Origin of the sequence: Rhodococcus spongiicola (genome assembly GCF_004011835.1) — a bacterium.
In the GTDB taxonomy this organism is placed as follows: Bacteria; Actinomycetota; Actinomycetes; order Mycobacteriales; family Mycobacteriaceae; genus Prescottella; species Prescottella spongiicola.
The window spans coordinates 566,840-624,510 of the sequence record NZ_RKLN01000002.1 but is presented as its reverse complement, the minus strand read 5'-3'; the positions used below and the strand labels follow the sequence as shown (position 1 = coordinate 624,510).

Annotated in this window: 49 protein-coding genes (2 of these 49 running past the window's edge); 18 read left to right on the top strand and 31 right to left on the bottom strand. The window is 66.5% G+C overall.

Going from position 1 to position 57,671, the window contains the following annotated elements:
* A protein-coding gene (locus EF834_RS07570; RefSeq protein ID WP_127946571.1) for a glycoside hydrolase family 15 protein crosses the window boundary here: on the top strand, positions 1-506 show its 3' portion. 1,465 nt of this gene lie to the left of the window's left edge; only the last 506 of its 1,971 coding nucleotides appear in the window; its start codon lies off the left edge, out of view; the stop codon is at positions 504-506.
* 243 nt (positions 507-749) lie between these two features.
* Here EF834_RS07570 and EF834_RS07565 read toward each other — a convergent pair whose 3' ends face one another.
* The 4 genes from EF834_RS07565 to lepA form a co-directional block, all read right to left on the bottom strand.
* Complete coding sequence (locus tag EF834_RS07565) at positions 750-1,628, bottom strand: cytochrome c biogenesis CcdA family protein (protein ID WP_127946570.1); 879 nt, start codon at positions 1,626-1,628, stop codon at positions 750-752.
* Positions 1,625-2,284, bottom strand: coding sequence for a DsbA family protein (locus tag EF834_RS07560; protein ID WP_408014477.1), 660 nt, complete (start codon positions 2,282-2,284; stop codon positions 1,625-1,627). The genes EF834_RS07565 and EF834_RS07560 overlap by 4 nt, the downstream gene beginning before the upstream one ends.
* A 499-nt stretch (positions 2,285-2,783) precedes the next feature.
* Positions 2,784-3,716, bottom strand: coding sequence for an NAD(P)H-dependent flavin oxidoreductase (locus EF834_RS07555; protein ID WP_127946568.1), 933 nt, complete (start codon positions 3,714-3,716; stop codon positions 2,784-2,786).
* A gap of 24 nt (positions 3,717-3,740) precedes the next feature.
* On the bottom strand, positions 3,741-5,600 hold the full coding sequence (lepA, locus tag EF834_RS07550) for a translation elongation factor 4 (protein WP_127946567.1): 1,860 nt from the start codon (positions 5,598-5,600) through the stop codon (positions 3,741-3,743).
* Between the two features lie 152 nt (positions 5,601-5,752).
* Here lepA and EF834_RS07545 point away from each other — a divergent pair, with 152 nt between their 5' ends.
* Together EF834_RS07545 and rpsT are read left to right on the top strand one after the other, a co-directional pair.
* On the top strand, positions 5,753-6,310 hold the full coding sequence (locus EF834_RS07545; protein WP_127946566.1) for a type II toxin-antitoxin system PemK/MazF family toxin: 558 nt from the start codon (positions 5,753-5,755) through the stop codon (positions 6,308-6,310).
* Positions 6,311-6,412: 102 nt separating this feature from the next.
* Positions 6,413-6,673, top strand: a complete 261-nt coding sequence (gene rpsT / locus EF834_RS07540; RefSeq protein ID WP_127946565.1) for a 30S ribosomal protein S20 — start codon at positions 6,413-6,415, stop codon at positions 6,671-6,673.
* A 154-nt stretch (positions 6,674-6,827) separates the two neighbouring features.
* Here rpsT and holA read toward each other — a convergent pair whose 3' ends face one another.
* The 11 genes from holA to EF834_RS07485 all read right to left on the bottom strand — a co-directional run bounded on the left by holA (position 6,828) and on the right by EF834_RS07485 (position 18,388).
* Complete coding sequence (gene holA / locus EF834_RS07535) at positions 6,828-7,805, bottom strand: DNA polymerase III subunit delta (RefSeq protein ID WP_127946564.1); 978 nt, start codon at positions 7,803-7,805, stop codon at positions 6,828-6,830.
* On the bottom strand, positions 7,802-10,186 hold the full coding sequence (locus EF834_RS07530) for a ComEC/Rec2 family competence protein (RefSeq protein WP_127946563.1): 2,385 nt from the start codon (positions 10,184-10,186) through the stop codon (positions 7,802-7,804). The genes holA and EF834_RS07530 overlap by 4 nt, the downstream gene beginning before the upstream one ends.
* Positions 10,183-11,124 (bottom strand): helix-hairpin-helix domain-containing protein, encoded by a 942-nt coding sequence (locus EF834_RS07525; RefSeq protein WP_127946562.1) that lies wholly within the window; start codon positions 11,122-11,124, stop codon positions 10,183-10,185. Before EF834_RS07525 ends, EF834_RS07530 begins: the two co-directional genes overlap by 4 nt.
* 69 nt (positions 11,125-11,193) lie before the next feature.
* Complete coding sequence (locus tag EF834_RS07520) at positions 11,194-12,051, bottom strand: DegV family protein (RefSeq protein ID WP_127946561.1); 858 nt, start codon at positions 12,049-12,051, stop codon at positions 11,194-11,196.
* 4 nt (positions 12,052-12,055) lie between these two features.
* Positions 12,056-12,778, bottom strand: coding sequence for a diglucosylglycerate octanoyltransferase (octT, locus tag EF834_RS07515; RefSeq protein ID WP_127946743.1), 723 nt, complete (start codon positions 12,776-12,778; stop codon positions 12,056-12,058).
* Between the two features lie 91 nt (positions 12,779-12,869).
* Entirely contained in the window at positions 12,870-13,535 is a 666-nt protein-coding gene (locus tag EF834_RS07510) for a histidine phosphatase family protein (protein WP_127946560.1), read from the bottom strand.
* Positions 13,532-13,951, bottom strand: coding sequence for a ribosome silencing factor (gene rsfS, locus EF834_RS07505; RefSeq protein ID WP_127946559.1), 420 nt, complete (start codon positions 13,949-13,951; stop codon positions 13,532-13,534). The genes EF834_RS07510 and rsfS overlap by 4 nt, the downstream gene beginning before the upstream one ends.
* On the bottom strand, positions 13,952-14,647 hold the full coding sequence (gene nadD / locus EF834_RS07500) for a nicotinate-nucleotide adenylyltransferase (protein ID WP_235871062.1): 696 nt from the start codon (positions 14,645-14,647) through the stop codon (positions 13,952-13,954).
* Positions 14,648-14,726: 79 nt separating this feature from the next.
* On the bottom strand, positions 14,727-16,169 hold the full coding sequence (locus EF834_RS07495) for a vWA domain-containing protein (RefSeq protein ID WP_127946558.1): 1,443 nt from the start codon (positions 16,167-16,169) through the stop codon (positions 14,727-14,729).
* A gap of 13 nt (positions 16,170-16,182) precedes the next feature.
* Positions 16,183-17,085, bottom strand: coding sequence for an AAA family ATPase (locus EF834_RS07490; protein ID WP_127946557.1), 903 nt, complete (start codon positions 17,083-17,085; stop codon positions 16,183-16,185).
* A 19-nt stretch (positions 17,086-17,104) separates the two neighbouring features.
* Positions 17,105-18,388 (bottom strand): glutamate-5-semialdehyde dehydrogenase, encoded by a 1,284-nt coding sequence (locus tag EF834_RS07485; RefSeq protein WP_127946556.1) that lies wholly within the window; start codon positions 18,386-18,388, stop codon positions 17,105-17,107.
* Between the two features lie 82 nt (positions 18,389-18,470).
* Here EF834_RS07485 and EF834_RS07480 point away from each other — a divergent pair, with 82 nt between their 5' ends.
* From EF834_RS07480 to ectB, 7 genes are all read left to right on the top strand, one after another.
* Positions 18,471-19,859, top strand: a complete 1,389-nt coding sequence (locus EF834_RS07480) for an amino acid permease (RefSeq protein ID WP_127946555.1) — start codon at positions 18,471-18,473, stop codon at positions 19,857-19,859.
* 98 nt (positions 19,860-19,957) lie between these two features.
* Positions 19,958-21,403, top strand: a complete 1,446-nt coding sequence (locus tag EF834_RS07475) for an MFS transporter (RefSeq protein WP_127946554.1) — start codon at positions 19,958-19,960, stop codon at positions 21,401-21,403.
* Between the two features lie 71 nt (positions 21,404-21,474).
* Complete coding sequence (locus tag EF834_RS07470) at positions 21,475-22,362, top strand: ribokinase (RefSeq protein ID WP_127946553.1); 888 nt, start codon at positions 21,475-21,477, stop codon at positions 22,360-22,362.
* A gap of 100 nt (positions 22,363-22,462) precedes the next feature.
* Entirely contained in the window at positions 22,463-22,921 is a 459-nt protein-coding gene (locus EF834_RS07465) for a GNAT family N-acetyltransferase (protein ID WP_127946552.1), read from the top strand.
* 128 nt (positions 22,922-23,049) lie between these two features.
* Positions 23,050-25,146, top strand: a complete 2,097-nt coding sequence (locus tag EF834_RS07460; protein WP_127946551.1) for a RecQ family ATP-dependent DNA helicase — start codon at positions 23,050-23,052, stop codon at positions 25,144-25,146.
* Between the two features lie 132 nt (positions 25,147-25,278).
* Entirely contained in the window at positions 25,279-25,815 is a 537-nt protein-coding gene (gene ectA / locus EF834_RS07455; protein WP_127946550.1) for a diaminobutyrate acetyltransferase, read from the top strand.
* Complete coding sequence (gene ectB, locus EF834_RS07450; protein ID WP_127946549.1) at positions 25,812-27,080, top strand: diaminobutyrate--2-oxoglutarate transaminase; 1,269 nt, start codon at positions 25,812-25,814, stop codon at positions 27,078-27,080. The genes ectA and ectB overlap by 4 nt, the downstream gene beginning before the upstream one ends.
* A 325-nt stretch (positions 27,081-27,405) precedes the next feature.
* Here ectB and EF834_RS07445 read toward each other — a convergent pair whose 3' ends face one another.
* On the bottom strand, positions 27,406-29,232 hold the full coding sequence (locus EF834_RS07445; protein ID WP_127946548.1) for a YhgE/Pip family protein: 1,827 nt from the start codon (positions 29,230-29,232) through the stop codon (positions 27,406-27,408).
* 222 nt (positions 29,233-29,454) lie between these two features.
* Here EF834_RS07445 and EF834_RS07440 point away from each other — a divergent pair, with 222 nt between their 5' ends.
* Complete coding sequence (locus EF834_RS07440; RefSeq protein WP_127946547.1) at positions 29,455-30,273, top strand: Sir2 family NAD-dependent protein deacetylase; 819 nt, start codon at positions 29,455-29,457, stop codon at positions 30,271-30,273.
* Positions 30,274-30,313: 40 nt separating this feature from the next.
* On the opposite strand, the gene proB is transcribed toward EF834_RS07440, so the two are convergent.
* From proB to EF834_RS07385, 11 genes are all read right to left on the bottom strand, one after another.
* Entirely contained in the window at positions 30,314-31,414 is a 1,101-nt protein-coding gene (proB, locus tag EF834_RS07435; protein WP_127946546.1) for a glutamate 5-kinase, read from the bottom strand.
* Positions 31,411-32,871: a GTPase ObgE gene (gene obgE / locus EF834_RS07430; protein ID WP_127946545.1), complete on the bottom strand. Its 1,461-nt coding sequence runs from the start codon at positions 32,869-32,871 to the stop codon at positions 31,411-31,413. The genes proB and obgE overlap by 4 nt, the downstream gene beginning before the upstream one ends.
* Before the next feature lie 214 nt (positions 32,872-33,085).
* On the bottom strand, positions 33,086-33,349 hold the full coding sequence (rpmA, locus tag EF834_RS07425; RefSeq protein ID WP_127946544.1) for a 50S ribosomal protein L27: 264 nt from the start codon (positions 33,347-33,349) through the stop codon (positions 33,086-33,088).
* A gap of 64 nt (positions 33,350-33,413) precedes the next feature.
* Entirely contained in the window at positions 33,414-33,725 is a 312-nt protein-coding gene (gene rplU / locus EF834_RS07420) for a 50S ribosomal protein L21 (RefSeq protein WP_127946543.1), read from the bottom strand.
* Positions 33,726-33,990: 265 nt separating this feature from the next.
* Positions 33,991-37,335 (bottom strand): translation initiation factor IF-2 N-terminal domain-containing protein, encoded by a 3,345-nt coding sequence (locus EF834_RS07415; protein WP_127946542.1) that lies wholly within the window; start codon positions 37,333-37,335, stop codon positions 33,991-33,993.
* A 453-nt stretch (positions 37,336-37,788) separates the two neighbouring features.
* A complete protein-coding gene (ndk, locus tag EF834_RS07410) occupies positions 37,789-38,208 on the bottom strand; it encodes a nucleoside-diphosphate kinase (RefSeq protein WP_127946541.1) in 420 nt (139 codons plus the stop codon).
* Between the two features lie 18 nt (positions 38,209-38,226).
* Positions 38,227-38,628 (bottom strand): DUF4233 domain-containing protein, encoded by a 402-nt coding sequence (locus tag EF834_RS07405; protein ID WP_127946741.1) that lies wholly within the window; start codon positions 38,626-38,628, stop codon positions 38,227-38,229.
* Positions 38,629-38,633: 5 nt separating this feature from the next.
* Positions 38,634-40,055, bottom strand: coding sequence for a bifunctional tetrahydrofolate synthase/dihydrofolate synthase (gene folC, locus EF834_RS07400; protein WP_127946540.1), 1,422 nt, complete (start codon positions 40,053-40,055; stop codon positions 38,634-38,636).
* Complete coding sequence (locus EF834_RS07395; protein WP_127946539.1) at positions 40,052-42,721, bottom strand: valine--tRNA ligase; 2,670 nt, start codon at positions 42,719-42,721, stop codon at positions 40,052-40,054. Before EF834_RS07395 ends, folC begins: the two co-directional genes overlap by 4 nt.
* A 123-nt stretch (positions 42,722-42,844) precedes the next feature.
* Entirely contained in the window at positions 42,845-43,453 is a 609-nt protein-coding gene (locus EF834_RS07390) for a GNAT family N-acetyltransferase (protein ID WP_127946538.1), read from the bottom strand.
* A gap of 21 nt (positions 43,454-43,474) precedes the next feature.
* Positions 43,475-44,485, bottom strand: coding sequence for an iron-siderophore ABC transporter substrate-binding protein (locus EF834_RS07385; protein ID WP_127946537.1), 1,011 nt, complete (start codon positions 44,483-44,485; stop codon positions 43,475-43,477).
* Positions 44,486-44,602: 117 nt separating this feature from the next.
* On the opposite strand from EF834_RS07385, the gene EF834_RS07380 reads away from it, so the two are divergent.
* The 6 genes from EF834_RS07380 to dmpG all read left to right on the top strand — a co-directional run bounded on the left by EF834_RS07380 (position 44,603) and on the right by dmpG (position 51,512).
* A complete protein-coding gene (locus EF834_RS07380; protein ID WP_127946536.1) occupies positions 44,603-46,924 on the top strand; it encodes an FdhF/YdeP family oxidoreductase in 2,322 nt (773 codons plus the stop codon).
* A gap of 16 nt (positions 46,925-46,940) precedes the next feature.
* Entirely contained in the window at positions 46,941-47,765 is an 825-nt protein-coding gene (fdhD, locus tag EF834_RS07375; protein ID WP_127946535.1) for a formate dehydrogenase accessory sulfurtransferase FdhD, read from the top strand.
* A 30-nt stretch (positions 47,766-47,795) separates the two neighbouring features.
* On the top strand, positions 47,796-48,554 hold the full coding sequence (locus tag EF834_RS07370; protein WP_127946534.1) for an IclR family transcriptional regulator: 759 nt from the start codon (positions 47,796-47,798) through the stop codon (positions 48,552-48,554).
* Positions 48,555-48,664: 110 nt separating this feature from the next.
* On the top strand, positions 48,665-49,480 hold the full coding sequence (locus EF834_RS07365) for a 2-keto-4-pentenoate hydratase (protein WP_127946533.1): 816 nt from the start codon (positions 48,665-48,667) through the stop codon (positions 49,478-49,480).
* A 5-nt stretch (positions 49,481-49,485) separates the two neighbouring features.
* A complete protein-coding gene (locus EF834_RS07360) occupies positions 49,486-50,475 on the top strand; it encodes an acetaldehyde dehydrogenase (acetylating) (RefSeq protein WP_127946532.1) in 990 nt (329 codons plus the stop codon).
* A 2-nt stretch (positions 50,476-50,477) separates the two neighbouring features.
* Positions 50,478-51,512: a 4-hydroxy-2-oxovalerate aldolase gene (gene dmpG, locus EF834_RS07355; protein ID WP_127946531.1), complete on the top strand. Its 1,035-nt coding sequence runs from the start codon at positions 50,478-50,480 to the stop codon at positions 51,510-51,512.
* Positions 51,513-51,646: 134 nt separating this feature from the next.
* Here dmpG and EF834_RS07350 read toward each other — a convergent pair whose 3' ends face one another.
* The gene (locus EF834_RS07350) at positions 51,647-52,822 is read right to left on the bottom strand and encodes an Nramp family divalent metal transporter (protein ID WP_127946740.1); all 1,176 of its coding nucleotides are present in this window, start codon (positions 52,820-52,822) and stop codon (positions 51,647-51,649) included.
* 373 nt (positions 52,823-53,195) lie between these two features.
* Positions 53,196-54,131 carry a dihydrodipicolinate synthase family protein gene (locus EF834_RS07345; protein WP_127946530.1) on the bottom strand — a complete coding sequence of 312 codons (936 nt, stop codon included), beginning with the start codon at positions 54,129-54,131 and terminating at the stop codon, positions 53,196-53,198.
* Positions 54,132-54,374: 243 nt separating this feature from the next.
* Between EF834_RS07345 and EF834_RS07340 the strand changes: the two genes are divergently transcribed.
* The gene (locus EF834_RS07340) at positions 54,375-55,430 is read left to right on the top strand and encodes a LacI family DNA-binding transcriptional regulator (RefSeq protein WP_127946529.1); all 1,056 of its coding nucleotides are present in this window, start codon (positions 54,375-54,377) and stop codon (positions 55,428-55,430) included.
* A gap of 100 nt (positions 55,431-55,530) precedes the next feature.
* Here EF834_RS07340 and clpX read toward each other — a convergent pair whose 3' ends face one another.
* Both clpX and EF834_RS07330 read right to left on the bottom strand, forming a co-directional pair.
* Entirely contained in the window at positions 55,531-56,808 is a 1,278-nt protein-coding gene (gene clpX, locus EF834_RS07335; RefSeq protein ID WP_127946528.1) for an ATP-dependent Clp protease ATP-binding subunit ClpX, read from the bottom strand.
* 288 nt (positions 56,809-57,096) lie between these two features.
* Positions 57,097-57,671, bottom strand: the 3' portion of a protein-coding gene (locus tag EF834_RS07330; RefSeq protein ID WP_235871034.1) for an ATP-dependent Clp protease proteolytic subunit. The gene runs 184 nt beyond the window's last position; the window shows 575 of its 759 coding nt (coding positions 185-759); its start codon lies off the right edge, out of view; it ends in the stop codon at positions 57,097-57,099.

Below are 57,671 nucleotides of genomic sequence, written 5' to 3'. Positions count from 1 at the left end.
TCCGGGCCGATGTCCTCGAGCACGGCGTCGACGAGCGCGGGGTGTTCACGCAGCGCTATGGGCATCCGTCCCTCGACGCGTCCCTGCTGCTGGCACCGCTGCTGCGGTTCCTGCCCGCCGACGACCCCCGCATCCGGGCGACGGTGCTGGCGATTGCCGATGAACTCACCGAGGACGGGCTGGTGCTGCGCTACAAAGTCGAGACCACCGACGACGGCTTGTCGGGCAAGGAGGGAACGTTCACGATCTGCTCGTTCTGGCTGGTCTCGGCGCTCGTCGAGATCGGCGAGTTCCATCGTGCCAAGCAGTTGTGCGAGCGTCTTCTCGGGTACGCCAGCCCCCTGAAGCTCTACGCCGAGGAGATCGAACCCAAGACTGGTCGACACCTGGGCAATTTCCCGCAGGCGTTCACCCACCTCGCGCTGATCAATGCCGTGGTCCACGTCATCCGCGCCGAGGAGTCCGGCGACACTGGAACCTTCCAGCCCGCACACGGGCGAGCCTGAGAGTCTGTTGCGGGTCATCGACATCGTCGGCACGGTAGTCACCGCTGATGCCCTGCACACCCAGAAGGTGACCACGCCGAGGAACTGTCCCGAGGTCGCTGGTCGCGGCGGCAAGGTCGGCGATGGCCTACACAGCTGATCGAGGCCGCCCAAGCCGGGTGGCGCGCCGTCAAATCTCCACAGCCTCCACCGGATTCAGCCGCATCCGAGGTCGCTTGACCCACCACGGTCCACAGAATTTGACTACTCCTTCCCTGCCTTACGCGCTTCGGCTACGGCATCAACCCGATTTTGACGAGAATCTGCCCGCATCCGCCGCACGAGTCGAACCACCAGCAGGGCCAGCGCCACCAGCACCACTATCAACAGCACGCTGATATCGGAGAATTTCTGCGCGATTTCGGCCACAGTGATCTGCAAGGAGTACTGATCGTCGGCACTCATCACTGACCCGAGGTTCGCTGTTCCCTCAGTGACCAGGAACAGGACTCCGATGGCGATGAATAGAACACCTGAGATCAAAGAGGTCGAGTGGACTGTCAGCCGGCCGAGCTTTATCGGCCGTCCCCGTAGCCAACCCCGTTGGCCGAGGTCGTAGCGGTCCCAGAGCAGGGCAAGCAGGAACAAGGGAATCGCCATACCCAAGGCGTACATACCCATGAGAGCCGCGCCATACCCGGCGGAGCCGCCGGCGATGGCGACAGTGAGAACACTACCGAGCAGCGGACCGGAACAGAATCCCGCGAACCCGTACACTGCACCGAGCGCGTACACCGATGCCGAACCCTTGATCTTTATCGAACTCGACGCTCGCTGAGCGGGAGCGAAAGCGAAGCCCTTTCCCATGATGGCAAGAAGTCCGAGGACGATGAGAATAGCTCCGCTGATCGTGGTTGTGACGGAGCGGTACTCTGTGAGAGCTGAGCCAAACAATCCCAGTCCAGCTCCGAGTGGCATGAGGACGGAGGCCAGCCCGGCATAGAATACTGCGGTCCGCGTCAGGAGGCGGCCGACTCCGTCGAACGCGTACGCAAAGAAGGACGGCAACATCAGCGCCGAGCACGGGCCTATAAGCGCCAGCAGGCCACCGAAGAAGGCGCCAAGTAATCCGATGTTCGTCATTTCGAAGGTTCCGCAGCGTATTCAATTATCTTTTCGAAGTTCTCAACGGGCTGGGCTCCGAGAATTGGGTAACCGTTGATGATGAATGCCGGAGTGCTCGTGAGGCCGATGGCCCGCGCATTCATCATGTCTCGATCGATCGCCTCGTCGAATTTGGTACTCGCGGCATCGCGATCGAATCTCTCGAGGTCGGGCACGCCAGCTTCCGCGGCAAAATCGCGAAGTACCTCCGGAGTCAGATTGGCGCGTATACCGGCACCGGTCGGTGCCTTCGCATACACCGCCTTGTTGAACTCCCAGAACTTGCCCTGTTCGGCGGCGGCGCGACCCGCGCGCGCTGCCGCTTCCGATTGGGGACCGAAGATCGCCAGGTCGCGCCACTCTATTCGCAGCACGCCCTCGTTCACGTACTTCTCGACCAACTCAGGTTCGATGGTGCGGCTGTAGATGCCGCAGAACTGGCAGCGGTAGTCCGAATACTCCACCATCACCACGGGGGCGTCCGCGGGCCCCATCGAGAGGGGGTCACCGCTGATGCGGCGTGACTGATCGCCAACCGGTCCCATCGTCCCGGTCGCGGCCGGCTCTGCCTCGCCCCCAGCTGTTGCTTCGCTGCTCCTGCCCATCAAGAGGAGGCCGCCGAGTATGACGGCCATTAGGGCCAGGATGCCGACCAGCCAGATTTGTCTACGGATTCCTGGATCGTGACGTGTTGACCCCATACGTACGCCCCCTCCTGGGTCGACTGACGTGTACCAGCCTCCAAAGGCTGCTGAGATCCAAAATGTAGTAAACGAACCTTAATTTTTCCTAGGTAGCAGGTATCCGAACCTTGAATCTTCTAGTAGTGACTGTTCGGGGTTCATGGTGTCAGCCGAGCGGGTGACGTGGTCTCGTGGGTTGTCGAGGCGTTCTGAGGTGTCGGCTCAGGTCGGCGGCGATATGGCGCCACGCGAACGCCGTCGCGGTGGCGTGATACCGCGCTTCGAAACGCGGCAAGTCGCTGCTTGACCGTAGAGGACGGGGAAGTCGTTGGGCGTGATCGGTTTCCGCGGCACGATGGAGAAGTAGATCTCGACCTGGTGTGAGGACCCGTCGACGGTCCATTACACCCGTGTCGCCGAGGCGTACGGTTCGACGGTCATGACCTGCGGGTCAGAAGTTTCGGCGCAACAGCCGTTCCGCGTCGGTCGCGATGGTGCGCACCACCTCACCCGCGGGGCGCTCCGACGTCACGAGACCGGCCACCTCACCGGCGTACACGACACCCAGATCCGGATCCTCGGGATCGTAAGCTGCGGAAAGGGTTTCGTTGTCGGCGCCCTGCCCATGCCATTTGGTGGTGTACTCGTTGGCGAGGGCGCGGCCACCCCAGCGAGCCGGCCACGGCTGGTCACGCGCCTGGTCGAAGATCGACGTGTAGACGGTATCGGCGCTGCTCGCCTCGATCAGCTTGGCGCGTGCATACTCCGGGCCAATCGTCTCGGGGCTGGCGAGTAGCGCCGTGCCGATCATGGCGCCTTCGGCACCGGCCGCGATGACAGCGGCCAGCCCGCGCCCCGTACCGATACCGCCGGCTGCGAGCACCGGCAGGGTCGTCGCGTCGAGCACCTCCTGCAGTAGCGGCAACGTGCCAATCCGTCCGGTGTGGCCACCTGCCTCGCCCCCCTGCGCGATGACGAAGTCGACCCCGGCCCGCTCCACAACCCGCAGGTCATCGAGCGTATTGACCTGCGAGACCGCCAGCGCCCCGGCCTCGTGGACCCGCTCGACGTACGGTGCGGGATCGCCGAACGACAACGTCACCACCCGCGGATCCTCGGCGAGCGCCGCATCGAGCAGGGAGTCGTCGGCGTCGAGCGACCAGGTCATCAGCCCGATACCGAGCAGTTCTCCGCCGATCTCACGGGCGATCGCGGACTCCTCGGCGATCCAGTCGGGGGTGGCGTACCGGGCGGCCCCGAGAAGACCGAGACCGCCGGCGCGGGTGACCTCGCCGGCCAGGAGGCCACCGGCGCGACCGCCCATGGGGGCACCGAGGATCGGCACCTCCAGCCCTAGCTCGCGGGTCAACCAGGTGTCGATCATCGAGTCCCTCACACTTGTCGAGTCTTACTTCTTGGGCTTGTCGGCACTCGCCTCCGAAGACAGCGCCGCGACGAAGGCCTCCTGAGGGACCTCGACGCGACCAATCGTCTTCATGCGCTTCTTACCTTCCTTCTGCTTCTCGAGCAGCTTGCGCTTGCGGGAGATGTCACCGCCGTAGCACTTGGCGAGCACGTCCTTGCGGATCGCGCGGATGTTCTCGCGGGCAATGATCTTCGATCCGATCGCCGCCTGGATCGGCACCTCGAACTGCTGCCGCGGGATCAGTTCCTTGAGCTTGGTGGCCATCTTGTTGCCATAGGTGTACGCGGAATCCTTGTGGACGATCGCGCTGAACGCGTCGACCGCCTCGCCCTGCAGCAGGATGTCGACCTTGACCAGGTCGGACAGCTGCTCACCGGCCTCCTCGTAGTCGAGGCTCGCGTAGCCACGAGTACGCGACTTGAGCGAGTCGAAGAAATCGAAGATGATCTCCGCCATCGGCAGCGTGTAGCGAAGCTCGACGCGCGTCTCGGACAGGTAGTCCATGCCGCCGAGCTCGCCGCGGCGGGACTGACACAACTCCATGATCGAGCCGATGAACTCGCTCGGCGCGATGATCGTGCACTTGACGATCGGTTCGTAGATCTCCCGCGACTTGCCCTCGGGCCAGTACGACGGATTGGTGACGATCTGTTCCTGGCCACCCTCGAGCACGACGCGATAGACCACGTTTGGCGAGGTGGAGATCAGGTCGAGACCGAACTCGCGCTGGAGGCGCTCCCGGGTGATCTCCATGTGCAGCAGCCCGAGGAAGCCGCACCGGAACCCGAAGCCCAGGGCCACCGACGTCTCGGGCTCGTACGTCAGCGCTGCATCGTTGAGCTGCAGCTTGTCGAGCGCGTCGCGCAGGTCGGGGTAGTCGGAACCGTCCACCGGATACAGACCGGAGTACACCATGGGCTGCGGCTCGCGGTAGCCGGTCAACGGATCGGTGGCGCCGCCGCGCGCAGTGGTGACGGTATCGCCGACCTTAGACTGGCGAACGTCCTTCACCCCGGTGATGAGGTATCCCACCTCACCGACACCGAGGCCGGCGGTCGGCTTGGGTTCGGGTGAGACGATGCCGACCTCGAGCAGCTCGTGGGTGGCACCCGTCGACATCATCTTGATCTTCTCGCGTGGGACGATCTTGCCGTCCACCACACGGACGTACGTGACGACGCCGCGGTAGGTGTCGTAGACCGAGTCGAAGATCATCGCGCGTGCCGGGGCCTCCGAGTCTCCGACGGGCGACGGCACCTGACGCACCACCTCGTCGAGAAGTTCCGCCACACCGACACCGGTCTTACCGGAGACCCGCAGCACGTCCTCGGGCTCGCAGCCGACGATGTGCGCGATCTCGGCGGCGTACTTGTCCGGGTCGGCGGCCGGCAGGTCGATTTTGTTGAGGACCGGGATGATCGTGAGGTCCTTCTCGAGGGCAAGGTACAGATTCGCCAGCGTCTGCGCCTCGATGCCCTGCGCGGCGTCGACGAGCAGCACCGCGCCCTCGCACGCCTCGAGGGCACGGGACACCTCGTAGGTGAAGTCGACGTGACCGGGCGTGTCGATGAGGTGCATGACGTAGTCCTGCTCGACACCGTCATCGTCCTTGACCTTCCACGGCAGGCGCACGTTCTGCGCCTTGATGGTGATGCCGCGCTCGCGTTCGATATCCATGCGGTCGAGGTACTGCGCGCGCATGGCCCGCTCCTCGACGACGCCGGTGAGCTGGAGCATCCGGTCGGCCAGGGTGGATTTGCCGTGATCGATGTGCGCGATGATGCAGAAGTTCCGAATCCTCGCCGGATCGGTGAACGTCTTCTCCGCAAAGTTGCTGCTCAAGCCCTATTCCCTCGTCTCACTCACGCACCTACACCGCCCCGGTCCGACATCCGCCGCGTCCCGCGCCCACCATCATCCCTTGAACACCGCTGCGCGTACACATCCAGGGTCAGCAGCCGGTTCGCGTCGGCGTCACCACTACTCTCGAACTCATGGCGAGCACCTGGGGCAACATCGGCAGAATGCTCGGCGGCTACGCCGCCAAGCAGGGCCCGAAACTGCTTCGGCAGCTGCAGAACAGCCGGCCCGTCAAGCGCGCTACGGAGGCGATCGCCGGGCCGCCGCATCCTGCGGCCACGCCCGGTCGACCCGTGTCACGCACATCCGCACCCACCGCGCACCGGGCACGGAAGATCGAGTACGCCCCCAGCCTCGACGGGCAGGCCGACCCGGGCGAAATCGTTTGGACGTGGGTCGCGTACGAGGAGGACCCGGGCCGGGGCAAGGATCGCCCGGTCCTCGTCATCGGCCGTGACGGGCACACGCTGCTCGGGCTGATGCTCTCGTCGAACAGTGAACGCGGCACCGATCCCGATTGGTTGGCCCTGGGCTCGGGCAGGTGGGACCCACAGAGCCGGCCGAGTTGGGTCCGGCTGGACCGGGTCCTCGACGTACCCGAGGAAGGCATCCGCCGCGAGGGCGCGATCCTCGACCGCGAACGCTTCGACTCCGTCGCCGCGCGCCTCAAGAGCGACTACAGCTGGCACTGAACCGCCCATTTGAGAACACCAAACGGCTACTGGTAATGTCGTCGGTCGGCGCACACGTGTGCCCAGAGCTTTTGACAGAAACCAAAGAACAGGATTTTACGCGTGGCCAACATCAAGTCCCAGGTGAAGCGGATCCGCACCAACGAGCGCAACCGACTCCGCAACCAGTCGGTCAAGTCCTCGCTGCGTACGGCGATCCGTTCCTTCCGCGAGGCCGCGGCAGCCGGTGACAAGGACAAGGCCAACGAGCTCCTGATCTCCACCAGCCGCAAGCTCGACAAGGCAGCCAGCAAGGGCGTCATTCACGCCAACCAGGCCGCCAACAAGAAGTCGGCGCTCGCGAAGCTCGCCAACTCTCTCTGACAAGTTTCTGACGGTTCCGCCGTCGCAAGCTCTGCGGAAGTAGCCCTCGGTCGCGGACCGGGGGCTACTTCATGTTCGGGGTCTCATTGGGCCAACGAATAACGGTCTCTTTGGGTCACCGAATAACGGCGCCGAACGTGACGGCGCCGAACGCTCAGCGACCGCCGTACAGGTTCGCAACCTTCTGCACGGCCACCTCGAGGGCGTAATCTGCGTCGGCGGCCTGACCCTTGACGTCCGCATTGAGCTTCGCGACGACCTGCAGTGCCTCACCGATCGAGGCGGGATCCCACCCACGGACCTGCGCCTGTGCCTTCTTGATCTTCCACGGCGGCATGCCCAACTCGGATGCCATCCGGAACGGGTCGCCGCGACCGGCCGAGCCGACTCTCGCGATCGTGTGGACTGCATCGGCGAGCGCGTCGGCGAGCAAGACGTGCGCCACCCCACGATGCATCGCCCACCGCAGGGCCTCGAGCGCGCCGCGACTGTCGCCGACAACGGCCTTGTCCGCGACGTCGAATCCCGACACCTCGGCCCTACCCGAGTAGTACCGCTGAACCGCGGCCGCGTCGATCTTCCCACCGGTGTCGGCGACCAACTGCGAGCAGGCCGCTGCGAGTTCGCGCAGGTCCGATCCCACGGCCTCGACGACCGCTTCCAGCACCTCCGCACCGACCCGCACCCCCGCGGCACGGAACTCACCGCGCACGAAGTCCACCCGCTCGCTGGGCTTGAGTTTCGCGCACTGGTGCACGATGGCGCCGGACTTCTGCAGCACCCCCGCCATCGCCTTCGCCCGACCAGCGCCGGAGTGCAGCACGATCAGCACCACACCTTCCGGCAAGTCGGCGGCGGCGTCCTGGACGAGCGTGACCGCGTCCTTGCCGGCCTCGGCGGCCGCTTCGAGCACGATCACCCGATCCTCCGCGAACAGCGAGGGGCTGAGCAGTTCCGCCAACTCGGGGGCGCTCGCGTCCCCGGCACGCAGGCGCGAGACAGGGATGTCCTCGCCGGTCGGACCCGCAGAGGCACGGACCGCACCGACCACAGAAGCGACCGCGCGCTCGACCAACAATTCCTCGTCGCCGAGAACGAGGTGGAGCGAATCAGATCTTGTTGAGAGGCTCACCGGACGATCGTGCCACGGGAACTCCCCACCACCGCAAGTGCACCGGCCCCGGAGCGAACCACGGCGACGTCGCCATCGACATCGGTGCGGGCCGTTACCGCGCCGAGTGCTGCGATCCATTCGACGACGGTCCCGTTCGGGTGCCCGAATGGATTGCCGGCACCTACGCTGATCACCACGAGTCGCGGCCGCACGGCTTCGATGAATTCCCTTGCCGTCGTGCGGGAGCCGTGATGCGGCAGCTTGAGAACGTCAGCGCGCAAAGACACCCCCGACTGCAGCAACGCACGCTGTCCCGGCTCCTCCACGTCGCCGGTGAGCAGGATCGTCCCGGCCGGTGTGTGCGCCATGATCACCAGCGAATTGTCGTTGGCCGCCTCGTCCGCCGCGTCGGGGTCGCGTGGCGGCGGGACCAATGGCCCCAGGACCTGCAACCGCAGCTCCCCCGCAGTCAGCTCCTGTCCCGGAACCAACCGAACCAGAGCGACGCCGGCGCGGGCAGCCGTCGCCGAGACGAATCGAAATCCACCCTCCGGCAGATTCGTCGAACCGATCGCGATCGCCCCGGCGGCGCGGCCGTCCAGTACTCCATCGAGGCCGCCGTAGTGGTCAGCGTGCAGATGCGTCACGATCACCAGCGCCACCTCGGCGACCCCGAGGGCCCGCAAACATCGATCGATCGGCGCAGGGTCCGGACCTGCGTCGACGACCACGGCGCGACCATCGCCCGTGGACAGCACCAGCCCATCCCCCTGCCCAACGTCGCAGGCAACGAAAGACCATCCCGCCGCTGGCCATCCCGGGTAGTACACCCGCGTAGGGATCCATACCGCTGCCACACCGACTCCGAGCGCCAATAAGATCCGCCGCAACCATCGGTACCGCATGGCGGGCACCACCACCGCGACGCCGACCGCCACCACTACCGCCCCCTCCAGCCCGCCCGGGACGGCGACCGTTGCTCCTGGGACCGCCGCTGCTCGATCGGCGACCTCGAGCAGCCACCACAGCGGAGGACCCGCAATCCGCACGACGAGGGTGGCCACCGGCAGCCACACCGCGGCAACGACTGCGGCCACCGCGCCGACGACCGTGATCGGTGCGACGACCGGCGCGACGAGGATGTTCGCGACGATCGACACCACGCTGACGGTGCCCGACATGGCCGCCACCAGTGGCGCCGTGACCACGAACGCGGCCACCGCTACAGCGCACATCTCAGCAAGCCACCGCGGCCATCCCCGGCGCCGCATTCGGTCCACCAAGACCGGGGCCACGAGAATCAGGCCCGCCGTCGCAACCACCGACAGTGCGAAACCGAAATCCACTGCGAGCGAGGGGAACAGGGCGAGCAGCACGATGACGGATGAAGCCAGCGCAGGCAACGCCTGCTTCCGCCTCCCCGTCACCAGTGCGAGCAGGGCGATACACCCCATCGCGGCGGCACGAAGCACACTCGGCGACGGTCGTGCGATGACGACGAATGCGGCCAGTGCCGCGGCAGCCAGCAACGCACCAGAGCGCGGGCCCATCCCGACTCCGCGCACCACGAGCAGCACCGCACCCACAATGATCGAGACGTTCGCCCCGGACACGGCGGTGAGGTGCGTGAGCCCAGCCGCGGTGAACTCGCCCTCGACATCCTGTGACAGCCTGGAGGTGTCTCCGACGACCAGTCCTGGCAGCAGACCCGCTTGATCGGGCGGCAGCGCCGCCGCGGCCGCCTCAGCCAACCGGTCGCGAATGCTGGCGGCCCAACGCTGGATCCAAGGCGGTGGTTCGACATGCACCGGAGGTCCCGTGGCCCTGACGACGGCGACGGTGAGATCACTGCGCTCCGGCACCGTGAGCCGTCCACGCAAGGTCACCTGCTGGCCGGGCAGCAAGCTCCCCCACTGCGGCCCTTCAGCAAAGACAAGCACCGATCCGCCGACGCTCACACGCGAGTCGCCGTCCCGAATCTCCCGCAACGATGCCCGAACCAACAGCCGTTCCTCACCTCCGAATCCATTGCCGCGAAGCCCTTTCGGATCCTCTTGGAGTACGACTGCCATCGTCACAAAGCCTCCCGAGTCCGCCCTTTGCGCAAGCGGGTGAACCTCAATAGCGTGCGAGCGCACCGCGATCGCGACGGCGAACCCGGTACCAAGCAGCGCAGCCGCGACGACCCCCACACTCACAGCGACCCGAGCCGCGTCCGGCCACCCACCGTGACTGCGGCACGTTGCGAGACCCGTCAGGACGGCACCCAACCCGGCGAGACCGACAGCGAGTACCGCCACGGGCCGCCATCCCGCGAGCAGACCCACGATCGTCACGGCCCAGCACACCGCTGCGGACGGAACGAGACGCAGATCGAGCGGGCGGTCCTGCCCCGTCACAGCATTACCAGGTCCCGCAGTTTCGCGAGCCGAGCCGGCCCGATGCCGTCCACCTCAGTCAACTGCTCGACATCGGTGAACCTGCCGTTGGCCTTCCGCCAGGACACGATCGCAGCCGCGGTGACCGGACCTACGCCAGGCAACGCGTCGAGTTCCGTCTCCACGGCCGTGTTCAGGTTGACCTTCCCGACGCGTTTCGACTGCGTGCCCACCGCGGCGCCGGAGACCGTGCCGGCGCCCACGCGTGCGCTGCCGACCGGGCTCGGCCCACCGTCCGGCGGCACCACCCCGACGAGGATCTGGTCCCCGTCGTCCACGCGCTCGGCCATGTTCAGCCCGAGCAGATCCGCGCCCGGCCGCGGACCTCCCGCCGCTTCGAGAGCGTCGGCAACACGCGAGCCGGGCGGAAGCAATACCAGCCCGGCATGATTGACAAGCCCGACGACACTCACCACCAGATGCTCGTCGGGTAGAGGCGGCGTCGACGGGCTTGCTGGCGTCGACGGACTTGCCGAGATCCCCGTCGGTACCGCACCACCGCCAGGCTCGGCCTCCGCGTCCCGGACCGCGACGGTCGGCAGCGGCGGAACCGCTTGCGCCGTGGGGCGATCCCGCCACACCGACACCGCCGCGATGCCCGCCGCGACCAGCCCGACCGCGACGAGCGCCGCCGCTCCTCTACGCCCCGGGCTCAGACGCGGCCCGCTCCACCTGGAAGTCTCCGGCGACCGGTGGCCCTCGCCGAATGCCGCGTCCGTACCGGACAACCAATCCGGCGTCCAGGGCGAGGTGTCGTCATCATCGAGGTCGTCGTCACCGAGGTCGTCGTCACCGAGGTCGTCGTCCTCGTAATGGTGTTTCTTGGGTGTTGGCGCCGATTTCGCGGACGCCGCCGCGAGCCGACTGCGTACCCTCGCTCGAACCTGATCGGAACCCATACCGGCGACCGTAGGTTCCGGCGACGACGCACGATCGGCTGAAAGCGTGTCGTGGAGAAAACCTGTGGATCAACGCGCGGCTGTGGATGAATCCCCGACTTCCACACCACTCGGGCAGACCACGACACCGATGGCCCCTGGACCGACGTGTGCCCCAAGCACGTTGCCGATATCGGTGACGACCAGTTCGCTCATCGACGGGATGCGTTCCTTCAGCTGAGCCGCAACCTCATCCGCACGTTCACGCGCGTGACAATGATGCACCGCGACTGCGACGGCGTCCCCGCCGGCCTGCTCGACGGCCGCGTCGACCAGCTTGGCTCGAGCCTTGGTCGACGTTCGTGTCTTCTCCCGCAGCACGAGGTTGCCGTCAACCAGATGCAGGACGGGCTTCATCGCCAGTGCGGTGCCGAGCAGGGCCGCCGCCGCACCGATCCGCCCGCCGCGCCGCAAGTGATCCAGCCGGTCGACGACGACCAGTGTGCGCCCACCCGCCGCGACCTCGACAGCCTTCTGGTAGACGGCCTCGAGGCTGCCTCCTGCGGAGGCGACCCGGGCCGCTGCGAGGGCGGGGTAGCCGAGCCCCATCCCGGTCGACTTCGAATCGACGATCCGGACCTTCTCGCCCAGATCCTCCGCCGCCCGACGTCCCGCCTCCCACGTTCCCGACAGCTGGGTCGAGATGTGCACGGCAACGACGCCGTCACCGCCACTGGCCTCCAGTGCCGCCGCGTAGGCCTCCCCGAGTTCCCCGGGCGAAGCCCCCGACGTGGTCGCCCCGGACAGGTCGTCCGGAGCCTCGTCGACGCCATCCCGTAAGTCGCGGCCCTCGTGGAGCACATGCAGGGGCACGACCCGAATGCCGTACCGGTCGACCAGTTCCGGCGACAGGCACGACGAGGAGTCGGTGACGACGACGACCGCCACGTCGCTACTCCTTTTCGATCTCGACGGAGGTGGCCTGGCGGCGGACGTTCTTGATCGCGTCGATCATTGCCGCCGCGACCTCCTCGTGGGCCTCCCAACCCCAGTGGATGCCGTCCGGATTGGCCCGATCGGAGAAGATGTTCTCGCGGACAGCAGCCGCGAGATCGACCATCGGTACGGACTTCTGGGCCGACCACGCCTCGAGCGCCAGCACCGCCGGCGTGCGACCGGTGTGCACTCGCCCGTACGCGTCGCACCGGTGCACCGACGGGTACGTGCCGATCACGGGCACGTCCGGTCTGATCGCGGCCAGCGCGTCGCGGCACCTCTCGAGGTATCGGACCGACAGGGCCGGCGGCAACGCGACCGGCCGGCCGAGCTTCGACAGCCGCGGCTGCAGCCACTGGTAGCCGGAGCGGACGACGCGCCGAAGCGCAGGCGGGCGGATGTAACGCAGTTGTTCGCGCAGGGCCGTCGGCAGCGGTGACGGCAGCGAATCCATGCCGCCGACCGCGAATACGACGGCCTCGGCCCGCGATACCGCGGCCCACACCCGCGGATCCTGGGTGATCGCCCACCACGCGTCCCGGCTGGTCCAACCGATCCGCGCCACGAGTTCGACCTGCCAGCCGAGTTCCTTCGCGACCAGGGTCGGCCAGATCCGTGGGTGGTCGGCGGGTAGTCCGCCCTTGGGCCCGTAGTAGGCAAGCGAATCCGCGATCACCAGGAGAACGGGGGGCCGGACGTCGCCTGCGGCCGAGCCGTCAGAGGACTTCGCGGCGGCCGAGCCGTCAGAGGACTTCGCGGCGGCCGAGCCGTCAGAGGACTTCACTGGCCACGCTCGCCGACGCGTTCCATACATCCAACCGCCATGCTTGTTCCGTACCTTCCCGATGTCCGCTGAGCTGCACCCAGCTGGTGTTCCCGAGTCCCCCGAGTACCGGCCACCGATCCACCGGCAGGTCGAGCAACCGCGCGGTCAACGCGGCGATGAGGCCGCCGTGCGCCACGAGCACTAGCGGCTCCGATCCCCACCCTTCGTGCCGGTCGAGCAATTCCTGCACGACCGGAAGGCTGCGGGCAGCGACGTCGACGCGGCTCTCCCCTGCCGGTGGCGCCCATTCGGCATCAGCGCGCCACTGGGCTCGCGCGCCGGGTGAGATCGCGTCGACGTCAGTGTGGGTGAGCCCCTGCCAGTCTCCGAGATGCGTCTCCCGGAGCCGCCTGTCGGTCTCGACGGCAAGCCCGGCGTGGTCGCCGAGTGCGAGCGCGGTGTCGTGTGCGCGCCGCAGATCGGATGCAACGATCGCGAACGGACGCTTTTCGGCGAGGGCCTGCGCGGCTGTCTTCGCCTGCGCGCGCCCCATATCGGACAGCGCGGTGTCGAGCTGTCCTTGCATCCGGTTCGTGGCGTTGTACTCGGTCTGCCCGTGGCGCAACAGGATCAGCCGCCTGGCTGCCGACCCGGACTCGGCCGCTCTCACAGTCCCGGCTCCTCCGCCTCGCTCACCGACTCGGTGCCGGTCTGCAGCTTCCGCTGCTCGATGCCCTCGACGGGGATCTCCGGGCAGTCCTTCCACAGCCGATCCAGGGCGTAGAAGTTGCGCTCATCGGTGTGCTGGACGTGGACGACGACGTCGACGTAGTCGAGCAGCGCCCACCGCCCCTCTCGGGTGCCCTCTCGACGCACCGGCTTGTGCCCGGCCTCGCGCAGCTTGTCCTCGATGTTCTCGACAATCGAGTTGACCTGGCGTTCGTTGGGCGCAGAGGCGAGGACGAAGCAGTCCGTGATCACGAGCTGTTCCGAAACGTCCAGCACCACCACGTCGGAGGCCAACTTCTCGTCGGCCGCCAGTGCGGCGTTGCGTGCCAAGGCAATGGCCTCGTTCGAAGCGCTCACTCAGTGTTCTCCCGGTTCTGCTGGTGTTGTCGATTGTGGTGGTTGGGCGCCGTCCTGTCTCGCCGGAGCCGGCTCGGACATCGAGACCGCGCCATCGGGCCGGGCTACGCCGCTTGCCCGGTACAGATTGCGCTTGCTGATGTACTGCACGACGCCGTCCGGGACGAGATACCAGACGGGCCGGTTCTCGGCGGCCCTCCGACGGCAGTCGGTCGAAGAGATGGCCAGGGCCGGGATCTCGATCAGGTGAACCGCGTCGGCAGGCAGCTGCTCGAGATGCGACACGAGATGCTCGGTGTGCAACTTGTAGCCGGGGCGGGAGACACCGACGAACTTCGCGAGTCCGAACAGCTCCTCCCAGTCCTGCCACGACAGGATGCTCTCGAGCGCGTCGGCGCCGGTGATGAAGTACAGGTCGGCGTCCGGGTGCTGAGCCCGGAGGTCGCGCAGTGTGTCGACGGTGTACGTGACCTTGTGCCGGTCGATGTCGACCCGGCTGACGGAGAACCTCGGATTCGAAGCAGTGGCGATGACCGTCATCAGGTAGCGGTCCTCAGGGGAGCTGACATGCCGCTCGCCCTTTTGCCAAGGCTGTCCGGTCGGGACGAAGATCACCTCGTCGAGAGCGAACCGATCCGCGACCTCGCTAGCCGCCACGAGGTGACCGTGGTGGATGGGATCGAAGGTTCCACCCATCACGCCGAGGCGGCGCCGGGGGGTGTTCTGCGTCGGCTGCTGCACGGGGATCCAGCTTACGGTCTCTCGTGGCAGTGACTCACACAGGCAGCAATCCGGCGACTACCGCGGCGAGTTGCTGGGCGGATCTGCACTCGTGCATGTCGATCACCTCGTTGTAGACGAGCGCTGCCGAGTCCCCGGTTCCCCATTGTCCGCGGGGCTCGGGGTTGAGCCAGTGGGCGTGCTTGGCGACGGACACGAGATGCTCGAGGGTCGGCAACGCGGGATCGCGGTAGTTGTTGCGCCCGTCGCCGAGTACGAGCAGCGAGCTGCGGTTCGTGAGGCTGTGCGCGTACCGTTCGGCGAACACGCCCAGCGCGTTCCCATAGTCCGAGTGACCGTCGTAGGTGATCAGTTCCGCCTCCCGGATCATTCGGGACATCGCCACACCCAGATCGGAACCGGACTCGAAGAACCGGGTCACCTCGTCCGTACTGTCGATGAACGCGAAGACCCGCACGCGCGAGAACTGTTCCCGAAGCGCATGCACGAGCAGCAGCGTGAAGTGCGAGAATCCAGCGACCGACCCGGAGACGTCGCACAGCAGAACCAGCTCGGGTCGAGCCGGACGCGGCTTGCGCTGCACCAGGTCGATGGGAACGCCGCCAGTCGACATGGACTTGCGGAGCGTGCGGCGCAGGTCGACCGCACCCGCACGAGCACGGCTTCGCCGCACCGCCAGGCGGCTCGCGAGCAGCCGCGCCAGCGGGGTGACGCTGCGTCGCAGTGCCACGAGTTCGGAGTCGGACGCCCGCAGGAAGTCGACCTCCTCGGCCAGTTTCGGCACCCCGTAGTTCGCGACCCGTTCCTTGCCGACGAGCTCGGCGGACCTTCGCTGCGTCTCGGATTCGATCATCTTGCGAAAATCCATGATCCGCTGGATCGCGCCGCGCCTGGCCACCTCGGAGGCGTAGTCACCGCCGGGCTTGTCCTCGCTCGGCTGGTTGCCGAGCAGACCGGAGAGGATCTTCTCGAGCAGATTGTCCGGTGGCACGTTGCGCAGCGCCTGATAAGCGGAAAACGCCGGTCCGTTCCTGGACTCGTACTGTCCGATCTCCTCGACCATCCGAGCGGCGAGATCCTCGAGCTGCGCGAGCGCCTCGGGCGAGTCGTCGGAGAGCAACTCGGCGAGCATCGCCTGCAACGCCTCGTAATCGATGTCACCGTCCGGCGTGCGCGGCAGCGGCTGGTCGGCGTCTCCGTCGTCGCGGACGCCGATGCCGACGGGGAACCACAAGTTGAACAGGGCGTCGAACGTGGCGCGGTGGGTCGGGCGGCGGAGCAGCGCGCAGGCCAACCCTTCCCGGAGTGCCTCTCGGTCGAGCAGGTCCAGGACCACCATCACCTGCCCGGCGTCGACTGTCTCGGATGGCCCGACCGGGATGCCGCGACGCCGCAAAGCCTCGACGAAATCGACGAGGTGCCCGGGGAGCCCATACGGGGCGGGCGGACCGTTGCGACGCACGGGCGAGGAGACCATCGGTTCGACCCTCTCAGTTCAGACGCAGCTCGGCAGCGACACGCTGCTGGTCGGCACGATGCTTGAGCACGACGCCCAGCGTTGCGTGCACCGCATCGTTGTCGAGTGTGTCCAGACCGAGCGCGAGCAGCGTGCGACCCCAGTCGATCGTCTCGGACACGGACGGAACCTTCTTGAGTTGCATGCCACGTAGCACGCCCACCGTGCGGACGAGTTGCTCGGCGACCGCCTCGGGAAGCTCGGGCACCCGGCTCGCGAGGATGCGACGCTCGAGTTCGGCGTCCGGGAAGTCGAGGTGCAGGAACAAACAGCGCCGTTTGAGCGCCTCCGACAGTTCCCGGGTCGCGTTCGACGTCAGGACTGCGAACGGCTTGCGGGATGCGGTGATCGTGCCGAGTTCGGGGATGGTCACCGCGAAGTCGCTGAGGACCTCGAGTAGCAGACCCTCGATCTCCACGTCGGCTTTGTCGACCTCGTCGACGAGCAATACCGTCGGGTCGTCACGACGGATCGCGGTCAACAGCGGCCGCGGCAGGAGGAACTCCTCCGAGAACACGTCCTGCCTGGTTGCGTCCCAACCGTCCCCGCCGCCGTGTCCATTACCTGCCGCTCCGGCCTGGATGCGCAAGATCTGCTTCGCGTGGTTCCACTCGTACAGCGCGCGGGACTCGTCGACGCCCTCATAGCACTGGAGGCGCACCATCTCGGCGCCGGACGTCTGCGCGACGGCACGGGCCAGTTCTGTCTTGCCGACACCAGCGGGACCTTCGATGAGCAGCGGCTTGCCGAGCCGGTCCGCGAGGAAGACCGCGGTCGCGGTCGCCTTGTCGGACAGGTATCCAGTCTCGGCGAGACGATCGACGACGTCGTCGACGCTCGCGAACAGCGGGGGTGCGGTCGGTAATGCCCGGTCCACACTCACTCCTTTCGGGCCGTCAGGCAGGTCGGGTATGGCCGTCTCCCCAGACGGTCCACTTGGTCGAGGTGAGTTCGCCCAGCCCCATGGGGCCGCGGGCGTGCAGCTTCTGTGTGGAGATCCCGATCTCCGCACCGAATCCGAACTGCTCTCCGTCGGTGAACGCGGTCGAGGCGTTGACCATGACCGCGGCGGCATCGACCCGAGCAGTGAACTCCTTGGCGGCCGACAAGTCGGCGGTGACGATGGCCTCGGTGTGCCCGGTACCGTACCGATCGATGTGGGCGACCGCCTCGTCGATGCCGTCCACGACCTTAAGCGCAATGTCGAGGGTCAGGTATTCCTCGGACCAATCCTCCTCGGTGGCCGGCACCAGGCCGGGCAGATCGCCGTGCACCGTGACGCTGTGCATCTGCAGAGCTTGGAGCAACTGCGGGACCGCGGTCTCGGCGATCGCGGCGTCGACCAGCACCGTCTCGGCTGTGTTGCAGACGCTGGGGCGGCGGGTCTTGGCGTTGATGACGATCTTCTCGGCCATCTCGAGATCAGCGGCGGCATGGACGTAGACGTGGCAGTTGCCGACACCGGTCTCGATCGTGGGCACGGTCGCGTCCCGAACCACCGCATTGATCAGTCCGGCACCACCGCGCGGGATGACCACGTCGACGAGTCCCCGGGCCTGGATCAGGTGGGTGACGCTGGAGCGATCGGCGCTGGGCAGCAGTTGGACGGCGTCCTCGGGCAGGCCCTGTGCTACGAGGGACGCCCGGAGCGCCTTCACGAGCGCGGCATTGGAGCGCGCCGCAGACGACGACCCGCGCAACAGTGCCGCGTTGCCGGACTTGAGGGCGAGGCCGAAAGCATCGACCGTGACGTTCGGGCGCGCTTCGTACACCATGCCGACCACGCCGAGCGGGACCCGCACCTGACGGATCTCGAGGCCGTTCGGCAGCGTCGAACCCCGGACGATCTCTCCGACCGGATCGGCCAGGCCGGCGACCTGACGCAGACCCGATGCGATGCCCTCGATGCGCGCATGGGTCAAACGCAGGCGGTCGAGCAGGGACTCCTCGGTACCCGACGCGCGGGCCGCCTCGATGTCCTCAGCGTTCGCCGATAGGACTGCGTCGGCGGCGGCGAGCACTGCATCCGCGGCAGCGTGCAGTGCTGCATCCTTGCGCGCGGTGGTGAGCAGCGCCAGAGCACGGGACGCGACGCGCGCTCGAAGGGCGGCGTCGTGCACCTCCTGGCGGACGTCCCCGGAGTCACTCACGGCCGGTGTGGTAGGCGTCGCGGCGGTCATGCCTACAGGTTAGCGACCGGCTCGACAACCGATTGAGGCGCATAATCGCACTGGTCACTCACCGCCGGTAAGGAGACAGCCGGTGTCGCAACACGAGACGATCCGCACGGCCCCCTCCGAAGAGGGATACAGCCGCGGACTCAACGCCCGCACGGTGCAGATGATCGCAATCGGCGGCGCGATCGGGACCGGCCTGTTCTACGGCGCCGGCGGGGCCATCGCGGAGGCTGGCCCCTCCCTCATCCTGGTCTACCTGGTGGCAGGCCTGGCGATGTTCGTCATCATGCGCGCCCTCGGCGAATTGCTCACTTATCGGCCGATCTCGGGCAGTTTCGGCGAATACGCCGAGGAGTTCCTGGGACGGTTCTTCGGATTCGCCACCGGCTGGGCGTACTGGGCGATGGGGGCGGCCACCTGTATGGCCGAGATCACGGTGGCGGGCAAGTACGTCGAGTACTGGTGGCCGAGCATCCCGACCTGGCTGACCGCACTCGTGGTCCTGTTCGTGCTGTTCAGCGCAAACCTCGTCTCGGTGCGACTGTTCGGCGAGACGGAGTTCTGGTTCTCCTCGATCAAGATCACCGCGATCGTCGGCATGATCCTGATCGGCATCGGCGTCCTGACCCTCGGCTTCGGACACGCGACGAACCCGACCGTGACGAACCTGTGGGCCGACGGCGGTGTGTTCCCGAACGGATTCGGAAGCGCACTGATGACTCTGCAGGTGGTGCTGTTCGCGTACGTGGGAGTCGAACTCGTCGGGGTCACTGCCGGCGAGGCGAAGGATCCCCGGCGGACACTCAGGAAGGCGATCAACACCCTGCCGTTCCGGATCGGCCTGTTCTACATCGGGTCGCTGATCGTGATCTTGTCGGTCGCAAGCTGGCGGGACTTCCATGCGGGCAAGAGCCCCTTCGTCGAGGTACTTGAGCAGATCGGCATTCCCGCCGCGGCGGGAATCATGAATTTCGTCCTGCTGACCGCCGCACTGTCGTCGTGCAACTCGGGCATCTACGCGACGGGCCGGATGCTCCGCAGTCTGTCGCTGCGCCGCGAGGCGCCCGCACCGCTGGCCAGGCTCAGCAGCCGACATGTGCCGTACGCGGGAATCACCATGTCCACCGGTGTGATGGTCATCGGAGTGATCGTGAATGTGCTCTCGCCGAACCGTGCCTTCATCTACATCACCTCGGTTTCCACGGTCGGAATCATCTTCGTGTGGGGCGTGATCCTGGTCTGCCACCTCCGCTACCGGCGGCTCGTCAACCGCGGCGCGCTGCCGGCGTCCGACTACCGACTGCCGGGCGCGCCGTACACCACCTGGACCACACTGGCATTCCTCGCGTCCGTCGTCGTGTTGTTGTTCTACAGCGACGCGGGACGGATCGCGCTGGTCGTCGGCGCAGTGTTCGGTGTCATGGTGAGCGCCGGCTACTACGCGCTGCTGGGGCGCGCGTCGTCTCGGTACTGACGTTTCGTTCCGGAACTCGAAGTTCGGCAGGCTGCCGGGGGACTACTCTCGGTGGAGAGTCCTGGGCACCGCGCCGCAGAGCGCTGGGGAGCGCAGCCATGACAACACCAGACCCCCCGCCGACCGCCGAGAACGATCCGGTGCTCGCGTCCACCGAGGTCACGGTGACCGACGGCGCCGCCGTCAAGCGGGCGGTCATGGCCACCATGCTCGGAAACGCCATGGAGTGGTTCGACTTCGGCGTATATGCGTACCTGGCCACCACGATCGGCCGAGTCTTCTTCCCAGACGCGAGTGGCCCCGCGCAGCTCATGTCCACATTCGGGATCTTCGCCGCGGCGTTCATCGTCCGACCACTCGGCGGATTGTACTTCGGCCCGCTCGGCGATCGGATCGGCCGCAAGAAGGTCCTCGCCACCACGATGATCATGATGGCGTGCAGCACCTTTGCGATCGGATTGATCCCGAGCTACGAATCGATCGGCATCATGGCGCCGATCCTCCTGGTCGTATTTCGTCTGCTGCAAGGATTCTCGACCGGCGGCGAGTACGGTGGCGCCAGTACGTTCATCGCCGAGTACGCGCCCGACAAGCGTCGCGGGTTCCTGGCGAGCTTCCTGGAGTTCGGCACGCTTGCGGGCTTCGCGGCCGCCGCAGGGCTCGTCACGCTCATCGCTGCGTCGGTGAGCGACGAAGCACTCGTCGACTGGGCGTGGCGCATTCCGTTCCTCGTCGCCGGACCGATCGGCGCAATCGGCGTCTACCTGCGAATCCGCATCGAAGAAACTCCAGCCTTCCAGAAGTTCGAGGCAGCGGAGAGCGTCGCCGAATCCTCCCTGTCGGCGCCGGGGCGCCTGCGCGAGACTTTCGTGACCAATTGGCGCCCGCTGGTGCTGTGCATCGTCCTGGTCGCGGCGTACGACATCACGGACTACGGACTGCTCACCTACATGCCGACCTACCTGTCGGCCACTCTCGGCTACGACGAGAGCCACGGCCTGGTCCTGATGGTCGTCGTGATGGTCCTGATGATGGCCGCCATCACCTTCGTCGGACGCTTCTCGGACATCGTGGGACGAAAACCCCTGCTGCTCGCGGGTTGCATCGGATTCTTCGTGCTCTCGGTGCCCGCATACCTGCTGATCGGACTGGGCTCATACGTGACGATCTTCCTGGGTCTGCTCATCCTCGGGTGCCTGCTGCTGCTGTTCGTCGGCGTGTTTCCCTCGACGCTTCCCGCGCTCTTCCCCACCGGGGTGCGCTACAGCGGCGTCGCGATCGGCTACAACGTCTCGGCCGCACTGTTCGGCGGGACGACGCCGCTCGTGATGACCGCACTGCAAGAGGCGATCGGAAGCCACTTGGTCGCCCCTATGTACATGATGATCGCGGCGGTCTTGGGTGGCGTCGCGGTCCTCCTCATCCCCGAGACCGCACGCAGGCCCCTGCGCGGGAGCCCGCCCTCGGTGGCCACCCGGGAAGAGGCAGTCGAGGTGCTGCACCACAACGGAAGATCGGGTCATCCCCCGCGCTCGGAAAGCTGACGCCGCTACCGGCCCCGATAGGCTGCACGAATCTGTGTGCGTGCATGCCCCGATCCGCCTAGTGTCAGGGCATGTCCGCACTCAGCATCCTGGTTGTCGGCAGCATCAACATGGATCTGGTTGCCACGGCCCCGCAACTGCCCACGCCCGGCGAGACGGTCCTCGGGACGTCGTTCACAACGACGCCCGGCGGTAAGGGGGCCAACCAGGCGATCGCGGCCGCGAAGGCCGGGGCGGACGTCGTGTTCGTGGGCGCGGTCGGAGACGATACGTTCGCGCTCGAGTTGCGAGAAGTTCTCGTGGACGCGGAGGTCGACAGCGAACATCTGCGGGAAGTAGCCGGTCCCAGCGGTATTGCCACGATCACCGTCGACGGCGACGGACAGAACTCGATCGTCGTGGTCTCGGGCGCAAATTCCCGTGTCATCGGACTCACCGACGACGATCTCGAAGCTCTTACCGGTGCCGATGTCCTGTTGTGCCAGTTGGAGATTCCGCTCGACACAGTGACGACTGCGGCCCAGCACGCGGCCCGGTCCAACACAACTGTCATGCTCAATCCGTCACCAGCACAAACTCTTCCACCGGCGCTCCTCGAAGTGGTCGAGGTCCTGATCGTCAACGAAACCGAGGAAGAGCAGCTCGGCGAGGGCACGCTCGACGCAGTACCGCATGTCGTGACGACACTGGGTGCCACCGGTGCACGCTATCGCGGACCCGACGGCGAGCGCCTGCACGTCGGCTCCCCCATCGTCGACTCGGTCGACACAACCGGCGCGGGCGATGCCTTCGCCGGAGCGCTCGCGTCCGTGTGGAATCCGTCCGTTTGGAATCGGGGCCCTCGCGACGCCTTGGCCTTCGCATGCGCGGCCGGTGCGCTAGCTACCACGCGTCCCGGAGCAAGTTCCGCATCTCCGACGCGCCCCGAGATCGAGGCTTTGCTGCGCAAGCAGGCGTGACACCCCAAAAAGGGTTGGCCCCCCGAGAAAACAAGTTGGCAGAAACGAGTTGGCAGAAAACGAGTTGGCACCCACAGCCGACGCCCGTACGGTCCACGCCATGAGCACATCGCGCGATCCGGTGCTGCGTCCGTGCCTCGGCGAGCATGAGTGGCCCGTACTCGTCCGCATCTGGCGCAGCGCGGTCGAGGCGACACACGACTTCCTCACTCGCGAGGACGTCGACTTCCACGAGTCACGGATGGTGAGCGACTACTTGCCCGCCGTCGACGTAACCGTGGCCGAGCTCGACGGGATACCGGCAGGTTTTTCCGGACTCGCCGACGGTTCCCTGGAAATGCTGTTCGTCGACGACAGGTATCGGGGGCGAGGTGTCGGGGCCGCACTGCTCGGACGCGCAATCGCCGACCATTCCGACCTTGTTCTCGACGTCAACGAGCAGAACCCTCAGGCCGTCGCGTTCTATGAGTACCACGGGTTCGTCACGCTGAGCCGCTCCGCTACCGACTCGGGCGGGCGACCGTTCCCGACCCTGCACATGGGACGTCCGACCGGCTGATCCGGGCCATCAAGATTCCGGGCCATCAAGATTCCGGGCCGTCGAGATTCCGGGCCGTCGAGATTCCGGGCCGTCGAGATTGCAGTCGATATCCCAGGGGTGTCGGCGGTCTCGGGCACGATGGACCCATGACGACGGCGACCACAGCAGATCTCCGCGATGAGGCCGAACGGTTGCTCCGGGTGCTCGCCGGCTCGGACGCTCGACTGCGTGAGGACCAGTGGACGGCGATCGAAGCACTCGTCGTCGGACGCCGACGGGCCCTGGTCGTCCAGCGCACGGGCTGGGGCAAATCGGCGGTCTACTTCATCGCCGCGAAGCTGCTCCGGTCCCGCGGACACGGCCCGACGGTGATCGTCTCGCCTCTGCTCGCACTGATGCGGAACCAGGTGGCCTCCGCCGAGCGGGCAGGTGTACACGCCGCGACGATCAACTCCGGCAACGTCACCGAGTGGGACGAGATCCACCAGCGCGTCGCGGCGCGTGAGCTGGACGTTCTGCTGGTCAGTCCCGAGCGACTCAACAACCCCGACTTCCGCGATCAAGTGCTCCCGTCCCTCGCCGCCGACGCGGGACTGGTCGTCGTCGACGAGGCGCACTGCGTCTCCGACTGGGGACACGACTTCCGGCCCGACTATCGGCGTATTCGCACCCTTGTCGAGGATCTCGGAGAGGGTATTCCCGTGCTCGCGACCACCGCGACCGCCAACGACCGCGTCGTCTCCGACGTCGCCACCCAGCTCGGAGTCGGGGGAACCGAGACCCTCGTCCTGCGCGGCACGCTCGAGCGCGACTCGCTGAATCTGGCCGTCGTGCGCATCGCGGACGCGACCCAGCGCGCGGCGTGGCTCGCCGAACACCTCGACCAACTCCCCGGTTCCGGCATCATCTACACGCTCACGGTGTCCGCCGCGCGAGACCTGGTGAGTCTGCTCGCCGATCGCGGACACCAGGTGGCCGCGTACACGGGCCAAACCGACTCTGCAGAGCGGGAGGTCCTCGAGAACGACCTACTGAACAACCGGGTCAAGGCACTGGTCGCAACGTCCGCACTGGGCATGGGTTTCGACAAGCCCGACCTCGGATTCGTCGTCCACGTGGGCGCGCCGTCGTCGCCCATCTCGTACTACCAGCAGGTGGGCCGCGCCGGACGCGCCACCGACCGAGCCGAGGTGGTGCTACTCCCGGGGTCCGAGGATCAGCAGATCTGGAGCTACTTCGCTTCGGTGTCGTTCCCCCGCGAGCACATCGTCCGCAAGGTGATCGACGTCCTCGATACCGAACGCCCCCAATCCACGATGGCACTCGAACCACTTGTCGAACTGGGCCGTACCCGCCTCGAACTCGTTCTGAAGGTCCTCGACGTCGACGGCGCCGTCCGGCGCGTCCGCGGCGGCTGGGTTTCGACGGGACAGCCGTGGACGTACGACACGGATCGTTACGGCCGGCTCGAGGCGGCGCGCTCGGCCGAGCAGCAGGCGATGCTCGAATACGCGCGTACCGATGAGTGCCGAATGACGTTTCTGCGGCGACAGCTCGACGACCCTGGCCTCGACGGCGACAGCCGCTGTGGACGGTGCGACAACTGCACGGGCCCGAAGTACAACAGTGATGTCACTGCGGAGACGGTCGCGGACACGCAACGACGGCTCGACCGGCCAGGCATCGATCTTCCAGCACGTAAACAGTGGCCCACCGGAATGGCAAAGTTGGGTGTCGGCTTGTCCGGCAAGATCACCGACGGCCCAGAGCTCGGCCGAGTTCTGGGCCGGCTGTCGGATCTCGGCTGGGGGCAGCGGCTGCGCACGCTGGTCGGCGGGGCCGACGCCCCGGCGCCGGATGCGATCGTCGATGCCTGCGTCAAGGTGCTCGCGGCGTGGGACTGGGCCGAGCGCCCTGGTTCGGTGATGTGCGTCGAGTCGCCAACCCACCCAGCATTGATGCGCTCGCTCACCTCACGCCTCGCGCGTGTGGGGCGTCTTTCCGACCTGGGGGACCTCCGCGAACGACCCGGCCATCCACCGCCGTCCACGGCGAACTCCGCATACCGCGTCGCGGGCTTGGTCGATGCGTGGGAGACCCCCGACCTGTCCGGACTCGACCGGCCGGTCCTACTTCTGGACGCGGTCACCGACTCGGGTTGGACTCTGACGATGGCGGCACGGTCGATTCGCAAGGCAGGGGCTCCCGCAGTCCTTCCTTTCGCCCTCGCCACCCCCAGATGATACGGAATGTGACAAGCATCACATTCTGGCTCCCACCTGCGCCAGCACACGGTCTCCCACGGTCGATTTCGTCACGACCGTGAAATCCGAAGGCCCGCTTGTTACGTTCGATTGTCGAGGACGCCAATCGTTATGACGCCAACACAACCTAGAATTACCCCGACCACCGCGCCGGACGCGGTGAAGTTCCGTAAACCAGATATCTCAGACGGAGTCCGGCTCTGGGAGATTGCCAAAGACACGCAGGTGCTCGACCTCAACTCGAGCTATTCGTACCTGCTGTGGTGCAGAGATTTTCGGGACACCTCGATCGTCGCCACCGTGAACGACCGGGCAGTCGGATTCGTTACTGGCTATGTGCGCCCCGAGGTACCCGCGACCCTGTTCATCTGGCAGGTCGCCGTGGACGAGGACCAGCGCGGGCACGGGCTGGCGGGAAGAATGCTGACAAGTCTGATGGACCACGTCGCACTTCAGGGCGTCTGGGCGTTGGAGACCACGATCAGCCCCGACAACACTGCATCGATTGCACTGTTCACATCCGTCGCACATCGACGTGGATGCACCATCACCAGGCAAGAACTCTTCTCCCCGAAAGACTTTCCCGACAGCCACGAAGCCGAGGATCTCTACATCATCTCGCCACTTCCTGAGGAAGGACCCTCATGACCACCGTCGAGACCATAGAGACCAGCATCTTCGAATCCCTCGAATCCGAGGTGCGGAGCTACTGCCGCAGCTGGCCGACTGTCTTCGAAACGGCATCGGGCGCATGGATCCGGGACGAGTCCGGACGTGAATATCTCGACTTCTTCGCGGGCGCGGGCGTCCTCAACTACGGGCACAACAACCCCGTGATGAAAAGGGCGCTCATCGAGTACATCACCAACGACGGAATCACCCACGGCTTGGACATGTCCACCGTCGCCAAGCGCGAATTCCTCGAGAGCTTCAAGCGCAACATCCTCGACCCCCGCGCGCTGGACTACAAGGTGCAGTTCCCCGGCCCCACCGGAACCAATGCCGTCGAGTCAGCCCTCAAGCTCGCCCGCAAGGTGACCGGCCGAGAATCGATCATCAGCTTCACCAACGCTTTTCACGGTATGACGCTGGGTGCGCTGTCGGTGACCGGCAACTCGATGAAACGTGCCGGTGCCGGCATACCGCTGGTGCACACCACCCCGATGCCGTTCGACAACTACTTCGGTGGAGTGAGCGAGGACTTCCAGTGGTTCGAGCGGGTCCTCGATGACGGTGGCAGCGGCCTGAACCAGCCCGCCGCCGTCATCGTCGAGACCGTGCAGGGCGAGGGTGGCGTCAATGTGGCTCGGCCCGAATGGCTTCGGGCACTGGCTGACCTGTGCAAGCGTCACGACATGCTACTGATCGTCGATGACGTCCAGATGGGCTGCGGCCGGACCGGTCCGTTCTTTTCGTTCGAGGTCGCAGGTATCACCCCCGACATCGTGACGCTGTCCAAGTCCATCGGCGGCTACGGTCTGCCATTGGCGCTGACGCTGTTCAAGCCCGAACTCGATCTGTGGGGTCCGGGCGAGCACAACGGCACCTTCCGCGGCAACAACCCCGCGTTCGTCACCGCAACCACGGCACTGAACCACTACTGGTCCGACAACCGACTGCAGATCGAGACCCTCGCCAAGGGTGAACGCATCAACGAGGTCCTGTCCAACCTTGCCGACGCGTTCGACGGCGTCAGCACCCGCGGCCGCGGCATGGTCCGGGGACTGGCATTCGACGAACCCCACAGGGCGGTCACCGTCTGCAGAATGGCATTCGAGCAAGGCCTGCTCGCCGAGACCTCCGGTCCCTCGGACGAGGTGGTGAAACTGCTTCCGCCGCTCACCATCACCGATGCGGAACTGGACCACGGGCTGAGCATTCTCGCCGAGGCCACCGCCAAGACTCTGGCCTGAGCCGCTCGGCATCCATCTCGACAGCCTTCCTGGCGGCGGCGTCGGATTCTCCTTCCGCGAGAGCATCATCCAGTCCGGATCGGTCCACATGCTGGGCAGATCACGGTAGACCATGCGGCTACTCGACCGGGATACCCGGCCGAGTAGCCGCGTGTCTGGAAGACCGGTGCCCGCTAGACCGAATACGACAGTCCGGACACGACAGTCCGGACACGACAGTCCGGATACGAGACGGCCGCCGCAACCTCTCGTATCGAGAATGTTGCGGCGGCCGCGTGAACCCGGATCGACCCGGGCCCCGGTCCGATCTCAGACCAGGTTCACCTCAGCCCACGGTCTCCAGTTCCGGAGACGGTTCCGGCAACGGCTCCACATCTTCGACCTCGGGTTCCTGCCTGCGCCGCCACCAGATGGTGAAGGCCGCCGCACCAACGACGAGTGCAGCGAGAGCGAAGACCACGATCCAGAAGCGCGGCCCGTAGTACCCGACGAGCACCATGCGCATCGAGTTGTGTGCCCACGTCAGCGGCATCAGTGAATGGATCCACTGCACCGGCGCCGGCAGCTGCTCGATCGGGTAGACCGCACCGAACGTGAAGATCTGGATCATCAAGGCACCCAGCGCCACGAAGGTTCCGTTCACCGCGCCGAGCACAACGGTGAAGACACGCCCGGCCGCGACAGCGGCGGCACCGACGAGGATCATGACGGCGATCATCGCCAGGACACTCGGCGGGTCGACGTCGGCGACGACGAGGGACACCACCGACGCCACCAGCGCGGCGACCAGGGCGACGGCGGCGGGGATCCGGTACCGACGCAGACCCTCCTGGATCACGCCGTCGTGCAGCTGCCGGACCGGCCCACGACGCGGGCGGACGACGAACCAGATCAGGATGCCGACCAGGAACAGCAACACCGACATCACAGCCGGTACCGCGCCCGGACCGAACCCGGCCGCGGGATAGGCGTATACCTCATCAACAGCGACCGGCGAAGCCAACAGTCCCGCGGTGGTGAGGCGCTGCTCCTCGGTGAACTGCGGCACCTGCGCGACGCCCTCGGTGAGCCCAACCGCAAGTTCGACGCTGCCGGAGTCGAGCTGCCCCATTCCGGTCGCGAGCTGTCCCAGTCCGGACGAGAGTTCACCGGCACCGGCCCTCAGCTCTTGCGCGCCGGCCGCCAACTCGCCCAGACCCGCGTCGAGCTCCGCTGCACCGGCAGTAGCGGCGAGCACTCCGCCGCGGTAGTCGCTCGAGGGATCGGTGAGCTGGTACGCCAACTCACGAGCGCCATCACGCAGTTCGACGAGCTGAGCGGCGATGTCGCCCTGCTCCCCCATAACGCTCAAGATCGGGCCGGTAACCATGTCGACGACCTCACTGATCTGGCGAGCTCCGTCGCCGAGCAGATCGGTGCCTTCGACGAGCTCATTCATACCTGCACTCAGCTCACCCGAGCCCGCCGCAGCCTGGTCCGCTCCCGCCGACAGTTCAACGGCGCCGGCAGCGAGTTCCTGGCTTCCTGCGTACGCCTCGTTGGCACCCGCCAGGGCCTCGCTCGCACCGTCCGAGAGTTCCTGGGCACCGGCTGCCGCCTCACCGAAGCCCTCGCCGAGCTCGCCGAGACCGATAAGGACCTCGTCCACAGACTGCTCGCCGACGGACTCCGACACAGCGGACCGCACCTGCGCAATGACACTTTCCCCGACCGGCGTCGCGACCAGGCTGTTGAAGTCGTTGTAGACGACTTCGAGCTTGGCCTTGCGTCCGTCCCCGGTCGCAGCGCTGGCGACGTCCGCGCTGAACGTCTCCGGGATCACGACCGAGTAGTAGTAGGTACCGTCGTCGACGCCCTCCCGCGCCTGCTCGGCAGTAACCACCTTCCAGTCGACGTCACCGCTCTCGACCAGCGCCGCGACTACTTCGTCGCCCACCTCGAGCGGAGTGCCGTCGACCTCGGCGCCCACGTCCGAATTCACGATCGCCACTGGGAGCCGGTTGACGGTGTCACCCGGATTCCACAGAGCCCACATGTAGAAGGCGGCGATCGCGAGAGGGGCGATCACGAGGATGGCCAGAATCGACCGAACGGTGTGAGGCCGACGCGCGGACGCGCCGGGCCTACCGGGGAAGCCGGTAGAGAAATCCATTGACTGCTCTCTCGTCGAAGGAACGGGAGCGCGGATGGCGCACGAAAGCACCACCCGGCGATTGACATGTATCGAGTTAGTCACGATAGAGAACAAAATCCATCGAGGTGGGCGTTTCCGGCAAAATGCCCGTGATGCAACTTCGACACTCCGAATCGGTACACCCGATCGGGGTGCAGCAGCGACGGCCCGGACGACGGAAACGGGCCTACCCTGGGGTGGGTGATCGACCGGATACTCGAAGTGCTCGACGGCAGGCGCCTGAGCGTGCTCACCGGGGCTGGAATCTCCACCGACTCCGGTATCCCCGACTACCGGGGACCCGACTCACCACCACGAAGCCCGATGACCTACCAGCAATTCGTCGGCGACGCGGCGTTCCGCCGCCACTACTGGGCCCGAAATCACCTCGGCTGGCGTTACATTGACGCCGCCCGCCCCAACCCCGGCCACCGCGCCCTGACAGGGCTCGAACGCACCGGCGTGGTGCACGGGGTGATTACCCAGAATGTCGACCTGTTGCACACCAAGGCCGGCAGCCGCCACGTCATCGACCTGCACGGGACATACGCTCAGGTACGTTGTCTCGCTTGCGAACACCGGATATCGCGGATGACCCTCGCCGAACGCCTCGACGCCGCGAACCCCGGCCTCGCCGAGTCGATGGCCGTGACCACCGGGGTCGAGATTGCGCCCGACGCCGACGCAATCGTCGAGCGCACCAACGACTTCCGCACGGTCGATTGCGACCGGTGCGGGGGCATACTCAAACCTGACATCGTCTACTTCGGCGAGAGCGTCCCGAAGTCGCGTGTCGAGGCCGGCTTCCAGATGCTGGCCGAGACCGACGCCCTGATGGTCGTCGGTTCCTCACTCGCCGTGACGTCGGGGCTGCGGTTCGTCCGCCGCGCCGCTCGCGATGGCAAGCCGATCGTCATCGTCAACCGGGGCGCAACCCGCGGCGACAAGTACGCGACGATCAAGGCTGAGCTCGGCAGTTCCGAGGTTCTCGTGGAACTCGAGGCCGCCCTGCCCGCCTGACCTCGCCTAGAGCGTGACCGGAACGACGGCGTGACCAGAACTACAGCGTGACCAGATCGTCCGCGTGGACGACCGGACGTTGCATGTCCGCTGGCAACTCGCTCGTCGAACGACCGAGCATGTCCTCGATCTCGGTCGAGTCGTACGCGACGACGCCTCGCGCCACGGGACGCTCGTCCGGAGCAACGAGTGCAACCACGTCGCCGCCGTAGAAGCGGCCCACGACCTGGGTGATGCCGGCCGGCAGGAGCGACCGCCGTCGCTCCACGACCGCGCTCACAGCTCCCGCATCCAAGTGGATCGCGCCCTGCGTGTCCGCGGCGTGCCGCACCCAGAACTTGCGCGCCGACATCCGGTGCGGCCGAGCGGCGAACACCGTGCCGACATCGGCCGTCGCCAGCGCCGTCGCGGCGTCCGATGCGGCCGCGAGCAGCACCGGCACCCCCGAATCTGCCGCCAACCGCGCCGCCGACAGCTTGGATGCCATGCCACCGGTACCGAGCGCTCCCCCGGACCCGGCAACCACACCATCGAGATCCTCGGGACTGTTGACCTCGGGAATTAGTGTGGCCCCGCCCTTTCGGGGATCACCGTCGTACAGCCCGTCGACATCGGACAGCAGCACGAGGGCGTCCGCGCCCACGAGGTGCGAGACGAGTGCGGCGAGTCGATCGTTGTCGCCGAAGCGCAGTTCGGTGGTTGCGACGGTGTCGTTCTCGTTCACGACCGCCACCGCGTGCAGCGCGCGCAGCCGGTCGAGGGTGCGTTGCGCATTGCGATGCTGCGTGCGACGGGCGATGTCGTCGGCGGTGAGAAGCACCTGACCGACGGTGCGCCCGTATCGCGCGAAGGACGTACCCCACGCGTGCGCCAGGGCCAGCTGGCCGACACTCGCCGCTGCCTGCTTCGTTGCCAGATCCCTTGGCCGATGGGTCAACCCGAGCGGTGCCAGCCCGGCGCCCACGGCCCCTGAGGACACCACGACGACGTCCGAACCGGCCCGCATACGCGCCTCGAGGGCATCGGCCAAGAGGTTCAACCGTCCGAGATCGAGCCCACCGACCATGCTCGTGACTGCCGAGGATCCGATCTTGACGACGACGCTGCGCGCGGAGGCGATCGCAGCCCTGATCTCGCTCACTGGTCTTCGGTATCCGTGTTGTCGAGCCCACGACGGACGCGGCGGGCATGCTTGCGTTCGGACGCGCCGATCCGCTCGACCTGGTCGAGTCGGGCGTCCGTGCCGCGACCCGTCCGGACGACATCGACACCCGCGGGAGTCTGTGGCTCCCATTCGAATCCGACGTCACCGATCGTGACGAACGCGCCGGGCTCGGCACCCTGCCTGACGAGCTCGTCCTCGACGCCGAGGCGCGCCAGTCTGTCGGCGAGGTAACCGACGGCCTCGTCGTTGTCGAACGCAGTCTGTTGCACCCATCGCTCGGGTCGTGCGCCCCGCACGATGAACCCGCCCGGATTCTCCGGATCGGCGACGACGCTGAAGCTGTCCTCGTCGGCCGCGATGGGGCGGATCACCTGACGTTTGGGGGCCGCCGGCGGATGCGATTCACGATAGTCCGCCACCAGCTTCGCGAGCGCGAAGGTCAAGGGGCGCAAACCGTCTCGGCTCACCGCCGAGATCGTGAACACCGGCCACCCACGTTCGGCGAAATCGGGCGTGACCATCTCGGCCAGTTCCGCGGCCTCCGGCACATCGGCTTTGTTGAGGATCACGATGCGCGGACGATCCGCCAGATCGCCGAGACCGGTGTCACCCTCGAGTGCGGGCTGGTAGGCCGCCAACTCGGCCTCGAGGGCGTCGACGTCGGAGATCGGATCCCGGCCGGGCTCGAGCGTTGCGCAGTCGACGACGTGCGCGAGTACCGCGCAGCGCTCGAGGTGCCGCAGGAAGTCCAGGCCCAGGCCGCGGCCCTGGCTGGCGCCGGGAATGAGCCCGGGAACGTCCGCGACGGTGAACGTCGTGTCGCCGATCGAGACCACTCCGAGGTTGGGCTGGAGGGTCGTGAACGGGTAGTCGGCGATCTTCGGCTTGGCGGCCGACAGAACCGATACGAGCGACGATTTGCCGGCGGATGGAAAACCGACCAGTCCGACGTCGGCCACCGACTTGAGTTCGAGGACGAGGTCGCGGTCCTCCCCCGCCTCACCGAGCAGAGCGAAGCCAGGAGCCTTGCGCGCCTTGGATGCGAGTGCCGCATTGCCGAGGCCACCCCGGCCACCGCGAGCCGCGACGTATCGAGTCCCGATGCCGATGAGGTCGGCGAGAACCCGACCCCGTCCGTCGAGGACGACGGTGCCGTCGGGAACCTTGAGGATCAGATCTGAGCCGTTGGCGCCCTCCCGGTTGCCACCCATGCCCTGTGCACCGTTGGTCGCCTTCGCTCGCGGATGGAAGTGGAAGTCGAGGAGGGTGTGGACGTTGCGGTCCACCTCGAGCACGACATTCCCGCCGCGCCCCCCGTTGCCGCCGTCCGGACCCCCGAGCGGCTTGAACTTCTCGCGGTGCACGGACGCGCAACCATTGCCGCCTTTTCCGGCGCTGACGTGCAGCACCACGCGGTCAATGAATCGGGACATGACTGCCGGATCCTTCCTCAGTCAGTACTTCCGGGCGTCTTCCGGGCGCTTCCAGCAAGTGCCCTGGGTGATACACAGTGTGCCGGACAAGACGCACGATGGATGAAACAACAGTAGGGGCGGGCGAGGGTTTCGAGACCCTCGCCCGCCCCTACTGGGAGATCGGAACGGAATCGAACTCGTCATCGAGTCCGGACCGTCGGTGGCAGCAGACTTAGGCCTCTGCCGCGACCGGAACGACGTTCACGGTCTTGCGCCCGCGCTTGGTGCCGAACTCGACGGCACCCGCCGCAAGAGCGAACAGGGTGTCGTCACCGCCACGACCGACGTTGACGCCGGGGTGGAAGTGGGTGCCGCGCTGACGGACGAGGATCTCGCCGGCGTTGACGGACTGGCCGCCGAAACGCTTCACGCCGAGTCGTTGCGCGTTCGAGTCGCGACCATTACGGGAGCTGGATGCACCCTTCTTATGTGCCATGTCGAATCCCTCCCAGGAATCGGAAAAGCTGTATCGGTAGAAGCTGTCTCAGTAGAAACTCGAGCTACTTGATGCCGGTGACCTTGAGGACCGTCAGCTTCTGCCGGTGACCTTGGCGCTTGTGGTAGCCGGTCTTGTTCTTGAACTTGTGGATCCGAATCTTCGGTCCCTTGGTCTGCTCGACGACTTCACCGGTCACGGAAATCTTCGCCAGCTTGTCGGCGTCGGTGGTCAGCTTGGAGCCATCGACCACGAGAACCGGGGCAAGCGAGACAGCGGTGCCGGGCTCACCCTCGATCTTCTCGACCTTGACGAGGTCACCAACAGCGACCTTGTACTGCTTTCCGCCGGTCTTGACGATCGCGTACGTTGCCATCGGACGGCTACCCCTTGCTAATTCGAACGTGCTCGCGCCGCTGCCGTGAGGCCTTCGATGCTGCGCGACTGGTCTGGTAAGGCGGCTACCCCTTGCGCGCCCGATGTAGGCCCGAATCGGGCGCAGCAGAGCGATATCGCCGGGTAGCGACCGGTCAAGATTACGGGACGGCGACCGTCAGGGTCAAACTGGGCCATCGCGTTGCCCCGCGGTAGTGACAGCTCACCGCCACGCCCTCCGCGGGCGGCGAACTGCCACGATTCCATCAGGCCTCGGTGTCCGTCGGCGGGCCCGCGGGACGTGCCGCGGCACGGCGACGACGGGGCCGGCGGGCAACCTGCAGATCGCCATCGTTGCGTGCCTCCGACGGTGCGGGCGGAGCCTGGGATTCGACGTCACGATCGCCCATCGGCTGCGAAGTCGGCTCCGATACGGGGATCACGAACACCGTGCCCGACTCGGGCACCTCACTCGTCGGCGCTGCCGCCGCCCGCGACACCCGCCGACTCCGCCGTCGCGACCGCGGTACCGGCGCTGCCTCGGGCTCGGGTTCCCGCGTAGCGGATTCGCGCGTAGCGGATTCGCGCTCCTCTGCCCCAGCCTTCCTGCCTCCAGCCTTCCTGCCCCCAGCCTTCCTGCCCCCAGCCTTCCCGACCTCAGCCTTCCCGACCTCAGCCGGCTCTGCCTCGGACTTCCCGACCTCAGCCTGGTCTGCCTCAGCCTGCTCGCCCTCAGCCTGCTCGACCGCGACTTGCGCAACCTCGGCCTTCACAGCATCCGAGTCGACCTTCGCGGCGTCCGACTCGGTCTCCTCCACGTTGTCGTCCGCGTGGTGTGAGGCCATCGCCAGCGCCACCGGGTGTGCCCGCTTGACGGACGCGTCCGCGGCTGCTTCCTCCGGAGTCGGGTGAGCGTGCTGACCGTTGGTCGCCGGTTCCTGGGCAGCCGCAGTCGCCCGGTCCCGACCGCGCTTCTTTCGAGAGCCCGACTCCTTGGCCTGGCCTCGGCCCTCGTCCCCCGATTTCGTCTCGATGGGGTCGCTGTGCACGACGATGCCCCGTCCGTGGCAGTGCTCACATGTGGTGGAGAACGCCTCCACCAGGCCGGTGCCGAGTTTCTTGCGGGTCATCTGGACCAGACCCAGGGAGGTGACCTCGGAGACCTGGTGGCGCGTGCGGTCCCGGCTCAGTGCCTCGGTGAGGCGGCGCAGGACCAAGTCGCGATTGGATTCGAGGACCATGTCGATGAAGTCGACGACGATCATGCCGCCGATGTCGCGCAGGCGCATCTGTCGCACGATCTCCTCGGCGGCCTCGAGGTTGTTCCGTGTGACGGTCTCCTCGAGGTTGCCACCGGAACCGGTGAACTTACCGGTGTTCACGTCGATGACGGTCATAGCCTCGGTGCGATCGATCACGAGTGTGCCTCCCGACGGCAACCACACCTTGCGATCGAGTGCCTTCGCGAGTTGCTCGTCGATACGGTGCGTCTCGAAGACGTCGGGTGTGCCGGGCGCAGGGTCGTGGCGTGTGGCCCGCGGCAGCAGGTCCGGAGCCACGTTCTCGATGTATGCCTCGACGGTGCTCCACGCCTTCTCCCCCTCGATGACGAGTTTCGAGAAGTCCTCGTTGAACAGATCCCGCACGACCTTGACGAGTAGGTCGGGCTCCTCGTAGAGCACCTGGGGGTTTCCATTCCCCTTCGCCTGCGCCTTGTCGGCCTGCTCCTGGATCCTCGTCCACTCCGTCTGCAGGCGATTCACATCGCGTGACAGTTCTTCCTCGCTGACGCCCTCGGACGCCGTCCGAATGATCACGCCGGCGTCGGCCGGGACGATCTCGCGCAAAATCTCCTTGAGTCGCTTGCGCTCGGTGTCGGGCAACTTGCGGCTGATGCCCGTGGAATTGCCCTTGGGCACATACACCAGGAAGCGGCCGGCGAGGCTGATCTGCGTGGTCAGCCGAGCACCCTTGTGGCCCAGTGGGTCCTTACTGACCTGGACCAGCACCTGATCGCCAGGCTTGAGCGCCTGCTCGATCTTGCGTTCCTTGCCGCCGAGACCGGCAGCTTCCCAGTTGACCTCACCGGCGTACAGGACGCCGTTGCGACCACGGCCGATGTCGATGAACGCCGCCTCCATGCTGGGGAGCACATTCTGTACGCGGCCGAGATAGACGTTGCCGACCATCGACGCGGACGACGAACCCGTCACGAAGTGCTCGACCAGGACGCCGTCCTCGAGAACTGCGACCTGGGTCGACGCCGCCGGATTGGCACCGCCCACCCTCTCGCGCACGACCATCACGCGGTCGACCGATTCTCGGCGCGCCAGGAATTCCGATTCGCTCAGGATCGGTGGGCGGCGGCGGCCGGCGTCACGACCATCCCGGCGGCGCTGGCGCTTCGCCTCGAGGCGTGTGGATCCGCTGATCCCCTGGACCTCGTCCTTGGCGCGGGCCTTGTTGCGCGGCTCCCGCTCGTGTACGACGGTGTTCGGCGGATCGTCGTCCGCCGCGATGTCGCCGCCCTCGGCGCCGCCCTTGCGGCGCCGACGCCGGCGCCGGCGCCGACTGGTGCTGTCGGCGCCCTGCTCCGACTCGTCCTGCTCGGCCTCTCCGGACTCGGTCTCCGAGCTGGATTCGGTGCTGCTCTCCGTGTGCTCACCTGCGGGCTGCGAGTCCCGGGTCTCTGTGGTGCCCTCGGCAGCGACCGCGCCATCGGCAGGGCTCTCCTGACTCGCGCCCGACTCGGTGCCCTCGGCGGGCTGTTCACCTCGGCCGCGGCCGCGACCACGCCGCCCCCGACGACGACGACGCTGCTGGTCGCCTCCCTCGCTTTCGGTTGACGCAGCTTCGGCTGGCGCGGCTTCGGTTGGCACGGCTTCGGCCGATCCAGCCGAGCCCGTAGCTTCCTCTGCGGGGGCGGAGGTTGTTTCCTCGGTCGCCTCGGCGTGCCGCTCGTCGGTCGGTTCTGCAGCTGGGGCGCCGCGGCGGCCGCGACGACGCGGCGCAGGCTCGGCCACCACCGGCTCGGGCTGCAGAAACAGGGGCGCCGCCATGGCGGCCGTGGCCGTGGCAGGCGGGGACTCCGGCGCTTGGCCGGCATCGGACTCAGTGTCGGTGAACAGGCCGGCGCTGGATGGTCCGAGCGCGTCGGCTTCCTGTCTCGTCTCGACGACAGCGTCCGTGGGGTTGACGCCGATCTCGGCTGGGATGTCCGGTTCGGGCGCGGTCTCCGCCTCAGGGACCGTCTTCCTGCGTGTGCGCTTGCGGGGCGCGGCCTTGACCGCCGTGTCCGCGGCGGTGTCGGTTGGGGCCTCGTCGACCGGGGCCTCTGCTACCGGGCTCTCCGGTTCCGGGGAGGGCTCGACGGCACCGGACACCACCAGGTGGATTCGCTCGGCGAGCTCGCGCTGCAGACTGGAGTGTGCGCTGCGCAGCTCAGTTCCCAGCGCGGCAGCCTCGGCAAGGACCTGCTTGCTGGTCACGCCCAATAACTTCGCCAGCGCATGGACGCGTATCTTCTCGGGGAGTACCGGGGCGGTACTCGGGTCGACCGTCGCTTCCGCGATCGGTTCCTGCACGTTGTCGGGCGGCGCTTGTTCGGCCACGTATTCTCCTCGAGCCCCCGGGCGCGTCCGTCCGTCTGGTATTCGGATACGACGCGGCCACGCGGGGGCGATCGTTGTGTACTCGCACCGAGGTACGAGATTGTATGGTCTCGCTCCACGTACTTCGCAGTGCCGTTATCACTACAAAATCGCGCGGTGCCTGTCAGGATGGCGGCGATCCACGGCGCGAGCGCCTGACCGTTCACGAAGCGAGCGCCTGATCATCCAGCGTGCCGCACGTGGAAGGATTTCTTCCGTACCTGTGGGGCAGCGATGACGGGCTTCGCGCCGTGGTGTCATCCGATCGGATCCGCGTGGAGCAAAATTGCGGGCCGATCGATTCAAGTATCCCACACCCCAGCGGTGTATCTGCCTATTGACGCTCAGGTGGGTGGCGGAACGAAAGGACGCCCCACGGACTCGACGTCCATGGAGCGTCCTGGATGGTGGAAATCAGCGCTGTGCGAGAACCGGGAACCAGAGTGCGATCTCACGCTCAGCGGACTCGATCGAATCGGAACCGTGGACGAGATTCTGGCCGCCATCGAGCGCGAGGTCAGCGCGAATGGTCCCTGGAACGGCCCTCTCGACGGGATCGGTTCCGCCGGCGATCTGACGGAATGCGGCGATCGCACGCGGCCCTTCGAGGACCGCAGCCACGAGCGGACCCGACGTGATGAACTCGAGCAGGCCCGGGTAGAACGGCTTGCCTTCGTGCTCGGCGTAGTGTGTCGCGGCGACATCGGTCGATGCGGTCCGCAACTCCATAGCCGCGATGGTCAGACCCTTGCGTTCGATGCGGGCGAGGATCTCGCCGACGTAGCCACGTGCTACGCCGTCGGGCTTGATCAATACCAGGGTGCGCTCAGTCACGGGAAGTAGCGTAGACGGTCAGTCTCGTTGCCCGGGAAGCAGACCCCGCTCGATCCGGCGGGTGATGTCCTTCCGGAGGTACAAGATGTACAGCCAGACGGCACCGAACAGCAGCCCGATCACACCTAGTGCCGTGTCCACGAAGAACCCGAGGATCGTGAAGACCTGCAGCGTCAGGTTGAACTTCATCGCCCACGGACGGCCCTGAACGCCGGCACCGAGAATCATCAGCAGTGCGAGCACACAGATGTAGGTGCCGGAGAACCACGTCAGGCCCCTCGAGTTGACGACGGCCACCACTGGAAGCGCCAGCAGCACAACGATCGCCTCGAGGACGAGTGTGCCCGACAGCACGCCGCGGAAGCCCTTCCACGGATCGTTCGCCGGCGGACGGAATTCGGGCTGGGGGTTGCCAGGGATCTCGCTCACACGGGGTCCTTTCCGAACAGGGATCGGGCAGCGCCCGCGGTCACGACCGAACCGGTCACCACCACGCCGGCACCCGACACTGCCTCACCGGGCTCAGCGACTTCCTCCGCCAGCCCGATCGCGGTCTCGAGAGCGTCGGCCAGCGTGGGCGCCACGACGACCCGCTCGTCGCCGTACCTGGCCACGGCACGACTGGCCAGATCCTCGACGTCCATCGCCCGTGGTGAGCCGTTGTGGGTTACGACGAGCTCGTCGAAGACCGGTTCGAGGGCGTCGAGGATCCCATCGATGTCCTTGTCGGCCATGATGCTGACGACACCGACGAGTTTGCGAAAGTCGAACTCCGTGGAGAGCGCGGCGGCAAGCGCCTTGGCCGAGTGGGGGTTGTGCGCCGCGTCGAGGAACACCGTCGGCGCGCTCCGGACGCGTTCGAGTCGACCCGGGTTGATTACCGAGGCAAAGCCGGCGCGAATGGTGTCGACGTCGAGCTGACGATCCTGACCGGCCCCGAAGAACGCCTCCACTGCAGCCAGCGCGAGGGAGGCATTGCGTGCCTGATGCTCACCGTGCAGCGGCAGGAAGATGTCGTCGTACACACCGCCGAGACCCTGTAGTTCGAGCTGTTGGCCACCGATCGCGATCTGCCGACGCAGCACCTTGAATTCGGATCCCTCGCGGGCGACGGCCGCGTCGACCTCGACCGCGCGCCGAAGCAACACGTCCATCGCCTCGGGGGCCTGCTCCGCAAGGATCGCGACGGTGTCGGTCGCGACGATTCCGTCGTCGCGGCCGGTCTTGATGATCCCGGCCTTCTCCCCCGCGATCGACGCGAGGTCGGGACCGAGATAGTCGACGTGGTCGAGGCCGATCGGGGTGATCACCGCGACCTGCGCGTCGATGACGTTGGTGGCGTCCCACTTTCCGCCGAGACCGGTCTCGACGACCGCGACATCGATGGGCGCCTCGGCGAACGCCGCGTACGCCATCGCGGTGGTGACCTCGAACTTGCTCATCGCTGGACCGCCGGCAGCCTCGGACTGCTGGTCGATCATCCTGACGTACGGTTCGATCTCTCGATAGGTGTCGATGTACGTGCGCACGGGAATCGGCGCACCATCGATGCTGATCCGCTCGGTCGCCAACTGCAGGTGCGGACTCGTGGTCCGTCCGGTCCGACGATGCAGGTGGGTGAGCAACGCGTCGATCATCCGGGTCACCGACGTCTTGCCGTTGGTACCGGCGACGTGGATAGCCGGATAGTTCCGCTGCGGTGAACCGAGCAGATCCATCAACGCGGAAATCCTCGTCAGCGACGGCTCGATCTTGCTCTCGGGCCAGCGCCTATCCAGTTCCGCCTCGACGAGCGCGAGTTCGGCCAGATCGACCGGGGTGGGTTCACCCGGGCGTTCGGTGGTCACGCGCCGCCCAACTCCTTCAGGCGAGCGGTCATGCGGGCGATCTCCTCCTGGGCCACCTGCCGGCGGGTACGAATCTTCTCGACGACCGCTTCCGGCGCCTTGGCGAGGAACGCCTCGTTGGACAGCTTGGCGGTGGTGCCCGCAAGCTCCTTCTCGGCGACCGCGAGGTCCTTCTCGAGACGCTTCTTCTCGGCACTCAGGTCGACGGCACCCGAGGTATCGAGTTCGACGGTCACCGTGGCCCTGCTCAGCCGCACCTCGACGGACGCGGTCGCCGCGAAGCCGTCCGCGGAGTCGGTGAGTTTGGCGAGCGACGCAATGGACGTCAGTTGGGCCTCGATGTCGGCCTCGTCGGCACCTGAGAGGCGGGCGGCCACCTTCTGCGACGGCTTGAGGCCCTGGTCACTGCGGAAGCGACGGACCTCGGTCACCAGCTTCTGCATGTCCTCGATGCGCTGGGCCGCAACGGGATCGGCGGCAACGTCACTCGCATCCGGCCACCGTGCGACAACCACGGACTCGCCGCTGGTGAGCGCCTTCCACAGCGTCTCCGTGACGAACGGGATGACGGGGTGCAGCATCCGCAGGAGAGTGTCGAGGACGTTGCCGAGCACGGCGCGGGTCGCTGTCGCCTGCTCGTCGCCGGTCGCGAGCTGGACCTTTGCGAGCTCGAGGTACCAGTCGCACACCTCGTCCCACGCGAAGTGGTAGAGCGCCTCGCACGCCTTGGAGAACTCGAACCTCTCGAACGCCTCGTCCACCTCGGCGCGGACCTGCTCGAGCCGGTCCAGGATCCACCGGTCGGCGTCGCTGAGCCGGTCCCGGTCAGGCAGCTCGGCGACCACGGCACCATTCATCAGCGCGAACTTGGTGGCGTTGAACAACTTGTTCGCAAAGTTGCGGGACGACTGCGCGTGGTCCTCGCCGACCGCGAGGTCGCTGCCCGGGTTGGCGCCGCGGGCGAGCGTGAAACGCAGGGCATCGGCGCCGTACCGATCCACCCAGTCGAGAGGGTCGATGCCGTTGCCGCGGGACTTCGACATCTTCTTGCCGAACTGGTCACGGACGAGGCCGTGTAGGAACAGATCCTTGAACGGAACGCTGCCCTGCAGATTGCGCTCGTCACTTCCCTGGCCGGCGGCGTAGGTGCCGAACATCATCATCCGGGCCACCCAGAAGAACAGGATGTCGTAGCCGGTGACGAGGACGCTGGTCGGGTAGAACTTCTCGAGTTCGGGGGTCTTGTCGGGCCAGCCCATCGTGGAGAACGGCCACAGTGCCGAGGAGAACCACGTGTCGAGCACGTCGGGGTCCTGCTCCCAGCCCTCGGGGGCGGTCTCGTCCGGGCCGACGCACTTGACCTCGCCGTTCGGGCCGTACCAGATCGGGATGCGGTGGCCCCACCAGAGTTGCCGCGAGATGCACCAGTCGTGCATGTTGTCGACCCAGCCGAACCAGCGCGGTTCCTGGCTTGCGGGGTGGATGACGGTGTCGCCGTTGCGGACCGCGTCACCCGCGGCCTTGGCGAGCGCATCGACCTTGACCCACCACTGCATGGACAGACGCGGCTCGATCGTCTCACCCGAGCGCTCGGAGTGGCCGACGCTGTGCAGGTAGGGACGCTTCTCGGCCACGATGCGGCCCTGCTCGGCGAGTGCCTCGCGCACCTTCACCCGCGCCTCGAAGCGATCCATGCCGTCGAACTGGGTTCCGGTCTCGGCGATCCGGCCGGCCTTGTCCATGATCGTCGGCATCGGCAGGTTGTGCCGCAGGCCCATCTCGAAGTCGTTGGGATCATGTGCGGGCGTGATCTTCACAGCACCCGTGCCGAACTCGGGGTCTACGTAGTCGTCGGCGATGATCGGGATCTGGCGCCCGGTGAACGGGTGCTCGAGAGTTGTGCCGACGAGGTGCTTGTAGCGCTCGTCGTCCGGGTGGACCGCGACCGCTGTGTCACCGAGCATCGTCTCGACACGGGTGGTGGCGACGATCACGTGCGCCTCACCGTCGTCCAGCGAGCCGTAGCGCAGTGAGACGAGTTCGCCCTCCACCTCCTCGAACTTGACCTCGATGTCGGAGATCGCGGTCTGCAGCACCGGCGACCAGTTGACCAGACGCTCGGCTCGGTAGATCAGGCCCTCGTCGTAGAGACTCTTGAAAATCGTCTGGACGGCACGCGAGAGGCCCTCGTCCATCGTGAAGCGGTCACGGCTCCAGTCGACCCCGTCACCGATGCGGCGCATCTGCCCCTGGATCGTGCCGCCGGACTGACGTTTCCAGTCCCAGACCTTCTCGACGAACGCCTCGCGGCCGAAGTCCTCCTTGGTCACGCCATCGGCGGCGAGTTGCTTCTCGACGATCGTCTGCGTCGCGATGCCGGCGTGGTCCATGCCCGGCAGCCACAGCACCTCGTACCCCTGCATGCGCCTGCGTCGCGTCAGGGCATCCATCAGGGTGTGGTCGAGCGCGTGCCCCATGTGCAACGAGCCCGTGACGTTCGGCGGCGGCAGCACGATCGAGTAGCCCGGCTTCTCGCTCGACGGATCGGCGGTGAAGTAACCGGCGTCCACCCAACCCTGGTACAACTCGGCCTCTACCGCGCTGGGATCCCAGCTCTTGGGAAGGGCATCGGCGGGGTACTGGGGAGTCTCTGGCGCACTGGTCACCCCCCAATCGTAATCAGTAGTGGCGAATCGCCCGGATCCGGCTCGGGGCCGCTGACGGACCCGAGACGGGAGCCGAGGACATCCTCGGCGAGGACCAACTGCGTGACGACGGCCCGCGAACCGTCAACGCGGATTCCGCCACATCTTCCACAGCGTCGGGCCCCCGTCTGGCAGCACGATCTCGCCGGTGACCTCGAAACCGAACCGCTCGTAGTAAGGAATGTTCTCCTTCTTGCTGGATTCGAGGTAGGCCGGTGCTCCTTCGGCGTCGCAGCGCGACAACCGCGAGTTCAGCAAGGCCTTCCCGTGACCCCGGCCACGACCGGCAGCCGTCGTACCGATCGCCGCCAGATACCAGTGCGGCTCGGTCGGATGCGCCGAATCGAGCGCCTGCACAGCCCCGGCGCCGACCCGAAGGTGTCGGCCCAGTGCCCGCGCGACCGCCGGAAACCCGAGAAGGGAGTTAAGCGTCGACTGCTTCCACCGCCCCGGTGGATCCCACAGCGCTCCCCCGACGACGCCCCCCTGCGGCGACTCGGCCAGTTCGACTCCGCCACCGGCGAGGTGGTGGTAGCGGATCTCGGCGCTGAACAACCTGGCAAGGCCCACCGGACGCCTGGCGGCGTCGGGCAGCATCCAGGACGTCACCGGATCGTCATCGAAGGCTTCCGCGAGTGCGCGAGAGACCGCGGGAATGTCCGATCGGGTCACAGGTCGCACGACGACTCCCATGTCGCCAGAATAACCGGCCACTCAGTCCAGCAGGGGTGCAATGCGCCCAGGGATGTTGTCGAGCGCATGCGGCAGGCTCAGCACGGTGCTCCAGGCCATGGCCTGGGCGGCCTCGTCCTCGAGAATAATCGCCCGACCATCCTTGACAACGTCGAGAGTCTGATACAACGGCGTCCTGTCGAGCTCGGCCCGTAGCTGGTCGCCGAAGCTGCCACTTGCGTACCACACCAGCAGGTCGACGTCGGCGAGCGAGAGTTGTTCAGCGCTGATCTCCGCGAAGTTCGTGGACCGGAGTTGTTCGGCAACAGGGGGATTCACGAACCCGAGCTCCGTGAAGAACCGCACCTTCGGATCGTCCGGTCCGTACACGCCGAACTGGCCGGGGCCCTTGAGCGCGCCGACGAGGACCGTCTTGCCCGCGAACATCGGGTGCGCGGCGGCGGTGTCGGCGAACTGCTTCTGCACGCCCGCCACCAACCCCGCGGCCCGTTCCTGCTCGCCGAGCGCCTCCCCGAGGATCCTTGTCTGGTCCTGCCAGGACACGCCATAGTCTGCGACACCGGCCGGTTGCGCGACCGTCGGCGCAAGGGCCGAGAGCATGGTGTACTGCCCCTGAGTCAGCCCCGAGTAGGTTCCGACGATCAGGTCGGGCGCCGCTCCGGCCACCTTCTCGATGTCGATTCCGGTGCTCGCGCTCCCGACGATCGCCGGCTTGGCATCGCCGAGCAAGTCCTGAGCCCACGGCCACACCGCGTTCGGATAGTCGCCGTACCAGTCGAACACGCCGACCGGGACCGCACCCAGCGCGAGCAAAGCGTCCTGGTCGTTGTAGCCAACGCTGACGATCCGCTGAGGATTCACGGGAACCGTTGTCTCGCCGTACTTGTGGGCGATCGTGGCGCCGCCTGCGACCGCACCGCCGCCACCGGAGCCGCCGCCACACGCTACAGCGAATGCGAGCACCGCGCCTGCGCTGCCGATCAGGAACCCGCGGCGCGAATATTCGCCGGCTCGCGTCTGGAGATCACCCATGAGGACCCTTCGTATCGTGGCGGCACCCCACCAGAGAAGGTAAGGCTAGCCGATCTTAGCGCCACCCTCAGTGCGTCGAATCGTGCGCCGGCGTCCGATCAGGGCCAGTATGGGCTTATGACGCGTAGGGGCCCCAGGGACGACATCAACGAGAACGAGCTCGTCGTCAGCCACCCCAAGGACTCTGCGGCCGGAGTTCCGGCTGTACTGGTGTCGCTCGACCGCGCGATCGAGCAGATGGGAATCGCACGCACCGCGCGCACACTCATCCGACTCAACCAGCGACACGGTTTCGACTGCCCGGGCTGCGCGTGGCCCGAGACGCCCGGCCACCGCAAACCGGCAGAGTTCTGCGAGAACGGCGCCAAGGCCGTCGCCGAGGAAGCCACGCTACGGACGGTGACCCCGGTGTTTTTCGCCGCCCACCCGGTCTCGGAACTGGCCGGGCACACCGACTACTGGCTGGGTCAGCAGGGCCGGCTCGCGCACCCGATGGTGCTTCGACCCGGCAGCGACCGCTACGAGCCGATCGGGTGGGACGACGCATACCGGCTGATCGCAACCCACCTCCGCGAACTCGACACCCCCGACGAGGCGGTGTTCTATACGTCCGGGCGGACGAGCAACGAGGCAGCGTTCCTGTACCAGTTGATGATTCGCAGCTTCGGGACCAACAACATGCCGGACTGCTCCAACATGTGCCACGAGTCGTCCGGCAGTGCGTTGACCGACGCGATCGGTATCGACAAGGGATCGGTCTCCGTGCCCGATCTCGAGCAAGCCGACCTGATCCTGATCGCCGGCCAGAACCCGGGAACCAACCACCCCCGAATGCTCTCGACACTCGAGAAGGCCAAAGCCAACGGGGCACGGATCATCGCGATCAACCCGCTGCCCGAGGCCGGACTGCGCCGCTTCAAGGACCCGCAAAAGGTGGGTGGGGTGCTCGGCCGCGGCGTCGAGATCGCCGACGAGTTCCTGCAGATCCGCCTCGGCGGCGACATGGCGCTGTTCCAGGGTCTGGGCCGACTGCTGCTCGAGGCCGAGGACCGCGCGCCCGGCACCGTCGTCGACCGTGCGTTCGTCGACACGTACTGCGCCGGCTTCGACGAGTACGCAGCGCACGTACGCGCGGTCGATCTCGATACCGTCGTGCAGGCCACCGGGCTGACGATGAGGCAACTCGAGGACACCGCTCGTGCCCTCATCGAATCCGAGCGAACCGTCACCTGCTGGGCGATGGGCCTGACTCAGCACACGCACGCCGTCGCAACCATCCAGGAGGCCGTCCACCTGCTGCTGATGCGCGGCATGATCGGCAAGCCTGGGGCGGGCGTCTGCCCGGTCCGCGGCCACTCGAACGTCCAGGGCGACCGCACCATGGGCATCTGGGAGAAGATGCCCGAGGAGTTTCTCGCCGCACTCGACACCGAGTTCTCCATCGAGAGTCCGCGTCGGCACGGATGGGACACCGTCGACGCGATCCGCGCCATGCGTGACGGGCGCGCCCGGGTGTTCATGGCGATGGGCGGGAACTTCGTGTCCGCCACTCCCGATACCACCGCCACCGAGCAGGCACTACGCAATTGTGAACTGACGGTTCAGGTCTCGACGAAACTCAATCGCAGCCACGTGGTCCACGGGCGCACCGCGCTGATCCTGCCGACGCTCGGACGCACCGATCTCGACATCCAGTCGACCGGCCAGCAGGCGGTGTCGGTGGAGGATTCGATGTCGATGGTGCACCTGTCGCGGGGCCGGCTGAAGCCCGTGAGCGAGCACCTGCGTAGCGAGGTCGCGATCATCTGCCAGCTCGCGCGGGAACTGCTCGGCCCCGACCATCCCGTGCCGTGGACGAAGTTCGAGGGCGACTACGACCTGATCCGGGATTCGATCTCGCGCGTCGTCCCAGAGTTCGAGGACTACAACACCCGGGTCAGGCAGCGCGACGGCTTCCTGCTGCCGCATCCGCCACGTGACTCCCGGGAGTTCCGCACCCACACGGGCAAGGCCAACTTCGAGGTGAACCCGCTCGAATGGGTGCCGACCCCACCCGGCCGCCTGATCCTGCAGACACTGCGCAGCCACGACCAGTACAACACCACAATCTACGGGCTCGACGATCGCTACCGTGGCGTCAAGAACGGCCGCAAGGTGGTATTCGTCAACGCCGACGACATCGCCGAACTCGGCCTGCGCGATGGCCAGATCGTCGACATCGTGTCCGAATGGGCGCCAGGCGACAACACCGGCGAGACTGTGGAGGAGCGCCGGACCCGCGACTTCCGGATCGTCGAGTACAACACACCACGTGGCAACGCGGCCGCGTACTATCCCGAGACCAATCCCCTCGTGCCGCTCGATCACGTTGCCGCCAAGTCGAACACACCGGTGTCGAAGGCGATCGTCGTGCGCCTCGAGCCGACAGAGGGAAAGTAGAACAGGGGGAAAGTAGATGGGACGAGTCACCGCCCGCCGCCCCGTTCTGCGGATCACCGCAGACGGTACTCGACGGCGACCGGACACCCTGGCCGTTGAGGAGCCCCTCGAGATCCGTCTCGGCGGGCACCCCCTCACGGTCACGATGCGCACCCCCGGCAACGACGTGGACCTGGCCCACGGATTCCTGTTGGCAGAGGGGATCATCGAGTCCGCACGAGACGTCAGCACCGTCCGCTACTGCGACGGTGTCGGTGAGGACGGCGCCAACACCTACAACGTGCTCGACGTCGAACTCGCTGCCGGAGTACCGGATCCGGGGAACCGGGGGCGACGCGAGTTTCTGACCACCTCCGCGTGCGGCGTGTGCGGCAAGGCGTCACTCGACGAGGTCGCGGTCCGCAGCAGGTTCTCATTGTCCGACAGTTCGCTCGAGGCCACCGCGACGGCACTTTCTTCGATGCCGTCCACCTTGCGGCGCAGCCAGCGGGTGTTCGCCGCGACGGGCGGACTGCACGCGGCCGGACTGTTCACTGCCGACGGCGCCTTGCTGGCAGTTCGCGAGGACGTCGGTCGGCACAACGCGGTCGACAAGGTCCTGGGCTGGGCACTCACCGAGAACCGGATCCCGCTCACCGACGCGATCCTTATCGTGAGCGGCCGCGCCTCGTTCGAACTGGCCCAGAAGGCGACCGTAGCCGGGGTTCCTCTCCTCGGTGCGGTGTCCGCACCGTCGTCGCTCGCCGTCGACCTCGCACGCGATCGCGACATGACGCTCGTGGGTTTTCTGCGCGGCGAGACCATGAACGTCTATGCGGGCGAGCACCGCATCAAGATCTGACCCGGCGCACGTCCAGTACCCTTGTCCGTCGTGGACTCCCCGAACACGGTGCTGGGCAAGGTGGTCACCGTCCTCGACGCCTTCACCGCGGAGGACCACTGGGTGAGCTTCAGCGAACTCGTGCGTCGCACGGGACTGAACAAGACCACTCTGCACCGACTGCTCGCTGAATTGGTCGGGACCCGACTGATCGACCGGTCCGGATCCGGGTACCGCCTGGGTCGGCACCTGTTTGAGTTGGGAATGCGGGCTTCGGTGGAACGAGGCCTGATCGAGGTGGCGACCCCGTTTCTGGAAGACCTCCGCGAACGCACCCGTGAGACCGTGCACCTCGGCGTACTCGAGGGCGAGGAGGTCGTGTACGTCGCCAAGATCGGTGGCCATCTGCAGGCCGAATCACCCTCGCGCGTCGGTGGGCGAATGCCGTTGTACTGCACAGCGATCGGCAAGGCCATGCTCGCCCACTCCCCGAGCGAACTGAAGGCGCGCACACTCGCCGGGCCGCTCCCGCGCCGCACGCCTCGGACCATCACGGCTCCGGGCCGCCTGGCCCGGCAACTCGACACCATCGCGGAGACGGGTGTGGCCTTCGAGTACGAGGAGTCGGCCGTGGGGATCGTGTGCGTCGCGGCAGCGATTCTCGACGCCGACGATCGTCCCGTTGCCGGGGTCAGCGTGACCGGCCCGGTCACCCGCCTGCGACCCGACGCTCACACCAACGAGGTCCGTGCGGCCGCCGCGGGAATCGCGGCGACCCTCGTGCGCCGCGAAAACCTGCGCCACGACTGACCTCACCAGGAGAGTTTCACTCAGCGAAACCGATCGCTCGCGACGAACGGGTGGCATCCCGCACAGTCCTTCCAGGAACAATCCAGCCAGGGAAACCGACAAGGACATCCATGCCTCCACTCGAACCGACAATCTCCGCCGAGGCGATCACCCGGGCCGCCGAACGCCTCGCAGAGGCCGCGAAGACCGGTATCCCGTGCCCCCCGGTGAGGGACCTGATCGGCCCGTCCGACATCGGCGTGGCCTACCAGGTGCAGCAGAAACTGACCGACTGGCGCCTCGCCGACGGTGCCACCATCGTCGGACGGAAGACCGGCCTGACCTCCGAGGCGGTCCAGAACCAACTCGGCGTCAACCAGCCCGACTTCGGCGTGCTGTTCGCCGACATGGACGTCACCGATCTGCCCGAGGTACCCAGCGAGCGCATGCTCCAGCCCAAGGCCGAGGCCGAGGTCGCGTTCCGCCTGGGCACCGATCTGACCGAGGGTGACTTGGAGATGGATCAGATCCGCGCCTCGGTGTCCGGTGCGGTGGCCGCGCTCGAGCTCGTCGACAGCCGGGTGGCCAACTGGGAGATCGGCATCACCGACACCGTGGCCGACAACGCCTCCTCGGGCCTGTACGTGCTCGGCGACAACTGGCTCACCCTCGACGAGGTCGAACCGAAGGATGTCGTCATGCGCATGTACGCCGACGGCGATCTGGTCTCCGAGGGCAACGGAGAGGCGTGCCTCGGTGACCCGCTCATCGCTCTGCAGTGGCTCGCGCGCACGGCCCTCGAGTACGGCCAGCCGCTGCGCGCCGGCCAGATCGTGCTCTCCGGCGCCCTGGGCCCGATGGTCTCTGCTGCGCCCGGTATGGCCATCCGCGCCGAGCTGTCCACCCTCGGCACCGTGACTGCCGCTTTCTCCCGGAAGGAATCGTGACGAACGTGACGAACAACGCTGAGCCGAAGAAGATTCGGGTCGCCATCATCGGATCGGGCAACATCGGCACCGACCTGATGATCAAGGTGCTCAACAAGTCCGACGTACTCGAGATGGGTGCCATGGTCGGCATCGACCCCAGCTCCGACGGCCTCGCCCGGGCACAACGCCTGGGCGTGCCCACCACCGCCGAGGGTGTCGACGGCCTCATCGCCATGGACGGCTTCGGAGACATCGACATCGTCATGGATGCGACATCAGCCAAAGCCCACGTCGCCAACGCCGAGAAGCTCGCGCCGTTCGGCAAGAAGCTCGTCGACCTCACTCCAGCCGCGATCGGCCCGTTCGTGGTGCCGCCGGTCAACCTCGAGGAGCATCTCGACGACGACCTCGACAACCTCAACATGGTGACCTGTGGCGGTCAGGCCACCATTCCGATGGTCGCGGCCATCGCTGCCGTCACCCCGGTCCCCTATGCCGAGATCGTCGCCTCGATCTCCTCGAAGTCGGCCGGCCCCGGTACCCGCGCCAACATCGACGAGTTCACCGAGACCACGTCGAACGCCATCGAACGCGTCGGCGGCGCCGGACGCGGCAAAGCGATCATCATCCTGAACCCGGCCGAGCCACCCATGCTCATGCGTGACACCGTCCTGGCCCTGGTCGGTGACGCCGACCAGGAGGCGATCCGGACGTCCGTCAAGGAGATGACCGACCGCGTCGCCGAGTACGTGCCCGGCTACCGCCTCAAGCAGGAGGTGCAGTTCACGCCGATCGCACCCGACGAGCCGGTCCACACCCTGCTAACCGAGGGCGCAGACCCGGTCACGACCAAGGTCACCGTGTTCCTCGAGGTCGAGGGTGCCGCCGACTACCTGCCCGCATACGCCGGCAACCTCGACATCATGACCGCGGCTGCCCAGCGCACCGCCGAGTCCATTGCGCGTCGTCTCATCGCCGCGCGCAGCAACGACAACACTCCCGCGGAGGTCTGAGCGTGCCCACCAAGCTCTACATTCAGGACGTCACCCTGCGCGACGGCATGCACGCCGTCCGGCACCGGATGACCCCGGAGGACGTCGCCCGCATCTCCGGCGCTGTCGACGCTGCCGGCGTCGATGCGATCGAGGTCTCGCACGGTGACGGTCTGGCAGGCGGCTCGCTCAACTACGGCCCCGGCAGCAACACCGACTGGGAGTGGATAGAGGCGGCTGCCGATGCCATAAAGAACGCCAAGCTCACAACCCTGTTGCTGCCGGGTATCGGCACGATCGAGGAACTCGAGCACGCCTACAAGCTGGGCGTGCGGTCGATCCGCATCGCCACCCACTGCACCGAGGCCGACGTATCCGCCCAGCACATCGCCAAGGCCCGCGAACTCGGCATGGACGTCTCCGGCTTCCTCATGATGAGCCACATGGCCCCCGCCGAAGCTCTCGCTCAGCAGGCCAAGCTCATGGAATCCTATGGCGCACACTGTGTCTACGTCACCGACTCGGGCGGACGGCTGACGATGGATGGCGTCCGCGAACGCATCCGTGCGTACCGCGACGTCCTCGACGCCGACACCCAGATCGGCATCCACGCCCACGAGAATCTGTCACTGTCGGTCGCAAACAGCGTCGTGGCGGTCGAGAACGGCGTCTACCGCGTCGATGCGTCGCTGGCCGGTCAGGGCGCAGGTGCCGGAAACTGTCCTATCGAGGCGTTCATCGCGGTCGCGAACCTGTACGGCTGGGAGCATGGCTGCGACGTGTTCGCGCTGCAGGACGCGGCCGACGATATCGTTCGGCCGTTGCAGGATCGCCCGGTGCGGGTGGACCGCGAGACCCTCACCCTCGGCTACGCCGGTGTGTACTCGAGCTTCCTCCGCCATGCCGAGAAGGCGGCGCGCGACTACGGTCTCGACGCCCGCGCGATTCTGCTCGAGGTCGGCAAGCGAGCCCTCGTCGGTGGCCAGGAGGACATGATCGTCGACATCGCGCTCGACCTGCTCAACAAGTCACCCGAGACGGCTGCCGCCTCGGCCTGAGCCGCTGACCAGGGGCGGGCCCGTTCACGAACGGGCCCGCCCTCCAGGTTATCTGAGTCGGTGCATCCGAGTCAGCCCATCCGAGTCGACCCATCCGCCTCCGTGGTTCGGGCTTGGGCCGACTCCGTGCGCACTCAGGTGAGGATCTGGTAGACGAACAGAGCGGAAACGCTGAGAATCGCGCAGAACCCGAGGACGCCGAGAACGTTCTGCCACGGCTTGTTGCGGAGATGCCCCATGAGGGCCCGGTTGTTGCTCATCACGAACAACAGGAACCCGAGGAATGGAGCGACGAGCACAGTAAGCGCCTGGGCGCCGATGATGAGCTGGATCGGGTTGGCCTGCACGACGAGGGTGACGGTGAGCCCGACGGTGAGGATCGCGCCACTCGCCAACTTGGCAATGGTGCTCGACGAGGTCGGACCCTTGCCGAGCGCGTCGGAGAAGATGATGCCGCCGCCGGTCGCGTTGGCGACCATCGAGGAGAACGCGGCCCCGGAGAGTCCGATGGCGAAAATCGTCGATCCGACGGGTCCGGCGAGGGGCTCGAAGATCTTGGCGAGAGCAGCGAACGAGGTCGCCTCGACACCCTCGCGGCCGAGGACCGCGGCGGAGACGATCATCACCAGAGACGACATCACCGTCGGCGCGACGATACCCGGGATGGTGCCGACGATGGTCGCTTCGCGGTACTGGGCCTCGGTTCGGTTGCGTTCGTGGGTGGTGTAGGAGGCGAAGAATGCGGCGTTGAGCGAGAAATTGGTGCCGACGATGGCGACAACGAGTAGCTGAGCACCAGGCGGAATGCTGGGAACGATGCTGTTCACCGCCTCGTACCAATCCGGCTTGGCGATGACCGCACTGATGGCGAAGGTGGCCGCCATGATCGCGATGGCCGTCACCACGATTCGCTCGACCATGCGGTAGACGTTGCGGAACAGCAGAATCATGCCGACGGCGGCCGTGCACACCGCGCTCCAGACCAGCGGGGAGCCACCGAATACCAACGACAGTCCCAGCCCGGACCCGACCGCGTTGCCGACCGAGAAACACAGGGTGATACAGAAGACACCGACACCGGCGGCAACGCCGGCGCCACGGCCGAGTACCTCTTTGACCGAGCTGATGAGCGAGACGGGTGTGCGAATGCCGAGGCGGACACTCATATCCGCGTAGGTGAGCGAGAAGATCGCCGAGGCCGCGAGGACCCACACCAACGCGTAACCGTATTCGCTGCCGGCCTGAATCGAGCTCGCGAGGGCGCCGGGTCCGAACTGCCAGGCCCCGACGATGAAGGCGGGCCCGGCCATCGCCAGCAGCCGGACCCAGCTGCGCTGCGCGCCGGGCCGACGAACGCGCAGTTCAGGATCTCGAGCGATCACTGCTCTGCCGCCGGGTGAACCGCCTGAGGTACGAGCTTGTTTTCCCCATCTGTGAGCATTCCTTCCATTATTCGAACCTCAGGCGGTGATAGGCCAGACCAGGGGGTGCAGATCGGGGGCCATCTTCCGCTGACGGCGCGAACTGAGACTCATGACGGCCGGGGCATCGGGGCGAGTGTGGGCTGGAGTCTGCGAAGGCGTGGTCGTCGACCCACACTCCGCGGGCCGACGACGACACCCGTATCGACACCGAATGGGTGTGCAGCGACAAGCGCTCCGACAGGACCGGACTTGTCCTCCGCTACACGTAGGCGACGACCGAGTTCAGGCCCGCGGATTCGAGGGCCTTGGCAATCTCGGAGCCTGCTCCCGCAGCCAGAGGCAGAAGCGGCGGGCGAACGGTGGCGTGTTCGAGGACGCCCCGGGCAACCAAGCCTTCCTTGAGGGCGACGGTGCCCTCCATGTGTGAGCCGCGGTGGTAGACGGTGCGGGTTACCGGCAGCAAGCGGTCGTGGATGGCCCGGGCAGCGGCGTAGTCCTTGGCCTTTCCCGCGGCGATCAGTTCGACCAGTGGCTCGGGCGCGAGTCCCCCGTATCCGACGAGGGCACCGTCGACGTCGAACATCGTGTGGAGCAGGTACTCGTCGTGGCAGGTGAGGATCTGCAGGTCGGGGTTCTCTGCCCGGAGTACCGGGATTTCGGTGTCCCAGCGTCGCATGTTGCGCACGCCGTTCTTGGTGGCGAACACACCCGGTTGAGCGGCGATCTCGAGTTGGGTTTCGAGATCGTAGGTGGCCTTGGTGACGTCGGGGTATTGGAACAGGATTAGCGGCAGACCGGATTCCTCGTGGATCTGCCGGTAGCGATCCTGTGGCGCGCCCTTCTGAAAGCCGAATCGTAGCCATCCGTGGGACGGGTAGACGAGCCCTGCGGCAGCGCCGACGCTCACCGCCCGCTTGGCTTCTTCGGCTGCGACGGCGGTTCCCTCGCCCGTGATGCCCGCGATGATCGGGACACGGTCGTCAACTGCTTCCCGGAACGCCGAGATCACGGCCGCCTGCTCACCGGCGGTGAGGAAGGTGCCCTCCCCGGCGTGACCTAGAACGACCAGACCCTTGACTCCGTCCACACCGGCGAGCCAGGACCCGAGGCGGTTGATCGCCTCGAAGTCGAGGGATTCGTCCCTTTTGAACGGGGTGACTGGGGCCGGGACAAGTCCTCGGAGGTCGAGTGACATGCAATCTTCCTTCTTCGTCGTGGTGCAAAACCATGATGCGCAAACGTTTCCGGTAACGTTTCCGGGAACGTTTGCATCGTGCTTGTAGCCTGGTCCCTGTGTCAAGGGTCACAAGGTCAAGGGTCGCGAGATGAACCGTCAAAGGTCACGAGTCGGAGCGGCCTCCTTAGGCTTTCTGGCGGGCGATGTTCGAGCAGCATGAGCAGACAGATAGGTAGGCGTGGAGTGGAATCGAGGCAGAGCATGGAATCAGGACTGAGCGCGTCGCGACCGACGCCGGACAGGCATGCACCCGTCACCCTGCGTGACGTCGCCACGGCAGCCGGCGTAAGCCCATCGACGGTGAGCCGGATCCTCGACGACCGGGTCCCGGCCTCACGAACGGCTACAGCAGAGCGCGTGCGAGCCGTCGCTGCCTCCCTCGGCTACCGCCGCAACACGTTCGCCTCCAACCTGCGCCGCGGCAAAACCGCCACGATCGGAGTTCTCGTACCGCGGCTGTCCGACACCGTCATGGCCCTCATGTTCGAAGCGATCGAACGGGCAGCGAACCGGATCGGCTACTTCACCGTGGTAGCCACCACCGGCGACGACCCGACGGACACGCAAGAGGCGGCGCAGACGCTTCTGAGCCGCAATGTCGACGGCTTGATCATCGCCTCGAGCCAGCGGAAGGACGCCTTGCCGCAGCAGCTGCGTCAGGAAGGCATCCCGCACGCCCTCGTCCTTCGCACCGACGGCATCAGCCCATCCTCGCTCGGTGACGATGAGGCCGGCGGCTACCTCGCCACCCGACACCTCATAGACCTCGGGCACACCGATATCGCCGTACTACCCGGGCCACTGTTCACCTCGACGGCCACCGGCCGCCTCGCCGGGAGTATGCGGGCTCTGAACGAAGCAGGTATCGAGACGGACCCGGATTGGATCATCGAATCGGGCTTCGGAATCGAAAACGGTGCGGAAGCCGGTCGTCGTCTGTTCGGTTCGTCCGCGCGCCCCACCGCAGTCTTCGCAGCGAACGACAACCTAGCCCTGGGCGCCATGGCTGCAGCACACGAACGATCCCTGTCCGTCGGTGACGATTTCGCGCTCGTCGGATACAACGACATCCCGCTTGCGCACCTACTGTCGGTCCCCCTGACCTCGGTACGCACGCCCTTCGACCAGATCGCAGCAACCGCTCTCGATCTGATGCTCGCGCCTACGCCTGTCAACGACCCGATCCGGCATGCTCTTCCCACGCTGATCCCCCGCAGATCATCCGGACTGCCGGTGACCAGGGCCAGCGACGATTGATCAGGTTTGGAGGGCCGACCGGGCAGCCAGCGGCCTCCGGCGCATACGCGCCCAGTCAGGAAGTCGCCCCGTCAGGAAGCTTGGTGAGATCCCTCGCCCGTCACGCCGACTTGTCGCGGCGCTCACGTTCCGGTTTGCGGGGCACGATCGTCGGCAGCACGTTGTCGTTGACCGTCTCGGCGGAGACGACCACCTTCGCGACATCGTCACGGCTGGGGATGTCATACATCACCGGCAGCAGGACTTCCTCCATGATGGCGCGCAGACCACGAGCGCCGGTACCACGATGGATGGCCTGGTCGGCGACCGCCTCGAGCGCGTCGACGGTGAACTCCAACTCGACGCCGTCCATCTCGAAGAGCCGGGTGTACTGCTTGACGAGCGCGTTCTTTGGCGTGGAGAGGATCTTGACCAGTGAGTCCTTGTCGAGGTTCGTCACCGAGGCCACGACCGGGAGACGGCCGATGAACTCCGGGATCAAGCCGAACTTGATCAAATCCTCGGGCATGACCTCGGCGAAATGATCCTGCGTGTCGATCTCGGCCTTGGAGCGCACCTCTGCACCGAAACCGATGCCCCGCTTACCGACCCGCTCCGAGACGATCTTCTCGAGACCGGCAAAAGCGCCAGCGACGATGAACAGCACGTTCGTCGTGTCGATCTGGATGAACTCCTGGTGCGGATGCTTGCGCCCTCCCTGAGGGGGAACACTCGCCTGGGTACCTTCGAGGATCTTCAGTAGCGCCTGCTGCACACCTTCGCCGGAGACATCCCGGGTTATCGACGGGTTCTCGCTCTTGCGGGCGATCTTGTCGACCTCGTCGATGTAGATGATGCCCGTCTCGGCGCGCTTGACGTCGTAGTCGGCCGCCTGGATCAGCTTCAGCAGGATGTTCTCGACGTCCTCGCCGACATAGCCGGCCTCGGTCAGCGCTGTTGCGTCGGCGATCGCGAACGGCACGTTGAGCATCTTCGCGAGCGTTTGCGCCAGATAGGTCTTGCCGCAGCCGGTGGGGCCAAGCATCAGAATGTTCGACTTCGCCAACTCGACAGTCTCGCCGCGCGCGTCCCGGCTACGGTCGCCGGCCTGGATCCGCTTGTAGTGGTTGTAGACCGCAACGGCCAACGTCCGCTTCGCGGAGTCCTGGCCGATGACGTAGTTCTCCAGGAAGCTGCGAATCTCCGCGGGTTTCGGGAGCTCGTCGAGCTTGACCTCGCTCGACTCGGCGAGTTCTTCCTCGATGATCTCGTTGCACAGATCGATGCACTCATCGCAGATGTAGACCCCGGGTCCCGCAATGAGCTTCTTGACCTGCTTCTGGCTCTTACCGCAGAACGAGCACTTGAGCAGATCCCCGCCGTCACCGATGCGTGCCATCTCGTAAGGTCCCTACTTCCTTGTCTACGTGCAAACCCCGACACCCACTCCCGCAAAGCCATCCAGCGACTCCGCATCCCGGGTCAGGTTCGAGGGGTCATGGTGTGACCGTACCCGCAGATCGCGAACGAGGTCGACCAAAAGCCCGCTATTCCCCCAGTGCAAACTTTGTTACATCGGACGAATCTTGCCCGCGAAATCAGCGTGGAATACCCAAGCTTGACCCGTATACACCCCGGCCCGCCGCAACCAGAGAACTCGGCGTGTCGGCGGACCGGGATGTCGCAGTCACTTCTGGATGGAGAGCTTCCGGTACTCGAGCACGTCGTCGATGATGCCGTACTCCTTGGCCTCCTCGGCGGTGAGGATCTTGTCGCGATCGGTGTCCTTGCGGATTACGTCGGGATCCTTGCCAGTGTGCTTCGACAGGGTCGTCTCCATGAGGCGACGCATCCGCTCGATTTCTGCCGCCTGGATCTCGAGGTCCGAGACCTGACCCTGGATACCGCCGGTCGCCGGCTGATGGATCAGGACGCGGGCGTTCGGCAGCGCGAGGCGCTTGCCGCGGGAGCCGGCCGCGAGCAGCACCGCGGCCGCGGAGGCCGCCTGGCCGAGGCACACGGTCGTGATGTCGGCTCGCACGTACTGCATAGTGTCGTAGATCGCCATGAGCGACGTGAACGAGCCACCGGGCGAGTTGATGTACATCGTGATGTCACGGTCCGGATCGAGCGACTCGAGCACCAGCAACTGGGCCATGATGTCGTTCGCCGACGCGTCGTCCACCTGCGTGCCGAGGAAGATGATCCGCTCCTCGAACAGCTTGTTGTACGGGTTGGACTCCTTGACGCCGTAGCTGGAGT

Bases quoted from the DNA above. Each gene is read 5' to 3' on its own strand.
- EF834_RS07470 (WP_127946553.1), top strand. From the start codon at position 21,475: ATGTCCGCACTCAGCATCCTGGTTGTCGGCAGCATCAACATGGATCTG.
- rplU (WP_127946543.1), bottom strand. From the start codon at position 33,725: ATGGCAACGTACGCGATCGTCAAGACCGGCGGAAAGCAGTACAAGGTC.
- EF834_RS07390 (WP_127946538.1), bottom strand. From the start codon at position 43,453: ATGGGAGTCGTCGTGCGACCTGTGACCCGATCGGACATTCCCGCGGTC.
- EF834_RS07560 (WP_408014477.1), bottom strand. From the start codon at position 2,284: ATGGCCGTCATACTCGGCGGCCTCCTCTTGATGGGCAGGAGCAGCGAA.
- EF834_RS07495 (WP_127946558.1), bottom strand. From the start codon at position 16,169: ATGGTCTCCTCGCCCGTGCGTCGCAACGGTCCGCCCGCCCCGTATGGG.
- ectA (WP_127946550.1), top strand. From the start codon at position 25,279: ATGACGCCAACACAACCTAGAATTACCCCGACCACCGCGCCGGACGCG.
- EF834_RS07445 (WP_127946548.1), bottom strand. From the start codon at position 29,232: ATGGATTTCTCTACCGGCTTCCCCGGTAGGCCCGGCGCGTCCGCGCGT.
- EF834_RS07555 (WP_127946568.1), bottom strand. From the start codon at position 3,716: ATGATCGACACCTGGTTGACCCGCGAGCTAGGGCTGGAGGTGCCGATC.
- EF834_RS07345 (WP_127946530.1), bottom strand. From the start codon at position 54,131: ATGTCACTCGACCTCCGAGGACTTGTCCCGGCCCCAGTCACCCCGTTC.
- ectB (WP_127946549.1), top strand. From the start codon at position 25,812: ATGACCACCGTCGAGACCATAGAGACCAGCATCTTCGAATCCCTCGAA.
- nadD (WP_235871062.1), bottom strand. From the start codon at position 14,647: ATGGGTGGAACCTTCGATCCCATCCACCACGGTCACCTCGTGGCGGCT.
- EF834_RS07545 (WP_127946566.1), top strand. From the start codon at position 5,753: ATGGCGAGCACCTGGGGCAACATCGGCAGAATGCTCGGCGGCTACGCC.
- EF834_RS07485 (WP_127946556.1), bottom strand. From the start codon at position 18,388: ATGACCGCCGCGACGCCTACCACACCGGCCGTGAGTGACTCCGGGGAC.
- fdhD (WP_127946535.1), top strand. From the start codon at position 46,941: ATGGGACGAGTCACCGCCCGCCGCCCCGTTCTGCGGATCACCGCAGAC.
- EF834_RS07465 (WP_127946552.1), top strand. From the start codon at position 22,463: ATGAGCACATCGCGCGATCCGGTGCTGCGTCCGTGCCTCGGCGAGCAT.
- EF834_RS07460 (WP_127946551.1), top strand. From the start codon at position 23,050: ATGACGACGGCGACCACAGCAGATCTCCGCGATGAGGCCGAACGGTTG.
- EF834_RS07365 (WP_127946533.1), top strand. From the start codon at position 48,665: ATGCCTCCACTCGAACCGACAATCTCCGCCGAGGCGATCACCCGGGCC.
- EF834_RS07475 (WP_127946554.1), top strand. From the start codon at position 19,958: ATGACAACACCAGACCCCCCGCCGACCGCCGAGAACGATCCGGTGCTC.
- EF834_RS07380 (WP_127946536.1), top strand. From the start codon at position 44,603: ATGACGCGTAGGGGCCCCAGGGACGACATCAACGAGAACGAGCTCGTC.
- EF834_RS07385 (WP_127946537.1), bottom strand. From the start codon at position 44,485: ATGGGTGATCTCCAGACGCGAGCCGGCGAATATTCGCGCCGCGGGTTC.
- EF834_RS07525 (WP_127946562.1), bottom strand. From the start codon at position 11,124: ATGGGTTCCGATCAGGTTCGAGCGAGGGTACGCAGTCGGCTCGCGGCG.
- clpX (WP_127946528.1), bottom strand. From the start codon at position 56,808: ATGGCACGCATCGGTGACGGCGGGGATCTGCTCAAGTGCTCGTTCTGC.
- obgE (WP_127946545.1), bottom strand. From the start codon at position 32,871: ATGTCCCGATTCATTGACCGCGTGGTGCTGCACGTCAGCGCCGGAAAA.
- rpmA (WP_127946544.1), bottom strand. From the start codon at position 33,349: ATGGCACATAAGAAGGGTGCATCCAGCTCCCGTAATGGTCGCGACTCG.
- EF834_RS07565 (WP_127946570.1), bottom strand. From the start codon at position 1,628: ATGACGAACATCGGATTACTTGGCGCCTTCTTCGGTGGCCTGCTGGCG.
- EF834_RS07340 (WP_127946529.1), top strand. From the start codon at position 54,375: ATGGAATCAGGACTGAGCGCGTCGCGACCGACGCCGGACAGGCATGCA.
- EF834_RS07350 (WP_127946740.1), bottom strand. From the start codon at position 52,822: ATGGCCGGGCCCGCCTTCATCGTCGGGGCCTGGCAGTTCGGACCCGGC.